The sequence below is a fragment of the Streptomyces sp. 135 genome (genome assembly GCF_020026305.1).
Classification (GTDB): Bacteria; Actinomycetota; Actinomycetes; order Streptomycetales; family Streptomycetaceae; genus Streptomyces.
In genome coordinates this window covers 2,565,799-2,621,827 of record NZ_CP075691.1, presented here as the reverse complement: position 1 = coordinate 2,621,827, position 56,029 = coordinate 2,565,799, and the positions used below count along the sequence as shown (strand labels likewise).

Here is a 56,029-nt window from a genome sequence, read left to right as displayed (position 1 = left end):
AGGGCGCCCGCCAGGCCGCCACCCACGCCGTAGTCATGCGTCAGCACTTGCACGGTGACAGGGATGAGGGTGGCGACGAAGCCCAGCGCGATCACATGGGGCAGCATCCGCACCCAGCGTTTGGGCGCGCTCGCCAGCAGCGGCTCGGTCGAGCCCGCGGGCGTCGCGAGGGAGGCCCCCACCGTCCGCAGACCGTCCACGACGGCTGCCGTCGCACGCCGGAGGCCGGACCCGCGGCCACCCGGCTCGTCCACCGGGCGGTCGGGGCTCTGATCGGGAGGTGTCGTCGCGCTGCTCATGGCCTGGTCAGCGTAGGCGTGAAGCACCCCGCGCGCCGTCATACCGGGGTGCTGGACCGGACCTCATACCCAGGTATCACCACCGCCCCACGGGAGGCGGTGGTGACCGCGTGGATCACAGCTCCGCCAGCAGCTCGGCCTTCTTCGCCGTGAATTCCTCGTCCGTGAGCAGACCCGCTTGGTGCAGCTCGCCCAGATGCCGGATGCGGTCCGCGATGTCCGCCGGATCGCGCCGGACAGCCGATGTCGGCGCGGCTCCGACGCCGGCGGAGGTCAGGGCCGGGCCCGAGGACCGAATCGCCGCGAGGACCGACGCGGCGAACGGCAGCGACTCGTGGACCGGGCCGTACCCGAGGCCGAAGACGACGGCCGCGGGGTCCTGATCGGCCTGCGCGGGCTGCGCCACGGGGGAATCATGGCGCAGCAGCCTCAGATGCCCCTCGAAGACCTCCGGGGAGCGCCACTCGATGCCACCCAGATCCGTGACGGGAAAGCTCTGGTCACCGGCCTTCCACTTCGCCGACGAGGCGCCCGTCCAGAACCACCGGAAGGACACCAGCTTGCCGTCGAAGGACGCCTTGCCGTCGTACGCCTTGAAGTGCAACGGAGCCTCGGGGGCGGCCACCAGATAGCGATCCGGGGGTCCGGTGTCGTCCGAAGTGATCTGTGCCCGCAGCTCGTCCGCGTAGTACTCGGCGAGGGTCTCCCGCTCGGCGGGCAGCACCAAGCGGTACGGGTCGCAACCGTCCTTGAGCTGGCCCGCCGCCGCCTCCATCAAAGGATCGGCGCCCGGTCTCGGCACGGCATGAAGAACGACGGTCCCGCGTTTCCCGGGGGAGAGTGTCACCGCTGCGATCGCCTCATGCGGGATACGCCGTTCACCGAGCGCTTGGTAGAGCTTCGGTGTGCGGATTCCCCGTTCGAAGCGGATGAGCACGGAGTCGGACTCGAACTCCCAGGCGGCATGAAATCCGGCCAGTACGTCACCCATGCGGCTCATCGTAGGCGGCACGCGCGCCTCCGTCCCTCCTGCGGCGGGCCGCTGTTTCGTCGATTTCTACGCGCGTCAGGCCGCCGCCTCGCCGGAAATGCCCTTCCGGCAGACGTCGTCCCCACTCGCGCATCGCACCCCGTCGTATGAACCTGTGCCGATCTCGGCGAAATTACGCAGGCTCTCCGTGCCCGGTTCGAAGTAGCCGGTGTGGCCCGCGGCACCCGCCGAGGACAGCACCCGCGCGCCGAAACCGCCGGACACCGGGTCGGCGCCGTGGCCGAGCCCGCCGACCTCCATGTAGGGCACATCCTGAATCCAGTCGTCGCTGTCCCGGGCGGCCCAGATCCGGGCCTCCGTACCCAACTGCGATGCCTTGTCGGCGCGCATCCCGGGACTGCCCGCGACCGCGATGTCGGTGACCCGCGCAGGCAGGGTCCGCGCGGCCACACCGCACACCACGGAGCCGTAGCTGTGGCAGTACAGCGCGACCGGTGAGCGCCCGGGGAGCCCTCGCACCATGGAGTCGAGGCGTACGGCACCGCTCTCGGCGCGCATGGCCGTGGCCGCGTCCACGCCGATGCCCACGGGCGCGGTGTAGTCGGCCCAGGCGATCACGGCGGTACGCGCGCGTGGGTTCACGGAGCGCTCCGCGCGGTAGAGCGCCTTGGCCATGCCCACCGGCGCCGAGTACTTGCGGAAAGTCCGCTCGAAGGTCAGCACGTTGGTGTCGACGCCGGGTACCACGACAGAGACACGGCGGGCCTTGTCGAGGTCTCCGATGACTTCGGCCATGCGACCGGAGCCCATGGGATCGAAGGCGAGGACCTGGCGTCCGGGGCGCATCATGACCCCGAAGCGCTTCATTCTGCGCTCGGCCTCCTGCTGCCCCAAGGGGGAGAGGCGTTTGTCGCGCATACGCTCCCGCTCGACCTTGCGGGCCTGTCCCAGGGCGATGCGGTTCGCGCGATAACGCAGTTCGGAAGGCGCACCGTTCATGTTGCCGACCGCGAGGGGGTAGCGGCCGGCCAGCCGGTTGCGCTGCTTCTTGTCGAGCGAGGCGAAGAACTGGCTGAGCCGAGCGGCGGGAGCATCGGGGTCGGGCAGCGCGCGCCCGTCGATGTTCCCCCGCTCCCAGGCGGAGATCTCGGCTTCGAGAGGCGACGAGTCGCCCTTGTTGTTCCGCACGGCGGTCCAGCCCGTGGTCGCCAGCATGACGAACACGACGGCCAGCGCGAGCAGAGCACGCCACGCGTTGAGTTGTGGGGAGGAGTCGAAGGAAGTCACTGCGGAACACCCTAGGAGAACCCTGATGCATACCGTACATCGCGTGAGGCAGATCACGTTTCTAGAGGGGTAATTGAGGCACAGCGGGCACATATCGAAGCGCTTCGTCACGCTCTGTGGGTGAATGGCGCGCCGTCGAGCGCCACGCGCGTGCGTTACTTAGGGCACCTGCTCCATTGCCCAACCTAGGTGCGAATTCCACCCACTGGATGGTTCGCGACGGCGGTCGGCGCGGACGGCTAAGACGGCCGAGGCGTACGCCAGTCCGCGGCCAGGGCGGGCCCCAGGTGGTCGAGGTACTGCTCGGTGAGCTCTCGGATGGACTCCACGCTGATGTCCTCGCCGGCGCCCCACAGTCGACCCGTCACCCGCATCACGCCGCTGAACGCCGCCACGGCCACGCGCGGCCGCGGGTCGGTGTCCAGGTCGAGTCCCTCCCGTTCGGCGATCACGCGGGCTATCTCTTCCTCGGTCTCCATGGAGCGGCGCAGGTGCGCGGCGAGCAGTGAGGGGGTCGACTCGATCATCTGGTACGTGCTCATGTGCAGTTCGACCGGCACGACCTCCTCGATCGACTGCCCCATGGCCTCCCAGGCGCCGAGGATCGCTCCGCGCAGCGCCACGAGCGGGGCTTCCTCGGCGGGGCGATCGCGCAGGCTCTGGACGAACCGCGCCTCCACCATCTCCTGGACGGCGAAGGCGGCCTCCTGCTTGTTGGCGAAGTAGCGGAAGAACGTGCGCTGGGACACCTCGACGGTCTCGGCGATCTCGTCGACGGTCGTCTCCTCGAACCCCTTGGTCGTGAAGAGTTCGAGTGCCGCGCGCAGCAGCGCGTCACGAGTGCGCTGCTTCTTGCGCTCCCGCAGTCCGGGCGCCGCGAGTCCGGGCGAGACGTCCTCGGTGGTCTCGGCCTGGGTTTCCCCGGGTCCTGTCGCTCGCTGCCCGGTTTTCACGCCATGGCCCCCTCTGACTGTTTGCCCAGTTCAGCATATCTGCGGGCAGCTTCATGTCAGTTACCGACTTGTGAAGACGTTTGTCAACTGTCAGTCGCTGTCATTAGCCTGGTCGCATGACTAGTCAGACCACCGCCGACAAGGCGGACAAGGCGCCGGAGCCGGTGTCCGCTCCGACCCCGGCCAAGGGGCTCCGCGGTCACCCCTGGCTGACGCTCTTCTCTGTCGCGATCGGCGTGATGATGGTCGCCCTGGACGGCACCATCGTCGCGATCGCCAACCCCGCCATCCAGGCTGATCTCGGCGCCACCTTCGCGGAGGTGCAGTGGATCACCAATGGCTACTTCTTGGCGCTCGCCGTCTCGCTGATCACCGCGGGCAAGCTGGGTGACCGCTTCGGCCATCGTCAGACGTACCTCATAGGAGTGATCGGCTTCGCCGCCGCCTCCGGGGCCATCGGCCTGTCCGACACCATCCCGCTGGTGGTCACCTTCCGCGTGCTCCAGGGGTTGTTCGGTGCCCTGCTGATGCCTGCCGCGCTCGGCCTGCTCCGCGCTTCGTTCCCGGCCGAGAAGCTCAACATGGCCATCGGCATCTGGGGCATGGTGATCGGTGCCTCCACGGCGGGCGGCCCCATCCTCGGCGGTCTCCTCGTCGAGCACGTCAGCTGGCAGTCCGTCTTCTTCATCAACGTGCCGGTCGGCGTCCTCGCCGTCGCGCTCGGCCTGTTCATCCTCAGGGACCACCGCGCCGAGAACGCCCCCAGGTCCTTCGACGTCTTGGGCATCGCCCTGCTGTCGGCGGCCATGTTCTGCCTGGTCTGGGCGCTCATCAAGGCTCCGGAGTGGGGCTGGGGCGACGGCCTGACCTGGACGTTCATCGCGGCTTCCGTACTGAGCTTCGTGCTCTTCGCGGCGTGGGAGTCGAAGGTCAAGGAGCCGCTCATACCGCTCGGCCTGTTCCGTTCCGTGGCGCTGTCCGCGGGCGTGGTCCTCATGGTGCTGATGGCCATCGCCTTCATGGGCGGACTCTTCTTCGTCACCTTCTACCTCCAGAACGTGCACGGGATGAGTCCCGTCGACAGCGGTCTGCACCTGCTGCCCCTCACCGGCATGATGATCGTGGGCTCACCGCTGGCTGGCGCCATGATCACCAAGACCGGTCCGAGGATCCCGCTGGCCGGCGGCATGCTGCTCACCGCCGCCGCCATGTACGGCATGTCCACGCTGGAGGCGGGCACCGGCAGTGGTCTGATGTCGCTCTGGTTCGCGCTCCTCGGCCTCGGTCTCGCTCCGGTGATGGTCGGCGCGACCGAAGTCATCGTGGGCAACGCGCCGATGGAGCTCTCCGGTGTGGCCGGCGGCCTCCAGCAGGCCGCGATGCAGATCGGCGGCAGCCTCGGCACGGCGGTCCTCGGCGCCGTCATGGCGTCGAAGGTCGACAGCGACCTGGCCGACAACTGGGCGAAGGCGAAGCTGCCGCCGCTCAGCCCCGCCGAACTCGACAAGGCCGCCGAAGCCGTCCAGGTCGGCATAGCGCCGGTCCCGCCGAAGGCGCCACCGTCGGTCGCCGAGCAGATCACCTCGGTCACGCACGACACGTTCATGTCGGGCATGGGCATGGCCTGCCTGGTCGCCACCGGTGTCGCGGTGGTCGCGGTCTTCGTCGCGTTCCTCGCCAAGCGTGGAACCAACGCCGAAGCCGGTGCGGGTGCGGTGCACATTTAGGACATTTGGTGTGCCGCATGTCCGTGGACGGCTGGGCGGCGGCAGAAGTCAGGGAAAGCCCCTCAGGGACATTCTGGGGGGCTTTCGCCTATCCGGGTGACGCACATTCGTACCCCTTCCGATGGCGCGGTCGGACGGTCCAGAGTTCAGACATGAGATCCGCACGACGCGGACAACTGAGCGACACCACACGGGGGTTGAGCACATGCGTACGACCATGCCCACGACCGTCACCGCCGCCGCACTCGCCGCATTGGTCCTGTCACCCATGCACGCCGTGGCCGCGGCCCCACCGACGCTCCGCGGATGCGCGCCGGGTGAGCTCTGCCTCTGGGAGAAGGCGCAGTTCAAGGGTGACCGGCATACGTATGAGTTGGCCGACATCGACATCGAGAGCTGTATCACGCTGCCGGAGGGGGGCAGCGCGCAAGCTCTCGCCAACCGCACCGGCCGGCCTGTCACCACGTACCAATCCGCGAAGTGCGGCGAGACCGGGGAGTTCAACACCTACCCGGGCAGTGGCACCTGGGCGCCCGACTCTCCTTACCGGGTGCGGGCGTTCAAGGTCTGGGAGCGCTGAGGCGGGGTACTCGCGGTTTGAGCCCCGAACGGGCTGACTCAAGGAGTGATGATGGCGGGCTTCGGACACGCCACGCGCAAGCACCCCCGCTCACGCGGCCGTACGTGGTCGCGGAGTGGGCCGGACCGCGCGACGCTCGGCGTAGTAGGAGCCGTCTGTGCGATCGCCGGGTTCTTCGTGCTGGGGATCATCCTCGGCCCCATGGCGATCGTGTGCGGCTGGCTCGCCCTGGGCCGCAGTTGGGCCGGTGCCCGCCCGGCACCGGCCCTGGTCGCCCTCATCCTGGGCGCGATCGACACCGTCCTCGCGCTTCTTCGGATATCGGGGGCGACCACGATGGACGGCATGTTCTGACACGGGCGCACCGCCGTCTCTGCCCGGCGGTGCCCTCGGCGGCCGCGGGTGGGGGCACGGAGCCCACCGGCGGCGTCACGTCCGCCGCCGACGCCGAGCCCGAGCCTGGCGCCGCGCTCGCCCCCGGCACCGGGCCCGTCTCCAGTGCCGGGCCCGTCTCCAGTGCCGGGCCCGCTTCCGGTGCCGAGCCCGCTCCCGGCACCGAGCTCGCCCCCGGGGCGGAGTCCGCATCCGACACCGACCCTGCCCCCGGCACCGACCCCGCCCCCAGCACCGAGTCCACGCCCCGCACCGCCCCCGCCCCCAAAAGCCCCGTCACCTGCTCCCGCAGTGCCTTCACCTCTGCCGTCAGTGCCTCGATCGCGGCCGTCTGGCGTCGCTCCTCCGCGTCGTCCTTGTCGAATCGGGCGATGAACCACGCCGCGATGTTCGCGGTGACCACACCGAGGAGTGCGATGCCCGACAGCATCAATCCGACCGCGAGCACCCTGCCGAGTCCCGTCGTCGGAGCGTGATCGCCGTAGCCGACCGTCGTCATGCTGGTGAAGGACCACCACACCGCGTCACCCAGCGTCTTGATGTTCCCGTTCGGTGACTCCCGCTCCACGGAGAGCACCGCCAGGGAACCGAACATCAGCAGGCCCACCACCGAGCCCACGACATACGTCGTCAGCCTTATCTGCGACGCCATGCGCGCCCGCCGGCCGACGAGCATCAGCGTGGAGACGAGCCGCAGCAACCGCAGCGGCTGAATCATCGGAAGGAGAACGGCACACAGGTCGAGCCAGTGCGTGCGGATGAAAAGCCGCCGCTGATCGGTGAGGAGGAGACGTACGACGTAGTCGACGGCGAACGAGCCCCAGACGACCCACTCCACGATCGTGCAGGTCCGCGAGATGGTCCGACTCGCGTCGGGCACCACGATCGGCACGGCGTAGGCGAGGGCGAACGCCACCGCGAGCGCGAGGAGAGGGCGCTGGGTGCGCTGCTCCCAACGGATCTGTGCCGGTTGTTCCTTCATGGGCGCATCGTAGGAAACGCCGGAGGGCGACGGGACCTGTGCCCCGCCGCCCTCCGGATGGGACGTGCGCTACGCGTCGCCCCCGGCCGGGCCGGGATCGGCGGCCGCGACGTCGAGGAGCTGGTAGCGGTCGATCGCCTGCTTCAGGACGGAGCGGTCGACCTTGCCCTCGCGGGCCAGCTCGGTCAGCACGCCGACCACGATCGACTGGGCGTCGATGTGGAAGAAGCGGCGGGCCGCGCCACGCGTGTCGGCGAAGCCGAAGCCGTCCGCGCCGAGCGACTGGTAAGTGCCGGGCACCCAGCGGGAGATCTGGTCCGGGACGCTCCGCATCCAGTCGGAGACGGCCACGAACGGGCCCTCGGCGCCGGACAGCTTCCGCGTCACGTACGGGACGCGCTGCTCCTCCTCGGGGTGCAGGAGGTTGTGGCGCTCCACGTCCACGGCCTCGCGGCGCAGCTCGTTCCAGGAGGTGGCCGACCAGATGTCCGCCTTGACGTTCCACTCCGAGGCGAGGATCTGCTGGGCCTCGACCGCCCACGGCACGGCGACGCCCGACGCGATGATCTGGGCGGGGATGGCGCCCTGCTCGCCGGACTTGAAGCGGTAGATGCCCTTGAGGATGCCTTCGACATCCACGTTCTCCGGCTCGGCCGGGTGCTGGATGGGCTCGTTGTAGACGGTGAGGTAGTAGAAGACGTCCTCGCTGTCAGGGCCGTACATCCGGCGCAGACCGTCCCTGACGATGTGCGCGATCTCGTAACCGAAGGCCGGGTCGTAGGCGACGCAGGCCGGGTTGGTCGAGGCGAGCAGCTGCGAGTGGCCGTCGGCGTGCTGGAGGCCCTCACCGGTCAGCGTCGTGCGGCCGGCGGTGGCGCCGAGGACGAAACCGCGCGCCAGCTGGTCGGCCATCTGCCAGAACTGGTCGCCGGTGCGCTGGAAACCGAACATCGAGTAGAAGACGTAGACCGGGATCAGCGGCTCGCCATGGGTGGCGTAGGCCGAGCCGGCGGCGATCAGGGAGGCGGTGCAGCCCGCCTCCGAGATGCCGTCGTGCAGCATCTGGCCCGTCGGCGACTCCTTGTAGGCGAGGAGCAGCTCGCGGTCCACGGCCTCGTACTGCTGGCCGAGCGGGTTGTAGATCTTCGCGCTCGGGAAGAACGCGTCCATGCCGAAGGTGCGGTACTCGTCGGGGGCGATCAGCACGAAGCGCTTGCCGATCTCCTTGTCCCGCATGAGGTCCTTGAGGATGCGGACGAACGCCATGGTGGTGGCGATCGACTGCTGACCCGAACCCTTCTTCGCGGCCGCGTACGCCTTGTCCTCGGGAAGCTGAAGGGGCTTGGCGCGCACGACGCGGGTCGGGACGTAACCGCCGAGGCCCTTGCGGCGGTCATGCATGTACTGGATCTCTTCCGAGTCCCGGCCCGGGTGGTAGTACGGCGGGGCGCCGTCCTCCAGCTGCTTGTCCGTGATCGGGATGTGCAGGCGGTCGCGGAAGCCCTTGAGGTCGTCGACCGTCAGCTTCTTCATCTGGTGCGTGGCGTTGCGGCCCTCGAAGTTCGGGCCGAGGGTCCAGCCCTTGACCGTCTGGGCGAGGATCACCGTCGGCTGGCCCTTGTGGGCCTTGGCCGCCGCGTACGCCGCGTAGACCTTCTTGTGGTCGTGACCGCCGCGGCCGAGGTGCAGGATCTGCTCGTCGGTCATGTTCTCGACCATGGCGCGCAGCCGGTGGTCGTCGCCGAAGAAGTGCTCGCGGATGTAGGCGCCGGTCTCGGTCGCGTACGTCTGGAACTGGCCGTCGGGCGTGGTGTTCAGCTTGTTGACCAGGATGCCGTCCCGGTCCTGGGCCAGCAGCGGGTCCCAGCTGCGGTCCCAGACCAGCTTGATGACGTTCCAGCCGGCGCCGCGGAACTGCGACTCCAGCTCCTGGATGATCTTGCCGTTGCCGCGGACCGGGCCGTCGAGGCGCTGGAGGTTGCAGTTGACGACGAAGGTGAGGTTGTCCAGGCCCTCACGGGCGGCGATGGAGAGCTGGCCGAGCGACTCGGGCTCGTCCATCTCGCCGTCACCGAGGTACGCCCAGACGTGCGACTTGGAGGTGTCGGCGATGCCGCGCGCCTCCATGTAGCGGTTCATCCGCGCCTGGTAGATCGCGCCGAGCGGGCCGAGACCCATGGAGACCGTCGGGAACTCCCAGAAGTCCGGCATCAGCCGGGGGTGGGGGTAGGAGGACAGGCCGTTGGGCGCCTTGGACTTCTCCTGGCGGAACGCGTCGAGCTGCTGCTCGGTGAGCCGGTCCAGGAGGAAGGCGCGGGCGTAGATACCGGGGGACGCGTGCCCCTGGAAGAAGATCTGGTCGCCGCCGTCGCCCTCGTCCTTGCCGCGGAAGAAGTGGTTGAAGCCCACGTCGTAGAGGGAGGCGGAGGAAGCGAAGGTGGCGATGTGGCCGCCGACGCCGATGCCGGGGCGCTGGGCGCGCGAGACCATCACCGCGGCGTTCCAGCGGGTCGCGTTCAGGATCTTGCGTTCGATTTCCTCGTTGCCGGGGAAGAACGGCTCGTCCTTGGTGGCGATCGTGTTGACGTAGTCCGTGCTGCGCATTTCGGGAACGGCCACGCGCTTCTCGCGTGCGCGCTCGATCAACCGGAGCATCAGGTAGCGGGCCCGCTCACGGCCGCGTTCGTCGACCGCGGCATCGAGGGAGTCCAGCCACTCCTGGGTCTCTTCGGGATCGAAGTCCGGGACCTGACTCGGCAGGCCGCCAATGATGATCGGGTTGCGATCGGATCCGGAAGCCACGCTGTTCCTTCGCTGTTGGGGCTCTCGCCTGGGTTCTGCCTGGCCGTGCACCGCTCCCCATCGTGTACCCGACTGACGCGGACGTCATCTCTACCGAGAGGTAACCGAGACGTTCACCTGGCGGTCTCTGGGGTAGGCTCGACCAAATCGCAACGATACGCCCATCCTGCCTAGCTGCTTCGCAGAGCCGTTCGGTCCGTACGGATGAGGCGGCAGTTGCGGCGACACGGCCGGGAACGTCACCGTTTCGGCGGTCTCGGCGGCCGGGTACTTGCGCGATCCGCCCCGCCCGTGTGGACTACGGCCAATGCCCCGCGCACGCGCGTGGCTGAAGGCATTCCCGAAAAACATGATCAGGAGGCAATCCGTGAGCGCGACCGCGGACCACGCGGAGACGAACCTTGCCGTAAGGCTTGGTTTCCAGCCCGACCAGGTGGTCCAGGAGATCGGCTACGACGACGACGTCGACCAGGAGCTCCGCGAGGCCATCGAGGAGGCCACTGGCACAGAGCTCGTCGACGAGGACTACGACGACGTGGCTGATGCCGTGGTGCTCTGGTTCCGTGAGGACGACGGGGACCTGACTGATGCGCTGGTGGATGCCATCGCGTACATGGAGGAGGGCGGCCAGATTCTGCTGCTGACTCCGAAGACCGGTCGTGACGGCTACGTCGAGCCGAGCGACATCGGTGAGGCGGCCACCACCGCGGGCCTGTCCCAGACCAAGAGCATCAACGCCGGCAAGGACTGGAGCGGCACCCGCCTGGTCACGCCCAAGGCGGCCGCGAAGAAGCGCTAGCCACGCGCGCCGAGCCGCGAACCCAGCAGAGACAGCCGTGAGGCCCCCGCCGACACCATCCGTCGGCGGGGGCCTCACGCATGTACGGACCCGCCCGCGTCCGGGCCGGCGCCCCAAAGGGCGTAGATCGACGGAAGTAGGGTGGGTGTCACCCGAACGGCCCCACCCGAGGGGCCCCGTCGAAGGGATGCGTAGTCATGGCGCTCGCTGGAATCGCGACCGGCACCAAGGCCCCGGAGTTCGAGCTCAAGGACAACCACGGCCGGACCGTGAGGCTCTCCGACTTCCGCGGCGAGAAGAACGTGGTGCTGCTCTTCTACCCGTTCGCGTTCACCGGCGTGTGCACCGGCGAGCTGTGCGCGCTCCGCGACGAGCTGCCGAAGTTCGTCAACGACGACACCCAGCTGCTCGCCGTCTCCAACGACTCCATCCACACGCTGCGCGTCTTCGCCGAGCAGGAGGGTCTTGAGTACCCGCTGGTCTCCGACTTCTGGCCGCACGGCGAGGTCTCGCGCGCGTACGGCGTCTTCGACGAGGAGAAGGGCTGCGCGGTGCGCGGCACCTTCATCATCGACAAGGAGGGCGTCGTGCGCTGGAGCGTCGTCAACGGCCTGCCCGACGCGCGTGACCTGAACGAGTACGTCAAGGCGCTCGAAACGCTCTGATCCGGCCGACGGCCTCACCCGATCCGGCCGACGACCCCCGCTTCGGCGAACCCTTGGTTCTCTCAGGGGCGACACCCTGTGATTCTTCAGGTGCAGAGCCTGTGGCGGCCGGGAACCGGTCACTAGGATCCACTCGTTGATCCGATGCAACGCAACGCTTGGGGCTCCCCGCCCCTGGACACCAATTGGGAGGACTCGTGGGAGTCAGCCTCAGCAAGGGCGGCAACGTATCGCTGAGCAAGGAGGCGCCTGGCCTGACCGCTGTTCTGGTCGGCCTCGGCTGGGACGTCCGCACCACCACAGGTACGGACTTCGACCTCGACGCCAGCGCGATCCTGACGAACGCGGAAGGCAAGGTCAGCGGTGACCAGAACTTCGTGTTCTTCAACAACCTGAAGAGCCCTGACGGCTCCGTCGAGCACACCGGTGACAACACCACCGGTGAGGGCGAGGGCGACGACGAGGTGATCAAGGTCGACCTGGCCTCGGTGCCCGCGGACGTCGAGAAGATCGTCTTCCCTGTCTCCATCTACGACGCCGAGACGCGTCAGCAGTCGTTCGGCCAGGTCCGCAACGCGTTCATCCGCGTCGTGAACCAGGCGGGCGGCGCGGAGATCGCGCGGTACGACCTCTCCGAGGACGCCTCGACGGAGACCGCCATGGTCTTCGGCGAGCTGTACCGCCACGGCGCCGAGTGGAAGTTCCGCGCGGTCGGCCAGGGTTACGCCTCGGGCCTGCGCGGTATCGCGCAGGACTTCGGCGTCAACGTCTGAGCCGAGCGGCCCTCCGCCTCTTCGTCCGGCGTCGCACACGCATGAGGTGCGGCGCCGGACGTGCTCATCACCGCGTGTCCCCGTCGGCTCGGGGGCACTCCCGTCACCTCGGGGAGGACCACGAACATGGGCGTCACACTCGCCAAGGGAGGCAACGTCTCCCTCTCCAAGGCCGCACCGAACCTCACCCAGATCCTTGTCGGCCTCGGCTGGGACGCGCGCTCCACCACCGGCGCCCCCTTCGACCTCGACGCCAGCGCGCTGCTGTGCGACGCGGGCAGGGTCCTCGGTGACGAGTGGTTCGTCTTCTACAACAACCTGAAGAGCCCCGACGGCTCCGTCGAGCACACCGGCGACAACCTCACCGGCGAGGGCGACGGCGATGACGAATCGCTCCTGGTCGACCTCTCCAAGGTCCCGGCCAACTGCGACAAGATCATCTTCCCGGTATCGATTCATGACGCGGACAATCGCGGGCAGGCGTTCGGTCAGGTCAGCAACGCGTTCATCCGCGTGGTGAACCAGGCGGACGGGCAGGAGCTCGCGCGCTATGACCTGAGCGAGGACGCCTCGACGGAGACCGCGATGATCTTCGGCGAGGTGTACCGGTACGGAGGCGAGTGGAAGTTCCGCGCGGTCGGGCAGGGGTACGCGTCGGGCCTGCGGGGCATCGCTCTAGACTTCGGGGTCAACGTTTCGTAAAGCAGGGGACCGGCGCGGGGGAGACCGCTAAACGGGAGCCCGTACACACACGATTGGGTAACCAGTGATTCTGAAAACCTTCGGCTGGTCGTTCGCGGTGACCGCGCTCGGCCTGGTCGCCGCGGTGTTCTACGGGGGGTGGGCAGGGTTCGGCGTCGTCGCGATCCTGTCCGTCCTCGAGATCTCGCTGTCCTTCGACAACGCGGTGGTCAACGCCGGAATCCTGAAGAAGATGAGTGCCTTCTGGCAGAAAATCTTCCTCACCATCGGTGTCCTGATCGCGGTCTTCGGCATGCGGCTGGTCTTCCCCGTCGTCATCGTGGCCATCAGTGCCAAGACCGGCCCGATCGAGGCGGTGCGCCTCGCGCTCAACGACAAGGACCGGTACCAGCAGCTGGTCACCGACGCCCACCCGTCGATCGCCGCCTTCGGTGGCATGTTCCTGTTGATGATCTTCCTCGACTTCATTTTCGAGGACCGTGACATCAAGTGGCTGGGCTGGATCGAGCGTCCGCTCGCCAAGCTGGGCAAGGTCGACATGCTGTCGGTCTGCATCGCGCTCGTCGTGCTCCTGATCGCCGCCATGACCGTCGCCACCCAGGCCCACCAGCACGGCGGCGTCCATGTGGACAAGGCACAGACAGTCCTGATCTCCGGTGTCGCGGGTCTCATCACCTACCTCGTGGTGGGCGGCCTCTCCGGCTACTTCGAGAACAAGCTGGAGGAAGAGGAGGAGCGCGAGCACGAGGCCGAGCAGGAGGCCAGGAAGAGCGGCAAGAAGGCACCCGCCGTCCTGATGGCGGGTAAGGCCGCGTTCTTCATGTTCCTCTACCTGGAGGTCCTTGACGCGTCGTTCTCCTTCGACGGCGTCATCGGTGCCTTCGCCGTCACCAACGACATCGTCCTGATGGCGCTCGGCCTCGGTATCGGCGCCATGTACGTCCGGTCGCTCACCGTCTACCTGGTCCGCCAGGGCACCCTCGACGACTACGTCTACCTGGAGCACGGCGCGCACTACGCGATCGGCGCCCTCGCGGTGATCCTCCTCGTCACCATCCAGTACGAGATCCACGAGCTCATCACCGGTTCTGTCGGCGTCATCCTGATCGCCTGGTCCTTCGTGTCGTCCGTGCTGCGCAACAAGCGGCTCGCGGCAGCCGAGGGACAGGGCAGCCCGGGTGAGAAGGCCGAGGTCTCGTCCGGCATCTGACGCCGACTGACCGCTGACCGATTCCCTTGCCGCGCTGTCCGATTCCTTACTCCGGAGTGTGACGGCGGCCGGGGTGAGGAACGCTCTGAGCGGGGCGGCCATCGAGGAGGAGTCCTCATGGCCGCCCCGCCGGTCTTTCCCGGCCGGCACCACCGGCAGTCGTATGCGGCACATGGACACATTGGGGGCGGCATGTCCTTCTGGGACGGTCTGTGGCGAGGGCGTTCGATGGACTTCGATTCGGGCGGCGCCGCGACCAACTCCATCGAACTGACCAAACGGAACCCCACGGTCTCGCTCAGCAAACAGGGCGCGGCCACCGGCAACCTCCGCGTCAACCTGTCCTGGCAGATGCGGACGTCCGACTTCATGGGCAAGCAGCGCAGGTCCGGAGGGCTGCTGCGGCACCCGCTCAAGATGTTCCAGCCCGACGTGGTGCAGGCGCACACCCAGGGCGTGGTCAACGTCGACCTCGACATCGGCTGCCTGTACGAGCTGATGGACGGCGCCAAGGGCGTCGTACAACCGCTGGGAAGCTTCTTCGGGAGCCTCAACGCGCCGCCGTACGTGAAGCTGAGCGGCGACGACCGCTTCGGCTCGCCCTCCGGGGAGACGATCTACGTCAACCTCGACCACCGCGAGAACATCAAGCGGCTGCTGGTCTTCGCCTACATCTACGACCAGACGCCGGCCTTCGACCGCACGCAGGCCAAGGTCACGCTCTACCCCAGCAACGGGCCGCGGATCGAGATCGACCTGGACGAGCGCCAGCCGCAGGCCCGCTCGTGCGCGGTCGTCTCCATCGAGAACGTCAAGGGCGAGCTGATCGTCCGCCGCGAGGTGAAGTTCGTCTACGGCTTCCAGGCCGAGCTCGACCGGCTCTACGGCTGGGGGCTGCAGTGGGGCAGGGGCTACAAGACCAAGGTGGGATGACCCCATGTCCCGCGCCGCCGCGCCGGGCGAGGCCCGCGCCGCGCCCGGTGGCGGCTCAGCGAGGCAGGAACTGCGGTCCCTGCGGAGGCAGCCGGAAGTTCGGGTCCGGCACCGGGGCCACCACCGGCTGCGGATAGCCGTACGAAGGCTGTGCGGGGTGCGGCATCGGCGGGGGACCGCCGATCGGCGTGGGCTGCGTGGGCGCCGCAGGCGGGTAGCCGTACGAGGGCTGGGGCGCCGGGTACCGGGGCGGCTCGGGCGGATAGCCATAGGCGGGCTGCGGCGCGGGCTGGGCCGCGGGCTGTGGCAGCGGCTGCGCGACCGACGGCTGGGCCGGGCCCATGGACGGCTGGGGCTGCGGCGCGGGCTGCTGCGGCGGCAGCGGGAAATCGGCTCCGGGCGCGGCCGTGGAGGGCTCGGCGGAGTCCGTGTCGTCCACGGAGATCCCGAAGTCGGAGGCGAGCCCTTCGAGGCCGTTGGTGTACCCCTCGCCGAGGGCGCGGAACTTCCAGCCCTCGCCGCGGCGGTACAGCTCCCCGCAGATCAGCGCCGTCTCCTCGCCGGTCTGCGGAGTGATGTCGAAGTAGGCGAGCGGCTCGCCTTCGGCGACCGCGGCGTCATACAGCAGGATCCGCAGCGCCCGTACGTGTTCAAAGGCGACGCCCTCCGCCGACGCGACCAGGAGCACCCGGCTGACCGCGCCCTCCATGCCGGCCAGATCTGTCTGGATCGTGTCGGTCAGGCCCTCGGCGACGCGCTTCTTGCCGAGCCGCCAGACCTTGCCGCCGGGGTGGCGCGGCTGGTTGTAGAAGACGAAGTCCTCGTCGGAGCGGACCCGGCCGTCACCGCCGAGCAGCAGCGCCGACGCGTCGACGTCGGGGACGCCCTGTCCGGGGGTCCAGCGCAGCACGGCGCGGACCGCCGGGGCTTCGAGAGGGACGTTGGACCCCTTCAACATCGCGTGCGTCATGCGGTCATCCTGCCTTCCCCCGCACGGGCGGGACAACGCGGGGGGCACAAGGTCCCGGCCGTGTCGGCAGGCGCCTGACCTGCGGGTGCTGCGAGCGTGCGACGGTTGTGTGGTGAGCGTGTGCGACATGGCCGGGTTACCTGAAGTTCATGCCCGGCGGGAACCCCCGACACCCGTCCCTACGTACTATTACCGGCCACATCACCACGGTTCATGGCCGACGGAACAGGCGATAACAGCGACCACAGGGGAATCACTCATGCGTCATTTCGGGCACATCGCCCCAGAGGTGCGACAGCGCCTCTTCCATCGGGAGCCGTGTGCCTTCACCGCGGACTCCCCGCCCCACCTGCTCGCCTCCGCCCTCGGCGCCACGCTCTACAGCCCCGCCACCCGGCCCCGCCTGGCCGACGACATCCTGAAGCAGGGCGGCCGCGGCGTAACCTCCATGGTGGTCTGCCTGGAGGATTCCATCGACGACGCCGAGGTGGCCGACGCCGAGGAGAACCTCGTCCGGCAATTCGCCGACCTGGCCGAAAGAGGCGTGGAACCCCCGCTGCTCTTCGTCCGGGTCCGCGCCGCCGAGCAGATTCCGGACCTCACCCGAAGGCTCGGCCCGAGCCTTCGGCTGTTGTCCGGATTCGTACTGCCCAAGTTCACCGAGGAACGAGGGGTTCCGTTCCTGGAGGCCCTCACGGTCGCGGAGACGGGGGCCGACGCCCTCGGCGGGCGGCGGCTCTTCGCCATGCCCGTCCTGGAGTCGCCCGAGCTCCTGCACCTGGAGAGCCGCGCCGAGACCCTCGCCGGGATCGCCCGCACCGTCGACAAGTACCGCGACCGGGTCCTCGCGCTGCGCCTGGGCGTCACCGACTTCTGCTCGGCCTACGGCCTGCGCAGGCCGCCGGACATGACCGCGTACGACGTACAGATCGTGGCCTCCGTCATCGCCGACGTGGTGAACGTCCTCGGCAGGGCCGACGGCACCGGATTCACCGTGACCGGGCCCGTGTGGGAGTACTTCCGCGTGCAGGAGAGGATGTTCAAGCCGCAGCTGCGCCGCAGCCCCTTCCTGGAGGGGCGGGCGGAGGAACTGCGGCAGGCCCTCATCGAGCACGACATGGACGGCCTGCTCCGCGAGATCGAGCTGGACCGGGCCAACGGCCTGCTCGGCAAGACCTGCATCCACCCCTCGCACGTGCTGCCCGTGCACGCCCTGTCGGTCGTCAGCCACGAGGAGTTCAGCGACGCCGAGGACATCCTGCGTCCGGAGCGGGGCGGCGGCGGGGTGCTGCGCTCGTCGTACACGAACAAGATGAACGAAGTGAAGCCGCACCGCGCCTGGGCCGAGCGGACCCTGCGGCGCGCCGAGGTCTTCGGCGTCGCCAAGGAGGACGTCGGCTTCGTGGAACTGCTCACCGCCGGGTTGCCCGGCTGATGAACGCGAGGAACATGACGTACGTGCCACAAGACGCGGTGTGGTCCGGGAGCTGGGTCGCCGAGCGGCTCGGGGTCGGGCTCGACGGCGACGAGACGCTGCCCGGCCTGCTCGGGCTGGCGCTGCGCCGCAACCCCAGGCGGGCCCACCTCCTGGTGTCGAACGTCCTCGGCAAGCACGTGCCCCAGCACCCCTCGGTCGTCCACGGGGCCGGGCACGGCCTCGGCGTCCGGGTGCGGGAGCTGCTCGGCGACGACGAGGCCCGCCGCGCCGTCGTCCTCGGTTACGCGGAGACCGCGACGGGCCTCGGCCACTCCGTCGCCGACGGCCTCGGCCTCGCGCCCTACCTGCACTCCACCCGGCGCCCCGTCGAGGGCGTCGAGCGCGCCGGCGGCTTCGAGGAGTCCCACTCGCACGCTACCTCCCACCTGCTGCTGCCCGAGGATCCGCGGCTCCTCGCGGGGGACGGGCCCCTGGTCCTCGTCGACGACGAGTTCTCCACCGGCAACACCGTCCTGAACACCATCCGGGCCCTGCACGAGCGCTTCCCGCGCGAGCGGTACGTGATAGTCGCGCTGGTCGACATGCGCTCGCCCGACGACCAGGGCCGCCTGGCCGCCTTCGCCCGCGAGATCGGTGCCCGCGTCGACCTGATCGCGCTGGCGTCCGGGACGGTGCGGCTGCCCGACGGCGTCCTGGAGAAGGGGCAGGCGCTGGTCGCCGAGCACGACACGGCCCCTGCCGAGCCGCCCCGCCGGGAGCGCGGCGCGGTCACCCGCGTCGAACTCGGCTGGCCCGCGGGGCTGCCCGACGGCGGGCGGCACGGCTTCACACCCGCGCACCGCGCACGGCTCCGGGACGCACTGCCCGGCATGGCCGAGCGGATCACGAAGGCCCTGCCCGAGGGCGCGCGCCGCGGCCGCGTGCTCGTCCTCGGCTTCGAGGAGCTGATGTACGCGCCGCTGGCGCTCGGCGTGGAGCTGGAGCGGCGGATGGGCGGCGCTGACGTGCGGTTCTCCACCACGACCCGTTCACCCGTGCTCGCCGTGGACGATCCCGGCTACGCGATCCGCACCCGCCTCGTCTTCCCCGCGCACGACGAGCCCGCCGACGGGGCGGGGCCCCGGTTCGCGTACAACGTCGCGGGCGGCGGCTTCGACGCGGTCGTCGCGGTCGTGGACTCGGTCGCGGACACCCCGCAACTGCACGCTCCTGACGGCCTGTTGGCGCAGCTCTCCGCGCACGCCGGGCATGTGGTGCTGGCCGTCGTCCCCTCGTACGTTCCCCCGCGCGTTCCGTCCGGCGCTCCGGCGCGGGCCATGAACGCACCCGAAAGGTCCCCCATGCTGCCCGAGCCCCTCCGCGGCCCCGCCTTCTCCTCGTACGCGCCCGAAGACGTCGGCTGGCTGCTCCAGGACCTCTCCGCCGTGACGCTCGAAGCGCCCACGGAGGAGCGCGAGGAGGCGATACAGAGCGGTGGCGCGCACTACGCCGAGTCGCTGCCGGTCGAGTACCAGCCGAGCGAGCGCTACCAGGCACTGTTCCACGCCGCGCTCGACACCTCCGCCGCCCGCATCGCCCAGGCGGTCGGCACGGTCACCGAGATCGTCCTCGCCGAGAGGTCTCCGCGTCCGGTGGTCCTGGTCTCGCTGGCCCGCGCGGGCACCCCCGTCGGCGTCCTGATGCGCCGCTGGGCCGCGCACCGGCACGGCCTCGACCTGCCGCACTACGCCGTGTCGATCGTGCGCGGCCGCGGCATCGACGCCAACGCGCTGCGCTGGCTGGCCGCCCACCACGACCCCGCCGACGTCGTCTTCGTCGACGGCTGGACGGGCAAGGGCGCGATCACCCGGGAACTGGCCGACGCGGTAAGGGAGTTCGAGGAGGGCGGCGGGCCGGTGGGCTTCCGTCCGGAGATCGCGGTGCTCGCCGACCCCGGCTCGTGCGTGCGCACCTACGGCACCCGCGAGGACTTCCTCATCCCCTCCGCCTGCCTCAACTCCACGGTCTCCGGGCTGATTTCCCGCACCGTGCTCCGTGCCGACCTGGTCGGACCTGACGACTTCCACGGCGCGAAGTTCTACCGCGAGCTCGCGGACGCCGACGTGTCCGGCGACTTCGTCGACGCGGTCGTGGCCCGCTTCGACGACGTCACCGACGCGGTGGAGGCCCAGGTCAAGGAGGCGCTCAGCGCCGACAGGACGCCGACCTGGGAGGGCTGGGCCGCCGTCGAGCGGATCAGCGAGGAGTACGGCATCCACGACGTGAACCTCGTCAAACCGGGCGTCGGCGAGACCACCCGCGTACTGCTGCGCCGCGTCCCCTGGAAGATCCTGGCCCGCGCGGGCGCGGGGGCGGACCTCGACCACGTACGCCTGCTCGCCGAACAGCGGGGCGTGCCCGTCGAGGAAGTAGGCGAACTCCCCTACAGCTGCGTAGGGTTGATCCACCCCAAGTACACGCGGGGCGCGACGGGTGCGGACGGCAAGGCCGTCGCCACGGGCGGCGCCGACGACCGGGCGGAGGCCTCCCAGTGACCAAGCTCGTCGCCAGCGATCTCGACCGCACGCTCATCTACTCCGCCGCCGCCCTCGGCCTGACCATGCCCGACGCCGAGGCGCCGCGCCTGCTCTGCGTCGAGGTGTACCAGGGCCTGCCGCTGTCGTACGTCACCGAGACCGCCGCCGGGCTCCTCGAGGAGCTGGCCCGCACCACGGTCTTCGTACCGACCACGACACGCACGCGCGAGCAGTACGGGCGCATCCATCTGCCGGGCCCGCCGCCGCGGTTCGCGATCTGCGCCAACGGCGGGCACGTGCTCGTCGACGGTGTCTCCGACGCCGACTGGCAGGCCCGGGTGGTGCGTCGCCTCGCCGACGAGTCGGCCTCCCTCGACGAGGTACGCGCGCACCTGCTGCGCACCGCCGACCCGGCCTGGCTGCTCAAGGAACGCGTCGCCGAGGACCTCTTCGCGTATCTGGTCGTGGAGCGCGCGCTGCTGCCCGACGGCTGGGTCAAGGAGCTCGCCGCGTGGGCCGAGGAGCGCGGCTGGACGGTCTCGCTCCAGGGCCGCAAGATCTACGCGGTGCCGAAGCCGCTCACCAAGAGCGCGGCGCTGCGGGAGGTCGCGCGGCGGGTGGACGCGGAGGAGATCCTCACGGCCGGTGACTCGCTGCTCGACACCGACCTGCTGCTCGCGGCGGACCGCGCCTGGCGTCCGGGCCACGGCGAACTGGCCGACACGGGCTTCGTGGCCCCCGGCCTCACGGTGCTGCCGCAGCGCGGGATCGCGGCGGGGGAGGAGATCCTGCGGGCGTTCCTCGGGACGTCCCGCGCGGCGGGGGAGCCCCGCTAGCCTGGGCCCATGCCTCGATACGAATACCGCTGCCGGTCCTGCGGCGACACGTTTGAACTGAGCCGTCCCATGGCGGAGTCCGCCGATCTCGCGGTGTGCCCGGAGGGACATGAGGACACGGTGAAGTTGTTGTCCACGGTGGCCGTGGGCGGCTCGGCGTCCAGTTCCGCTGCTGCTTCTGGTCCCGCTTCCGCGCCTGGTGGGGGCGCGGGTGGCGGGGGCTGCTGTGGTGGGGGTTGTTGCGGCTGAGGCCGGGGCTTCGGGCCGCCCTCTGGCGGGGCGGCCTTGATGGGGCTCAGCGCTGTGCTCTGGCGGGGCGGCCCTGGTGGGGCTCAGCGCTGTGCTCTGGCGGGGCGGCCCTGGTGGGGCTCAGCGCACGACCGTGCCGTGGGGTGCCTCCGGCAGGTGCAGTTCCGACCGCGTGGGGGCGCCCTCCCAGTCGCCTCGGGACGCCACCGCGAACGCGCCCGTGGTGACCGCCCGGTCCAGGCGTGCCGTCACGTCCGCGCCGTCCAGCAGCGCCGACAGGTACCCGGCGACGAACGCGTCGCCCGCGCCCACCGCGTCCACCGCCCGCACCTCCCGTGCTGGGCGGTGGACCTCGCCCTGCGCGGTGTGGGCCCGCGCGCCGGCCGCGCCCAGCTTGACCACGACCTCGCGGACCCCGAGGTCCAGGAGGTGCCGCGGCGCCGACGCGTCGGCGGGCGTGCCCTCCGGCAGGCAGAGCGGCAGTTCGTCGTCGGAGGCGATGAGGACGTCGACGTACGGGAGCCATGCGCGCAGTTCGGCGGACGCCTCGGCCCGGCTCCACAGCCGGGAGCGGTGGTTGACGTCCAGGCAGACCTCGGTGCCGTGGTCGCGGGCGAGGCGCAGGGCGTGCCGGCAGGCGCGGGCCGCCGAGGGGCCGAGCGCCGGGGTGATGCCGGTCAGATGCAGGACCCGCGGGGGCGGGGCGAAGGCCGGCTCCACCGCCTCAGGGGTGAGCCGTGAGCCCGCCGAGTCCGCACGGTAATAGTGCACCCGCGTCACCTCCGGCAGCCGCGGCTCGAAGAGGACCAGGCCCGTCGGCGCCTGCGCGTCCCGCGTGACCGCGCCGAGGTCGACGCCCTCCGCGCGCAGCGTGCGCAGGACCAGCTCGCCCGCCTCGTCGTCGCCGACCGCGCCCGCCCAGCGGACGGTGTGGCCGAGCCGTGCCAGGCCGATCGCCACGTTGCTCTCGGCACCCGCCACGGACACCTCCAGCGAGCCGCCCAGCTTGAGGGGGCCGCCGCCGCGCAGGGCCACCATCGTCTCGCCGAGGGTGAGGACCTCGCAGGGCGCCGCGGTCATCGGCGTACCGCCCCGGTGACCTCCAGGAACCGCGCGGCCCGCGTCCGCAGCGCGGCCAGGTCACCGCCGTCGGCGGCGTCCCCGGTCAGCGGCGAGCCGACGCCCACGGCGACCGCGCCGTGCGCCAGGTACGTCTCGGCGGCCGCCGCGTCCACGCCGCCGACCGGCACGAACGGCGTACGGGGGAAGGGGCCGCGCAGCGCCTTGAGATAGGCGGGGCCGCCGACCGCGGAGGCGGGGAAGATCTTGAGCGCGGTCACACCCACGGCCTCGGCCGCGATCACGTCCGTGGGCGTGAGGACGCCGCCGAGCACGGGGAGACCGAGCCGCAGGGCCTCGTCCACGCCCGCGCCGAGGCCGGGCGTCACGATGAGATCGGCGCCCGCGTCGGCGGCCCGCCGGGCGTCCTCGGCGGTGAGCACCGTGCCCGCGCCCAGCCAGGCGTCCGGGCCGAGCGCGGCGCGCGCCCGGCGCAGTACGCCCAGCGCGTCGGCGCCGCTGAGGGAGACCTCGACGAGGGGGATGCCGGATTCGACGAGCGTCATGACCGTACGGAAGGAGGCGTCCGGGTCGCTGCCGCGCACGATGGCGAGGAGCCGTTCCCTCCGCAGGGCGGCGGTGAAGTCCGACGGGGTGGGAGAGGGGGCGGGCGCGGGGGCCGGAGAGGGGCCTGGCGATGGGGCGGGCATTTCCCCAGGCTTGCACAGGGGGTTCGGTGGGGCGGGCTCCCCCCCCCGGGCCTCGGCCGGTCTCGGGCCCGGCGTTGGTCGGCCTCAGGCCCCCTGTCCCCGCTCCTCCCGGATCTGCGCGACCACGCGCGCCACCGTCGCGCGGACCGCCTCCGTCTCGGTCAGGAAGTGCCAGTAGTCGGGGTGGCGGCCCTCCAGGGAGGCCACCGCGCGGTCCAGGCGAGCCACCGAGTCGTCCAGCGGGCGGGCGTGGCGCGGCTCGGGGGTCTGGCGGCCCGCCATCGCGAGGCGCTGCGCGTCCCGGATCGCGAAGCGCGTGCGGTCGATCTCCCGCTGGGGGTCCTTCGCCACGGCGTTGAGCCGCTGGAGGCGGTCGCCGGCGGCCGAGACCGCCTCGTCCGTGGAGTTCAGCAGCGCGCGGACCGTCGAGAGCAGCGCGGTGGCGTCCGGCCAGCGCTGCTCCTCGCGGGCCTGCTGGGCCTCCTTGAGCCTGGCCTCCGCCTGGCGCACGCTCTCCCCGGCCTGGTCGGGCACCCGCTGGAGGTCCTGCCAGCAGGCGAGCGTGAACCGGCGGCGCAGCTCGCTGAGGACCGGTTCGACCTGGCCGCTGCGGGTGGTCAGGGCCTCGGCGCGGGTGCGCAGCGACACGAGCCGCCGGTCGATCTCGGCGGCGCGCTCGGGCAGCCGCTCGGCCTCGGCGCGCACGGCCTCGGCGTCGCGCAGCACGCGGTCGGCGCGCTGGAGCGTCTCCGGTACGCCATGCCGGCCCGCGCCTTGGTTGAGCTTGGTCAGCTCCGGGCCGAGGGCGGCCAGGCGGGCGGCGAGATCGTCGGCCTTCAGGCCCGCCGCCCGTACCGCGTCGAGGGCGTTGGTGGCGGCGAGCAGGGTCTGGCGGGCGCGCTCGACCGCCGGGGCGAGGCGGGCGAGCTGGGTCTCCGCCTTGTCCAGCAGCGGGCCCAGCCCCTGCTGGAAGCGCTCAAGCTCGCCCTTGGTCCTGGCCAGCTCGTCCTTGGCCCGCGTCAGCTCGGTCCGGGCGCGGGCCGCGACCGCCGAGTCGAGGTCGTCCCGGTCCAGGTCGTGGGCGTCCACCGCGCTGATGTACTGGTGACTGACCTCGTCGATGCGGTGCCCTATCGCCTCGAAGTCCAAGACGGCGCGCCGGGCCGCGGGCGTGGCGTCGACGGCGGTGATCGTCTCGATGGAGATGCGCAGGTCGCGCTGGGCGGTGTCCAGTTCGTAGAAGGCGGCGGCAGCGGCGTCTTTCGCGGCCTGCGCCTCGGCGCGCAGGCTCTCGCCGCGGCCCCCGAACCACCGGCGCGTGCCGCCGCCCGCGAACGCGGCGGGCACGGTGGCGGCGAGCAGCGGGAGGGGCAGGAGGGTGAGGGTGACGAGGGCGAGGACGTCACGCAGGGCTCCGCCGCGACGGCCGGGACGCGCGCTCCCGCGGGGCCTACCGGCGGCGCGGACCCGCGGTGGCTCCGCGGACGCTGACACCGTGGTGTCGGCCCCCGCTCCGCCCGGTGTGTACGGCTGCCAAGGTGTCGCCGTCACTATCCCTCTCCCGTGCTGTCATCCGCCCTGCCCCGGTGTCACATTCTCCCACCGGTTAATGACGAACACACGGGCCGGTTAGTTCGCCGTACGCACAGTGACTTTGCGCCCTGGCCGGTGGGCGCCGGTCGGGCACGGCAGGGGTTTGCGAGGCACTGCCCGCGGCAAGGTAGGCTGTCCACTCGTCCCGGGCGCGTAGCTCAGGGGTAGAGCGCCTCCCTTACAAGGAGGATGTCGGCGGTTCGAAACCGTCCGCGCCCACCGGGTCTGAACCACGACGGAGCCCCGTACCTCGATCGGTACGGGGCTCCGCTGTGTTCGTCTCAGCAGGACTCCTCGAACTTCACCGCGTCCAGCGTCACCGGCTGCCCGTCGAGCTTGGTGCCCGCGGCCGGGCGCTGGGAGCACACCTGCCAGTTCGACTCCATGAGGATGATGCGGTCCTGCCCGGACGCGTCGTTGACGGTGAGGCTCGTTCCGGGGTCGAGGGCGCCGCGCGCGATCTTGACGGCCTTGCCCTTGAAGTCCGGCATCTTCGCCCCCGCGGCCTGCGGCTCGCCGGCGCCGGAGTCCTTCGCGGGGCAGGTCTCGTCGAGCTTGACCGTGGCGAAGTCGACCTTCGTGTCGGTCGGGTGGTCGCCGGCGGCGGGCTCCTGGGCGCAGACCTTCCAGTTCCGGTCGAAGGCCTGCATGCGGTCCCGGCCGAGCGCGTCATGCGAGGTGAGGCCGTAGAACCCGGCCTCCTGGGCCTGGTCCTGCGCGGACTGGAGGCCCTTGCCGGTCAGGTCGGGCAGGCTCGCCTTCTCGGCGTCGCTGCCCGCGTCCCGCGCGGCGGCGGGCTTGTCCTTGGCGGTGTCGGCGCCGCCCTCGCAGCCGGTGAGCGCGAGCAGGCCGGCGGCGGCGATGAGTGTGGCGGTGGCGGTACGGGTGTGCATGATCCCCCCTGGGATGCGCGTGTGCTGAGAGAGCATCATGCGGCATGTGGGGAGATGGTGAAGGCGGAGTGGGGCCGCTGTGCCCCGAAGGGGCGAACCCCCCGGCGCCCTGCCATGCCGTGCCGCGCCTTGAGATACTCACGGCATGGCGGACTCACGTACGCAGATCAACGCCCTCATCATCGACGCCGCCGATCCCGAGCGGCTGGCCGCGTTCTGGGCCGAGGTGCTCGGCAGGCCGGTCGTGGGCCGCACCGGGCCCTATGTCTGGCTGCGGCGCGAGAACGGTCTGGGGATCGGGTTCCAGCGGGCCGGTGAACCGGCGCCCGGCAAGAACCGCATGCACTTCGACGTCTCCTGCGCCGACCCGGCCGCCGAGCGGAAGCGGATCGAGGCGCTCGGCGGGCGAAGGCTGGAGGGGTATGAGGACGGGGGCTTCCTGGTGATGGCCGATCCCGAGGGCAATGAGTTCTGCGTCATTCCCGACGGGCCCTTGGACCTCGACGACGAGGGGCGCACGGACTATCTCCGCTAGGCGCCGCTGGGCCCGCTCAGCGGCCTGAGCCCGGGTGCGTCCTGCGGTACCTGCGGTCCCAGCGCTCCTGGCGTTCCTTGCGGAGGCGGTAGTCGCGGTACGTCTTGGGGTAGCCGCCCGCTCCGCCACCGCCGCCGGTGGTGGGCGTGCTGCTGCCGCTGCCCGCCGTGCCCGAGCCGCCGCCCTCGTAGAACCGTACGAGGTAGCAGGCGAGCGCCGCTGCGACCGGCCAGAGCAGGGGCTGGTCGAAGCCGAGGCCGACGAGGGCCAGGATCGCGATGACGATCAGTACGTTCATGGCTGCACCTCCGTGGCTCGCGAGGGCGGGTACGGGGCTGGTTGGGGCGAGTCAACGCCCGCCCCCACCCGCTGTCAATGGCTTGCGGGGCCGGAGTCCTCGGGGGGCTCGTGGGCGTGCTTGAGCTGGGCCCTCGCGGCGACCACGTCCGGGCCTGAGAGCTGTTCCCAGTACCGGTGGCAGGTCACGAAGACCGCCAACTCCCGTTCCCGCGCGCGGAGTTTCTCGACCTCGGCCTGTTCGTCCGGGGTCCAGCCCGGGGAGGCGGGGCGCTCCACGCTGCGCCAGCCGCCGGTGTCGCTGAAGCCGTCGAGCGGCTCGACGGACCAGGGGAGGCGCTTGAGCAGGGCCAGCAGCTCGGAGCGGACCTGGTGCAGTTCCTCCTGGGCGGCGAGGAGGTCGCTCGGGAAGTCGGGGGAAGCGGAAGGAGGCACGAGCGTAATGGTACTCCTGTTCGAATTGTGGGGGCGAGCGACACGAGAGGTTGGGGGCTGGGGGGCTGCTTCACTTGGCCTCAGGGCCTCAGGACCTCCGACGCGGGAGGTCCAGCGGGCCCGGCTCGCGGAGCGCGGAGTGGAGCCGGGCGTCGGGCAGTTGTACCCGATGCTGCTCGACGAGATCGAGACGCAGGTGGCGCGCACGGGAGCCCGCGTGCTGGAGGTCGACGGCCGGCGCGGCGTGGCGGGGCAGAAGCGCGCGGGGCATGCCTGAGCGGCGCTCCCGTGCCCCGCCCCGCGCCCGCCCCGCGGTGGCAAGCTGGAGGCATGTGCCGAAGCATCAAGACGCTCCGTCCGCCCGCCATCCCCGACGACGCCACCGAGGAGGAGATCCGGGCCGCCGCGCTTCAGTACGTGCGCAAGGTGTCCGGGTTCCGCGCCCCGGCCGCCCACAACCGCGAGGTCTTCGACCGGGCCGTCGACGCCGTGGCCGAGGCGACCGCGGAGTTGCTCGCCGGACTGGAAGTGCGTGGGGCGCGCGCGTCGTGACGCCGCCCCGTAAGGTCACGCCGTAACGCCTCGTAGAACGCAGGGGCCGGTAACGGGGTCAGGCCGTCGGCCTGGGGCGGCGCACCAGGAACGCCGCCAGGGAGCCCGCCGCGAAGAGCGCGAGCAGGGAGACGCCCGTGGCCAGCCAAGTCGCGCCGAGCCACTGGCCGCCGAGGTAGCCGAGCGCCACGCTGTAGCCGGCCCAGGCCAGGCCCGCGAGCACGGACCACGGCAGGAACTCCCGCAGCTTTCGGTGGGCCGCGCCCGCGCCGAGCGAGACGATCGAACGGCCCGCCGGGGCGAAGCGCGCGATGACCACGAGGGCGCCACCGCCCCGGGAGAGCGCCGCGCCGAGCCGTTCCTGCGCGGTGGTCAGCCTGCGGGAGCGGGCGATGGCGCGGTCGAGGCGTTCGCCGCCGCGCCAGGCAAGGCGGAAGGCGGCCATGTCACCGAGGACCGAGGCGGTGGCCGCACTGAGGGTGAGAAGCAGGATGTCGGGGACGTTGTGCGGGACGCCGCCCGTGCCCGCGGCAGCCGCCGCGGTGGCCGACATGATGACGAGGACGCCGCTCGGCAGGACCGGGACGAAGACGTCGAACAGCACGGACAGGGCCACGACCGCGTAGATCCATGGGCTGCCGGTCAGCGCCCCCACACTTTCCAGCACGACGACTCCCCCGTGACTCCCCGATCGGCAGCGCGTTGCCGCTGTGTCGCGGGGAGCGGCAGGGGCGGCCTGATGACAGCTGTACAGCGTACGCCGCGTGTGACGTCGTAGATCCGCTGGGGGCCCATATGTTCGCTACGTCACGTTCACCCGGCTGCCGCCCCAAGGGCTGGGGGGCGCCGCCCCACGTGACGGCGCCCCCTTCCTCGTACGTACGAGGAAGGGGGCGCCGTCACGTGTCAGGTGCCGCAGCGGTCAGGCGGCGACCGGGGCGCGCTCCGAGGCCTTGTCGCCCTCGCTCGCGCCACGCGCGGCGAAGAGCCGGTCGAGGCCGAACGCGCCGGACCCGGTGAAGACGAGGAGCAGCAGCGCCCAGCAGAACATCGCCGAGGCCTCGCCGCCGTTCTCCATCGGCCACAGCGCCTCGGGCTGGTGGACCTTGAAGTAGGCGTAGGCCATCGAGCCGGACGCGATGAACGCGGCGGCGCGGGTGCCGAGGCCGAGCAGGACGAGGCTGCCGCCGACGAGCTGGATGACGGCCGCGTACCAGCCGGGCCAGGTGCCGGCGTCGATGGTGCTGCCGTCGCCGCCTGCGCCGCCGAGGACGCCGAAGAGGGAGGCCGCGCCGTGGCAGGCGAAGAGCAGCCCGATCACTATGCGGAACAGGCCTATGGCGTAGGGCTGGGCGCTGTTGAGACGTCCAGTCATGGTGGGGGACTCCTTCGGTTGGGGACGGAACCGAGCGGAGGCCCAAGATTAGGGGAACCTAATTAGTGCTTGCAAGTTCAACATTCGGTCACTCGGAGATGCCGCTTCCCCTTCCGGCGGTGCTCCCGCGCGCCCGGAGGCGGTGCGCAGCGCGGCCCGCGCGATGGCGTCCGCGTCCGACAGGGTGACCGAGTCGACGCCGGGCCGGGCGCCGGCGGCCGTCACCCAGTGCACCCCTTCCGTGGGCACGCCGAAAGCGAACCGCCGTGCGTGCGCCCGCCCTTGACGATCTATCAGGCGGTACGGCCGCGGGGTCACGTCCAGGCCTCCCGTCTCGTGGCCGTCGACGACATGGGGGCGGCAGCGGCCGGCTCCGAGGAGCGTCGCGAGCAGGTCGTCCGCCGTGCGGCGCACGTCCGGCTCGGGCAGCCGGGCCTCGATCAATGTGGTGACCCGCACATCGGAGCCCGGTACGTCCGGGGAGTGCGCGAGGAACGCCGCGCCGTCCGGCCGCACGCTCAGCCGCGGTCCGAGCACGTCGAGGACGCCCGCCTCGATCAGCGCGGTCATCTCCTCGACGCGGCGGCGCGGCGGGCCGATCGAGAGGAACGCGTTGAGCGGCGTGTACCAGCGGTCGAGGTGCGCGCGGCGCGAGGCGCCGGACAGGCCGCGGTGGTCGACGACGCGGCGCAGTTCGTTGCGCAGGTCGCGCAGCACGTCGAGCGCGGCCTTCAGCGGGCCCGCGACATTGCCGAGCGCGGCCTGCGCGGCGTCCTCGCGCAGGTGGGCGAGGAGCCAGGCGCGGTGCTCGTGGGGGGAGGCGAAGGGGCGGGCCGGGTGCGGGCGGGAGAGCCGGTCCCACGACCAGCGGTCGGTGTCCGGGACGCCCGACTCGTCGAGCAGCAGGGACTCTTGGGGGCTCTGGTGCGCGATGGCGAGAAACCGTTCCCGGAAGGCCTCGACGCTCTCCCGCGTGTCACCGCGCGCGGCGAGCAGCGCCGCGTAATAGACCGTCTCCACATCCTTGGCGACCAGGGGCCATATGTCGTCCAGGAAGTCCGGGGCGTCGCCGCTCTCCGCGCGCTTGCGGAAGCGGGCGATGACGTCGTCGGTGAGGACGGCGGGCTGGTGCCGCCCGTAGGGGCCCTTCGCGTTGTCCCCGCGCGCCTGGTACGGGACGCCGCGCCGCGATCCCGCGTACAGCCGCGGCTCGTGGCCGGAGGGCTCGTAGCGCAGGGTGCCGTCCGGCTCCCGTACGTACCGGCCGCCGCGGCCCGTGCTCAACAGCGCCATGTGGTCGAAGAAGTTGAGGCCGAGGCCGCGCAGCAGCACCGGCTCGCCGGGGGCGACGGCGGACAGGTCCAGGTCGGCCGGGTTGGCGGGCGGGAAGTGCCGCAGGCCGTGCAGCGCGGCATGTCCTGCCAGGCGCTCCTCGTCGCGGTCGGGGCGGGTCGGCAGATGTCCTTGCGCCAGGACGACGGCGGAGAGTCCGGTCAGTTCGCGGCCGCCGTCGAGTACGAGGGTCTGCAGCCCGTCCGCCGTCTCGTCGAGCCGCAGGGCGCGCGTCGCGTGGACCTGGACGCGCACGGCGCCGGGCGCGGTGCGCACCACCTCGGTGAAGACCCACTCCAGATAGCGGCCGTAGCAGGCGCGGGTCGGATAGTCGTCGGGCCCGAGCCCCGGCACGCGTCCCGCGGCCGCCCATTCGTACAGGCTCGGACCCGGTCGTATCGGTCCCGAGCAGTCGACGCTCTCGTCCGTGAAGAGGGTCACCTGTGAGGCGACGGTGTTCATCAGGAGCTCGGCGGGCTGCGCCGTCCGCCAGACGCGGCCGGGGCCGGGCGGCTCGGGGTCGATGACATGGACCGTCAGCCGCGTGCCGGGGGCGAGGAGTTCGGCCGCCGACGCGCAGAGCCGTTCGAGCACGCTGGTACCGCGGGGGCCCGCGCCGACCAGGGCGAGGGCGGTCGCATCCGGTGCGGGGGGACGCGGCGCGGGCAGAGAAGCGGACAAAGGCGTGACTCCCGGGGCATAGAGAACGCTTACGAACGCTGGAAGCGGACGGTCCGCATCATCATGCCGCCGGAAGCCCTGATGCCGAACCCTCGGTGGAGGATCCGGATGGGGGTGTGGGGTGTGTCACGTGGGGTGGGAGGGGTGCGGGGGGTGCAGGGGTGCGGCCCATCCTGACGAGCGCTCCATGCCGGGTGCCTCGCCCGCACACTGCCCCCGCGCCGTCATCACGTCAGGTCGCGTTCCTCCGCCGTCTCCAGGCGTACGGCGCCGCCGCGAGCCGTTCGGGCCTGGTCCAGGCGGAGGCGGGCCGAGCGGCCGTGCAGCGTCAGGGTCATCAGTTGGTTGCCGAACCAGGGGCCGCCCGTGCGGCGCCAGTCGATGCCCGCCTGCGTCACGCCGCCGTGGCGGGCGAAGCGGCGGCCGAGCGCGCGGCCCACCCGGCTCCAGCCGAAGCGGAAACCGAGCTTGATCGACGTCGGGATGGAGTTGTGGACGGGGGAGCAGGTCAGCTGGAGGACACGGGCGTCGGGACCGGAACCCGGCGGCCAGCTCGGCTCGGCGACATAGGCGTGGTGGACGTCGCCCGAGAGCACGCACACCGTCGCCGGGGCCTCGCCGCCGGAGCCCGCCTCCGCGAGCAGCGAGGTGAGCGCCTCGAAGGACGGCGGAAAGGCCGACCAGTGCTCCAGGTCCGAACGCCTGCGCAGGTTCTCGCCGAAGCGGGCCCAGCGGGCGCCCCGCTCGCCACGGCACAGCGCGGCGTTCCACCCCTCGGCATCATGGATGAGGTGCGGGAGCAGCCACGGGAGCGACGTGCCGACGAGGAGGTGGTCGACGCCGCCCGCGCCGTCGAGCGCCTGTTCGCGCAGCCAGCGCGCCTCCTCGGGGTCGAACATGGCGCGCTCCGCCTCCGCCAGGACGCGGGCCGCGCGGGTGTCGACCATCAACAGGCGTACGCGCCCGAAGTCCCGCCGGTAGCTCCAGCGCGCCGAGGTGGGGTTCGCGTCGGCCGCCGCGGCGAAGGCGCGCAGCGCGTCCGTGCCGTCGGGCGTGGCGCACACGGCGGCGTGGACGGCGTCGCTCGCCAGCTCCTCGGGGCGCAGATTGCCCAGGTGCTGGTAGACCCAGTACGACATCAGGCCGCTCAGGACGCGCTCGCGCCACCAGGGCGTGGCCCGCATCTCGGCGAGCCAGGCCGCGCTGGTGTTCCAGTCATCGATCACGTCGTGGTCGTCGAAGATCATGCAGCTGGGCACGGTGGACAGCAGCCAGCGGACCTCGGGGTCGAGCCAGGATTCGTCATAGAGGTGCGTGTACTCCTCGTAGTCGGCGACCTGGGCGCCCGGGGGATCGGCGAGGTCCCGGCGCGCGGCCAGCCAGCGGCGGGTCGCCTTGGAGGTCTGGTCCGCGTACACCTGGTCGCCGAGGAGCAGCAGGACGTCCGGGCGCTCCGCCGCCGGGTCCGCGGCGATGCGGGCGGCGAGGGTGTCCAGGGCGTCCGGGCCCACGGGGTCGTGCTCACCGGAGGGCGGCGCGGCCCAGCGGCAGGAGCCGAAGGTGACGCGCAGGGCGTCGGCGCCGTCCCCGGCGGGCGTGCGGATGGTGCTGGCGGGGAAGCGGGCATCGGGCGGCGGCCACACCGCGCCCATGCCGTCCGCCCCGCCGAGCCGCACCTCGTACGCCGTCTCGGTGCCCGGCGTCAGGCCGGTGACCGGGATCAGGGCGTAGTGGTGGCCGGCGATCTGGAAGGTGCGCGCCGAGCCGCCCGCGCCGTCCGCGCACCGCACCTCGGCGGTGCAGGGCCGGTCGGTCTCGACCCAGACGGTCGCCGCGGAGCCGTCGACGTACCTCAGCAGTGGACCAAGGCGCAGTCGTGCCACAGATGATCACCCTCCTCCGTCGCCCCGTACGGTACGGAACGACGGAGGCGGGCGGGGTGGTTCCGGCTTTCCCGGCGGTGCGGGGGTCCGGCCGGGTCCGGCCCGGGTCCGGTGCCGGTGTCAGCAGCGGTTGAGGAGGGTGGTCAGGGCGCTCTTCTCCTCGGAGTTCACGGTGAGCTTGTAGTGGTGCTTCACGTCCACCCACATGCGGGCGTAGAAGCAGTGGTAGGAGGCGGTGGGCGGCAGCCATTCCGCCGGGTCCTGGTCGCCCTTGGCCTGGTTGACGTTGTCGGTGACGGCGATCAGCTGGGGCTGCGCCAGGTCGTTGGCGAAGCCCTGGCGCTGCGCGGTGGTCCAGCTGTTGGCGCCGGACTTCCAGGCCTCGGAGAGCGGGACGACGTGGTCGATGTCGACGTCGGACGCGGCGGTCCAGGTGCCGCCGTCGTACGGGGACTTCCAGGTCCCGGAGACGGCGGCGCAGCTGGAGTCCTGCTGGACGTCGGTGCCGTCGCGCTTGAGGACGACCTCGCGGGTGTTGCAGGCGCCGGACTGCGTGCTCCAGTGCGGGAACTTGTCGCGGCTGTAGCCGTCGGAGGAGCCCTCGGCCTTGACGGTGAGTTCACCGAGGTAGGCGCGGGCGGTGGCGGCGCTGACCGGGGTCGGGGGAGCGGCCTGGGCGGGGGTGCCGGTGGTGAGGACGGCCGCGCAGGCCAGCAGGGCGGTGGCGCCGATGGCGGCCGGGCGGTGTCGACGCGCGTAGACAGTGGACATGCGAACTCCCTTGTCGTGGGGGGAAGTTGACCGGTGGGGCGGTCATGCTTGCGAGGCGGGGTTGCCGGTGGATGTGCGTGTGATGACAGGGTCGCGTCAATCAGGTGCAGAGTTCAATAGTTCTGGCGTGCCGTCATGTGCATTGGGTGGGGCGGGAGTTGCGTTCGAGTGATCCAGGTCACTCCGTCTCGCTCCGGCGCGGGCCGAAAGTCCCTGGCCGCGCACCGTGCGCCGTCCCGTACGATGGATGGCGCAGAAGGGGAGTAGCTCTTCGCCGGACCGTCGACATACTGCTCAGCTCGTCTGAGCCGGCGCCCGGAGGCAGGCCCTTTGGGGGGCAGGCCAGCGAGACCTTCGGCAAGCAGTGCCCGACGTGCGCGTCCGCGTGCGTTCCTGTGTGCTGCCGTGCCGAGGTGTCGTACGCGAAGCGGTGGAACACTCTCGGTGGGGCGGCCCCGACCGATTGAGGAACCCTTGATCAGCTTCAGCGTGATGGCGCTCGTCTTCGGCGTCGTCTTCCTTGCCGAGCTGCCGGACAAGACGGCGCTGGCCGGACTCGTCCTCGGCACGCGCTACCGCGCCTCGTACGTCTTCGCCGGTGTCGCCGCCGCCTTCACCGTCCACGTGGTGCTCGCCGTCGCGGCGGGCAGTGTCCTGACCCTGCTGCCGCAGCAGCTGGTCCACGCGCTGACGGGCGTCCTCTTCCTCGGTGGTGCCGCGATGCTGCTCCTGAAGGGCGCCGGCGAGGAGGAGGACGTCAAGCAGCCCGAGGACCAGAGCTTCTGGAAGGTCTCGGGGGCGGGCTTCATGCTCATCCTGGTCGCGGAGTTCGGCGATCTGACGCAGATCATGACCGCGAACATGGCCGCCCGCTACGACGACCCGCTCTCCGTCGGTCTCGGCGCCGTGCTCGCGCTGTGGGCGGTGGCCGGGATCGGCATCGTCGGCGGCAAGGCGCTGATGAAGCGGGTACCGCTGGTGCTCATCACGAGGATCGCGGCGCTGCTGATGCTCGGGCTCGGTGTCTGGAGCCTGTACGAGGCGATTGCGTGACGTTGCCCGCTTTTGCGGACCTTGGCCTGTCTGACCTGCGGCGTTGGCTTTTGGCGCCCTCGTTTTGTACCGTGCAGGAACAAAGTGGCTCCGCCCGTACTCCCTGACCGGCGGGCGGAGCCGCCTTGATCTTCCCTCCGCGGAACCCCATGGCGGCCGCGGGATCCCCTGGCTCTGGAGTACGTCGATGACGTCGATGACGGCCACGCATGCCGGCCCTGTACTGACCGCCCGGGCCGTCCTCCTCGACATGGACGGCACCCTCGTCAACTCGGACGCCGTCGTCGAGCGCTGCTGGCGGCGCTGGGCCGACCGGCACGGGCTCGACTTCGACGAGGTCATCAAGGTCGTCCACGGGCGTCAGGGGTACGCGTCCATGGCGGTGCTGCTCCCCGGGCGGCCCATGGAGGAGAACCACGCCGAGAACCGCGAGATGCTCGCCGCGGAGACCGCCGACATGGAGGGCGTGGTCCCGGTGCCGGGCGCGCCCGCGTTCATGGCTGCGCTGGCCCGGCTCCGTCTGCCGCACGCGCTCGTGACCTCCGCCGACGTGCCGCTGTCCACCGGACGGATGGCCGCGGCGGGGCTGGCGCTGCCGGACGTGCGGGTGACCGCGGAGAGCGTCGGCGCGAGCAAGCCGGACCCCGAGGGGTTCCTCAAGGGGGCGGCGGCGCTCGGGTTCGACCCGGCCGACTGCGTGGTCTTCGAGGACTCGGAGGCGGGGATCCGCGCGGGGCGGGCGGCGGGCATGCGGGTGGTCGGCGTCGGCCCCAGGGCCGCCGGGCTCGGCCCGACCGTGCATGTTGAGGACCTGACGGGGGTGGCTGTGGCCGATGCGGGGGATGGGCGGATTCGGCTGACGTTCGGCTGAGGGCCCTGGGGGTGGCGCGGCGTTCCGAGGCGTTGTCGCACCGCACCGCACCGTGCCGTGCCGTTCAGAGGCTGGGGGTGTCGGGGGCCGTTCCGGAGGGGCGGTCCCGTCCTCGCGGATGCGTGGTGCGCCGCAGCCAAGGCGTGCTGGGTCCGGCTGTGCAGGTGGGCGGCTCGCGTCGCGGGTGATGACGCTCGGCGCGGGGGATGGGGGGATTCGGTTTACGTCGGCGGTGACACGGCTACACCGCCGCAGGGCGTGAGACTCCGGACAGCACTCTCAGCGACCCAGCGACCCCGCACGCGCTGCCCCTCGCCCCACCGCGACACCTGAGCCGACACCCGGCACTCGGGACGGCACAGCACCCGGTGCCGCCCGGCGGCCCTCAGCCCTCAGCCAGACCAGGTGCCGCACGCCCGTCGCTGAGAGCAGTCGTCCGTGCTGCCTGAAGTCACGTCCTGCGGGGCGTAGTCGCATTGCCGCCATGGTGCCGCGCCTGCCCGGAACGTCACGCCCTGCGGCGCAACCGCATTGCTGCCACCGTGCCGCACACCGCTCCGACCGCCAGCACGATCAAACCCCGCAGCCACACCTCCCGCTCGATCTGGGTCGCCAGGGCCACGCAGGACGCCGCGCCGAGGATCGGTACCAACGTCGGGGCCCGGAAGTGGTCCGGCCGTGCGGTCGTGTCGCGGTGGCGCAGCACCAGGGCCGCGGTGTTGACCATGAAGAAGACCACCAGCAGGAGCAGGACCAGCGTCGAGGCGAGCGTGGCCACGTCGCCGGTCAGCGCAAGGAGCAGGGACAGAGCCGTCGTCGCGGCGATCGCGGCCCACGGCGTGCGCCTGCCCGGCAGCACCCTCGTCAGGAAACCCGGCAGCAGGCCGTCCCGTGCCATGCCGTAGGCGAGGCGCGACGACATGATGCCGGTGAGCAGCGCGCCGTTGGCGACCGCCACCAGCGCGACGGCGCCGAACAGCTCCGTCGGCACACCGCCCGCCTCCCGCACGACCTCGAGCAGCGGACCGCTGGACGAGACCAGCCTGTCGGTCGGTACGGCCGCCGCCGCGGCGGCCCCGACCAGCGCGTACACCGCCCCCGCCGTGATCAGGGCACCGAAGAGCGCCCGCGGATAGGAGCGCCGCGGGTTGCGGGTCTCCTCGGCCACGTTGACCGACGTCTCGAACCCGACGAACGAGTAGTACGCCAGCACCGCCCCGCTCAGCACCGCGGCCGCGGGCCCCTGGCTGTCCGTGCCCAGCTGCGTCAGCCTGCCCAGGTCCCCGTCGCCCCGCAGCACGATCCAGACGCCGAGCCCGATCACCAGCAGCAGCCCGCTCACCTCGATGACCGTGGCGACGACGTTGGCCCGCGTCGACTCCCGGATGCCCCGCGCGTTCAGCAGCGCCAGGGCGGCCAGGAAGACGATGACGACCAGCACCACCGGAAGCGTGACGAACTCGGTCAGGTAGTCGCCGGCGAACCCGCGGGCCAGCGCCGCCACCGAGACGATGCCTGCGGCGAGCATGCAGAACCCGGCGAGGAACCCGGCGAAGGGCCCGTACGCCAAGGTCGCGTAGTGCGAAGCGCCACCCGCGCGCGGGTACGCCGTCACCAGTTCGGCGTACGAGGCGGCCGTCAGGAGGGCCAGGCACAACGCCACGACCAGCGGCACCCATACGGCGCCGCCGGAGTCGGCGGCGACCTGGCCGACGAGAACGTACACGCCCGCGCCCAGCACGTCTCCGAGGATGAAGAAGTACAGGAGCGGGGTGGTCAGGGCCTTCTTGAGCGGCGCCGGGGAGTCCGGGGCCTGCGGCATGGTGCGGAGATCTTTCACGCAGAGCCGTATACCCGGTGCGGCGTCCCCGACCACGGGACTTAGGGCTCCCTCGTCTCCGACTCCAGGCTCCGTCGCGTCTGGCGGCCGTACTCGCCCGGCGGGTCCGCGGTGAGGCCGCGTGCCCACTGGTAGCGGAGCACCGCCTCGGTGACCTCGCGCGTGTACGAACCGTTCCGTTCGCCCACGTACAGATACAGCTGGGCCAGCCGCCCCTGGAGCTCCGCCACCCCCGGGCCCTTGTCGCCGTGGCTGAGGGTCGCAGCCGTGGTGGGCCGACGCGACGGCGTCGCGTCCACGGAGTCCGTCGCGCGCGCCGTCGACGGCGGCGGTGACGGTGAGGGTGACCGTGTTGACGACGATGGGGGCGGGGCCGAGCGCGTCGGCGCGGGCGGCGGCGTCATGCCGCGTGGCGTGGCGGAGGGCGTACGGGGTGTGGGAGACCCGGACCGTTTCGCGGAGGGCGGCGGTGGTTCCGTCGGGTCCGCGCGGTCCGCGGCAGAGGCGCCGGGCAGCGCGCGGTCTCTCGTCGGCCGGTCGGCGGCCGACGAGAACAGTCCGGTGGCGAAAACGGCGCCGGCGGTCACCGCCGCCAGGGCGCCGGCGCCACCGAGCAGCACGTAGCGCCTGCGGCGCGCGGGATGGGGAGGGGCGGTGGGGGCGGCAGAGGTGCCTGTGGGGTCCGGGTACGCCGTGGGGTTGCCGGTGGGGTCCAGGCACGCATCCGACGGTTCCGCCCCGGACGCGCCGCCTCCACCGAAGCCCTGTACGTACCTGGTGTCCGGCGCGGGGGCTTCCGGATCCGGCAGCGACACGTAAGGACGTATCCGCAGGGGATCGAAGTCCTCGGCGGCCGCAGCGTCCGCCGCCGCCTTCATCGACCGGGCCCGGTGCGCTGTGCCCGCTGCCGCCTGCGTGGGCCGGGGCTGGTGGGCTGTGTCTGCTGTCGCCTGCGCGGGCTGTGTCTGGTGCGCCGCTTCGACCGGCCAGGTCTGGTGTGCCGTGTCCGCTGCTGCTTCCACCGGCCGGGTCTGGTGCGCTACGTCCGCTGCCGCCTCTGCGGGCCGGGCCTGGTGCGTCGCTTCCGCCGACTGGGTCTGGTGCGCTGCGTCCGCCGTCTGCGCGGGTAGGGGCTGGTGGGCTGCGTCTGCTGTCGTCTGCGCGGGCTGGGTTCGGTGCGCCGCTTCCACTGGCAGGGTCTGGTGCGTTACGTCCGTTGCCGCCTCTGCGGGCCGGGCCTGGTGCGTCGCTTCCGCCGGCCGGGTCTGGGGCATCGCCCCCGCCTCCACCGACCGCGTCCGGTGCGCCGCAGCCTCCGCAGCCGCAGCCTCCGCAGCCACCGCCTCGGCGTCCGCAGCCACCCCCGCGGCCCGGGCCCGGTGCGCCGCAGCCACCGCCTCCGCCATCGCCTCCGCGGACCGGCCCCGGCGCACCTCCTCCGCCGCCCGCCGACCGCACCCGCACCCCGGGGCGCCCTCATCCGGTGTCCACACGGCCCCGCACTTCGGACAGCGCCGACCGCCCCGCCGTGTCCGCCCCTCTTGAAGCCCGTCGTCTCCGGTCACCGCCGCCCTCCTCCCCTCCCGTGCCCCTCCCGCCCCGAGAACTCCGCCGATTATGCATACCGATGCTTCAACAGGCCATAACCGGTCACACGGACCACGATGGAGGGGGGAAACCCTTCGGCCACGCTTCGGCGACTCCTCGGCCACCCCTCCAGCCACACGAGACCCACCCACCCCGGGAGCCCCAGGAGGTGCCCATGACGCAGGATGTCAGCGCCCGCCCCGTCGGGCCGGGGCCCGAACCGTCGCGTGGTCACGCGGGGAACGGGCATCCGCCCGGCGGTGTCCTCGTCTCCATCGGCGCGCTGCTCCTCGGCATGCTGCTCGCGGCCCTCGACCAGACCATCGTCTCGACCGCCCTGCCGACGATCGTCAGCGAGCTGGGCGGCATGGACCACCTGTCGTGGGTCGTCACCGCGTACATGCTGGCCGCGACGGCCGCGACCCCGCTGTGGGGCAAGCTGGGCGACCAGTACGGCCGGAAGAAGCTGTTCCAGACCGCGATCGTGATCTTCCTCGTCGGGTCGGCGCTCTGCGGCATGGCGCAGAACATGCCGCAGCTCATCGGCTTCCGGGCGCTCCAGGGCCTCGGCGGCGGCGGACTCATGGTGCTGTCCATGGCGATCGTCGGCGACCTCGTCTCGCCGCGCGAGAGGGGCAAGTACCAGGGGCTCTTCGGCGCGGTCTTCGGCGCGACCAGCGTGCTCGGGCCGCTGCTCGGCGGGCTGTTCACCGAGCACCTGAGCTGGCGCTGGGTCTTCTACATCAACCTGCCGATCGGCGCGATCGCGCTCCTCGTCATCGCCACCACACTGCACATCCCGGTGCGCGAGACCAAGCACACCATCGACTACCTCGGCACGTTCCTCATCGCGTCCGTCGCCACCTGCCTGGTGCTCGTCGCCTCGCTCGGCGGCACCACCTGGGCGTGGGGCTCGCCGCAGATCATCGGGCTCGCGGTGCTCGGCGCGGTCCTCGCCGCCGCCTTCGTCGCCGTGGAGCGCAAGGCCGCCGAACCGGTGCTGCCGCTCAAGCTGTTCCGCGTCCGCACCTTCACGCTCTCCGCCGTGATCAGCTTCATCGTGGGCTTCGCGATGTTCGGGGCGATGACCTACCTGCCGACGTTCCTCCAGGTCGTCCAGGGCGTCTCGCCGACCATGTCGGGCGTGCACATGCTGCCGATGGTGGTCGGCATGCTCCTGTCGACCACCGCCTCCGGCCAGATCGTCAGCCGTACGGGCCGCTGGAAGGTCTTCCCCATCGCGGGGACCGCCGTCACCACGCTCGGCCTGCTCCTGCTGCACCAGCTGGACGAGCACAGCGGCACCGGCGAGATGAGCGTCTACTTCTTCGTCTTCGGCCTCGGTCTCGGCCTGGTCATGCAGGTGCTCGTACTCATCGTGCAGAACGCCGTCGGCTACGAGGACCTGGGCGTCGCCACGTCCGGCGCCACGTTCTTCCGCTCGATCGGAGCCTCCTTCGGCGTCGCGATCTTCGGCACCGTCTTCACCAACCGGCTCGGCGACAAACTGACCGACGCCCTCGCCGGGCAGCGGCTGCCACCGGGGCTGAGCGTCTCCACCCTGGAGGCCGACCCGCGCGGCATCGCGCGGCTCCCCGCCGAGCTGCGGCCGAGCGCGCTGCACGCGTACGCCTCGTCGATCACGGACGTCTTCCTGTACGCGGCGCCGGTCGCGCTGCTGGCCTTCGTCCTGGCGTGGTTCCTGCGCGAGGACAAGCTGCGCGGCTCGGTCACCGCGCCCGACCCGACGCAGACGCTGGCCAGCAACCCCGTCGAACGCTCCTCCCACGACGAGGTGGCGCGGGCCCTTTCGGTCCTCGGCACCCGCGAGGGGCGGCGTGAGATCTACGAGAAGATCACCGCGCGGGCGGGGTACGACCTGCTGCCCGGGGCCAGCTGGCTGCTGCTGCGCATCGCCCGGCACGGCTCCGTCGAACCGGCCGTACTCGCCGAACGCACCACCGTGCCGCTGACCGTCATCACCGCCGCCGCCCGCCAGGTGGAGGAGCGGCGCCTCGCCGAACGGCAGGGCCTTCAGATGCGCCTGACCGAGCGCGGCCGTGAGGTCGCGAAAAAGCTCGCCAAGGCCCGTGAGGAGTCCCTGGCCGAGCTGCTCGGCGACTGGTGGGGCCCGCAGCGGCCGACCGACCTGAGCCAGCTGGTCGAGGAGCTGAGCGGGGAGCTGTGCGGATCGGAGTCGGAGCGGCCGCGGAACGGGGCGACGGTGCTCCGGGCGGTGTGAGGTCAGCCCCTCGGGGCCAGCTCCTTGCCGTACCAGTGCTCGGCGTAGGGCCTGTCCTCGTAGGGCTCGATCTCCTCGTAGCCGTGGCGCGTGTACAGCGCGCGGGCCTCCACCAGGTCGGTGCGGGTGTCCAGGACGATCCGCGCGGCACCGAGCGCGCGGGCCACGTCCTCGGCCGCGGCCAGCAGGGCGGGCGCGCCGCCCTTGCCGCGCGCGTCCTCGCGTACGAAAACCCTCTTGAGCTCGGCGGTTCGCGCGTCGAGGAGCCGTACGCCCGCCGTGCCGACGGGCTCCTCGCCGTACCGCGCCACCAGCAGCACCCCGTCCGGCGGCGCGAGATCCGCCCCGCTCTCGGCGGCCACCTCGCGCTCCAGCTCCTCGGGGTCGGTGGTCCGGCCCTCGTGGAGCACATACCAGCGGTCGCTGACCTCGGTGTAGTACGCGCGCCACAGGGCGGCGGCCACGGGCGAGTCGTACGGCTCGGGAGCGACGGACCAGGAGACGGCGACGGCACAGGCTTCGGTCATGACGTCATTCTGCGGCCACAAAGGCGGCGCCCCGCAAGCCATTTGGCCCGCGGGGCGCCGTGAGGGTCCCGGTCAGCTCTTGGGCGCGGCCTGCTGCACGACCTCGAAGGACCAGACCGTGGAGCCGGAGGCGGCCGGTTTGGGCCGCTCGCCGCCGCCCTCGCCGCCACCCTGGTGCGCGGCCTTCATGGGGCCCTCCATCCACGCCTGGAAGGAGGCCTCGTCGCGCCAGCGGGTGTAGACGAGGTACTGGTCGGTGCCTTCGATGGGGCGCAGCAGCTCGAACCACTCGAAGCCGTCGGAGTTCTCCACCGCGCCCGCGCGGGACGCGAAGCGCTTCTCCAGGACCTCGCGCTGTTCCTCGGGGACGGTGAGGGCGTTGATCTTCACGATGCTCATGCCGCCATCCTGCCGTACCGCCGCGCGCGGCTCAGAGCCGTAGCAGGCGCTCGGCCGTCTCGCGGTAGTCGCGCAGGGCCAGGCGGAGCTGTTCGGTGTCGGTGGCCGAGGCCTCGGCCGGGGCGCCCTCCGCGGCCAGGGCACCGCCCGGCGCGACACCGGCGGCCGGGATGCCGCCGTCCGCCGCGGGGCGGGCGGGCGTGGTCTGCCAGGAGGAGCGCAGGACGCGGCGTCGTTCGGCCAGGGTGTCCGAGAGGCGGGCGATGGCCTCCTCCAGGACGTGGTCGACCTCCTCCACCGCGCCGCGCGGGCCGTCGACGAAGCCGTTGACGGCGTTCTGGAGGCGCAGGGTCAGCTTGTCGCGTTCCTCGGGCGGGAACAGGGCGGTGCCGGACGGAGAGGTGCCGGACGGAGAGGTGCCGGACGGAGAGGTGCCGGACGGAGCGGTGTTGGACAGAGCGGTCTTGGACGGAGCGGTGTCAGCCATGCTGGACTCCCCTTCGCGTGATGTCGGTCGAACGCTTGCCGGTCGTGTGCTTGCCGGGGCGGGCGGCGGAACGGCCGTCGGGCTCGTCCGCGATCAGGGCGTCGAAGAGCGCCCGCGCCTCGATCATGGCCGCGCGCATCTCCTCGGTGCCGGCCCGGCCCTCTTCGGACCCCGTCGTGTCGAGCGCCGCCCGGTGCACCCTGCGGAAGCCGTGGACGTGCGTGGAGTGGTGCACCGAGAGCGCGTCCAGCTGGTCCTCGTAGTGCCCGGCGTCGGGGAAGCCGCGGGCCCCGGCCAGTTCGGCGATGAGGCGGTCCGCCTCGGCCACGGCCTCGCGCGGGGAGTCGACGAAGCGCTCCTGGGCGAGGTTCCAGCGGTCGGAGTACTGCTCACGTGCCGCGGGGTCCAACGGCCGCGGACGCAGCGAACCGTGGCGCTTCACCCGCTCGCCGAGGTCGCGCTCGGCCGCTTTGGTGTCGCCGTCGTGCCGGGCGACCGCGTGGTCGTACTCGGGGCCGAAGCGGCGCTTGAGGCTGCCGCCGCCTCCGTTCAGGCGCCTGCGGTTCAGCATGGCGAACGCGGCGGCGGCGAGGACGACGGCGACCACGATCAGAACGATGATCATGACTGTGGACATGGATGGGTGCCTTCCCGGGGGTGGGCCTTGAGGTGCGAGGCACGTCGTGCGGCCTCGCACCTGTCCCCGGGGCGAGTTGCCAGGAAGCGGACCGCCAAACGGGCTCGTCGGTCCCGCGCGGCTCGCTCAGGCCGGGTGGCGTTCCCGCCAGTCGCGGGCCACCTCGTCGACGTCGTACGGGGAGAGGCCGAGCGGCGGGCCCGGGGGCGGGGTGCGCAGGGCCGTGCGGATCTTTTCGTTCAGCTCGGTCACGAGTCTGCGCGCCATGTGTTCGGAAGGGGCCTCGGCGGCCGCGGCCAGCGTGTCCTCGGCCTCCTTACGCAGGGCGAGCGTGGGGGAGAGGTAGGAGAGGCCTTCGCGGGCCATCTTCTGCTTGACCCACCACATCTCGTCGTACGTGGGGTCGGGGCCCTCCGGCAGCGGCTTGCCCTTCCCCGGCAGGGAGGCGAAATCGCCGCGCTCCTCGGCCTCGCGGATCTGCTTGTCGATCCAGGACTCGAAGTCGACTCCAGGTGGCTTGCGCTCAGTCATGGGGCCCATTGTCCCAGGAGGGCCGTGCGCGCGCCCCGGGAGCGACTTAAAATGCCGCAGCGCGCGACGGCCAACCATGCTCGCGCCGCCCCGAGTTGAAGGAGCGTACCCACGTGCTGGAGCTGACGATGGCCTCGGTTTCCGGGGCGGAGGCGGGCGCGACCGCCGGCATGCTCATGGCCGAGGTGCCGAGCGAGCCGGGCGCGGTGCTGCGCGTGGGGCGTGACGCGAACGTGTGCCGTCTGGTGACGCCGGACGACTGGCTCTTCGTCTCCCGTACGCATCTGGAGTTCCGCTGCGGGCCCGACGGGGCCTGGTCCGTGACCTGGCTGCGCGGCTCGAACCCGGACCCCGCCTCGGAGCGCTGCGGGTGGGGCCGGTCAGTCAAGTACGCGGGCCAGCGCGAAGCCGTCGTAGCCCTTCGTGCCCACCGTCTGTACCGCCGTCGCGCTCAGCTTCGGGTGCCGTGCCATGAGGTCGAGGGCGGCGCGGGTGCCGCGCACGCTCGGGTCCGTGTCGTCGGGGTCGGCGACGGCTCCGCCGCGGACGACGTTGTCGAGGACGATGAGGCTGCCGGGGCGGGTGAGCTTGAGCGACCACTCCACGTACTGCGGGTTGTTGACCTTGTCGGCGTCGATGAAGACGAAGTCGAAGGGCGCTGTGTTCGCGGTGTCTTCGGCGTATTCGGCGTGTTCGGCGCCGAGCGCGGCGAGGGACTCCAGGGCGGGGCCGACGCGGATCTCGGTGAGCTTGTCGAGCCCGGCGCGGGCGAGGTTGCCGCGGGCCACCTCGGCGTGCTCGGGCTTGTACTCCAGGGTGATCAGGTGGCCGTCGGCGGGCAGGGCGCGGGCCAGCCAGATGGTGCTGTAGCCGCCGAGGGTGCCGATCTCCAGGATGCGGCGGGCGCCCTGGGTGAGGGCGAGGAGGTGGAGCAACTTGCCCTGGTTCGGGGCCACGTTGATGCGCGGCAGGCCGGCCGTGTCACTGTCGCGCAAGGCGGCGGCGAGGGCGTCGTCGGGCGGGGCGAGGAGGCCGGTGAAGTAGTCGTCGACGGAGTTCCACTGCTGCTGGCTCATGCGGGCGCACATTCCCTTCGACTGTCTAGTTAGTTTCACTAAGGAGCTTAGTCGGGTGGGGGGTGATTGTCAGTGGAGGCTCGCCCTGGCCGCCGTCGCGGCGGGTGCCCGGGAGGGGACCGCCGGCGAACTGCGGGGCGTGCTCGGGGTCGCCGGGGCCGCAGCGGCGCGCGCCGTCACGGACGGGGCGCGGGCCCTCGCCGGGACGGACGCGCTGGGCGTCGCCACGCGCGTGTGGAGCCGGGCCCCGGTGTACCGGGAGTACCGGGAGGCCCTGCCGGACATCGGCTTCGGGCCCATGGACCCCGGCGCCGCCGACGCGTGGGTGCGCGAGGCCACGGGCGGCATGATCGAGCGCCTTCCGGTGACCGTGACGCCGGACACGCTGCTGCTCCTGGTCAACGCCCTTGCGCTGAAGGCACGTTGGGAGGACCCCTTCGAGGGGGCGGCCACGCGTGACGCCGCCTTCACGGACGCGGCGGGCGTCGTCCACCGGGTGCTGACGATGCGGCGGCAGGTCCCGCTCCGGGACGCGTGGGCGGTCGACGGGGGCGGGGCCGCGGGGCGTGGTGGCGCCCGCGTCGTCGAGATGCGGTGCGTCCGGCGGGACGGGCGGGCGCCCGTGCGGGTCCGGTTCGTCCTCGGGGAGCCGGGCGCGGGGCCCGCCGCCGTGCTGCCGCTCGGCTGGGCACCGCGTGAGCGCCGGTCATCGTTCGACGCCGAGCAGGTCGTCATGGCCCTGCCCCGTCTCTCGCTCCGCACGCGGATCGACGCGACCGGGCGGCTGGCCGCGCTCGGGGTGCGGCGGGCCATGAGCGACGCGGCGGACTTCTCCGGGATGTCCCCCGAGCGGCTCGCGATATCGCGGGTCGTCCAGGAGGCGGTCGTGAAGATCGCGGAGGAGGGCGTCGAGGCGGCGGCGGTCACGGCGGTGCCGATGCGGCCGGGCTCGGCGGGGCGCCCCCGGCGGGTTGAGCGGGTGGCCTTTGAGCGGCCGTTCGGGGTGGTGGGGTGCTGGACGGAGCGGGGGAGGTGCCGGTGTTCGCGGCCTGGCAGGCGGGGGTTCCTCTCGGGGTGGGGTCTTGCTAGGCGGGGCCTTGGTCGGGCCGGGGATCTCTGGGTGCGGCCGAGGCTCTGGCGTGTGGCGGCCTGTCGCGCGGGGCTCCGCCCCGGACCCCGCTCCTCAAGCGCCGGAGGGGCTGGATTTTCGTTGGGCGGTCGGAGAGGCTCTGGCTGCGGGCGGGGAAGGGCTGGGGTTGGTTGGGGCAGGTTCTGGGTGTGTGGCGGCCTGTCGCGCGGGGCTCCGCCCCGGACCCCGCTCCTCAAGCGCCGGAGGGGCTGGATTGCGCGCCCCGCTCGGCCAAGCCAAAACCAAACCGCCCCGCCCGGCGGGCCGAAACGTCCCGTCCGTTACTCCGCCGGCGGCGACCCCGGCAGGGGCCTGCCCGCTGATTCCGTCATGTACCAGACCGCGACGCCGCCCACCACGGCCGCCGCCATCATGTAGTACGCGGGCATCATCTTGTCGCCCGTCGCCCCGATCAGCGCCGTCACCACCAGCGGCGTCGTTCCGCCGAAGATCGAGACGGAGATGTTGAAGCCGATGGAGAGCGAGCCGTAGCGGACCTTGGTGGGGAAGAGTGCCGGGAGGGTCGAGGGCATCGACGCCGTGAAGCAGACCAGGAGCAGGCCGAGGGCTCCGAGGCCCAGGCCGATCGCCCAGAGTGAGCCGTCGCGGATCAGGAGCAGCGCGGGGACGGAGAGCAGGAAGAAGCCCGCGCAGCCCGTCGCGATCACCGGGCGGCGGCCCACCCGGTCCGTCAGCGCGCCGACGAACGGCTGGGCGCACATCATCAGCGCCATGACCGCCAGGACGACGAGCAGCCCGTGCGTCTCGTCGTACTTCAGCTCGCTGGTCAGATAGCTCGGCATGTACGAGAGCAGCATGTAGTCCGTGACGTTGAAGACCAGGACCAGGCCCATGCAGAGGAGCAGCGCCCTCCACTGACCGGTGACCATGTCGCGCAGCCGGACCTTCGCGCGGGTCTGCTCGTCCTTGTGGGCCTTCTCCAGTTCGGCGGCGAAGGCGGGGGTCTCTTCGAGCCGCATCCGCAGGTAGAGGCCGATCAGGCCCATCGGGCCCGCGATGAGGAACGGGATGCGCCAGCCCCAGGAGACCAGGTCCTCCGAGGACATCAGCGCGGTCATCAGGGTGACGAGGCCCGCGCCGCCGATGTAGCCGGCGAGCGTGCCGAACTCCAGCCAGCTGCCGAGGAAGCCGCGCTTCTTGTCGGGGGCGTACTCCGCGATGAACGTGGAGGCCCCCGCGTACTCGCCGCCCGTCGAGAAGCCCTGCACCAGGCGGGCGAGGAGGAGCAGGACCGGCGCCCAGACGCCGATCGTCGCGTAGGAGGGGATCAGGCCGATCGCGAACGTGCCCGCCGCCATCATGATCATGGTGACGGCGAGGACCTTCTGCCGGCCGACGCGGTCGCCCAGCGGGCCGAAGACCATGCCGCCGAGCGGCCGGATCAGGAAGGCCGCGGCGAAGGCGCCGAAGGTGGAGAGCAGCTGGGCCGTGGGGTTGCCCGAGGGGAAGAAGACCTTGCCCAGCGTCACGGCGATGTAGCTGTAGACGCCGAAGTCGAACCACTCCATCGCGTTGCCGAGGGCGGCCGCCTTCACCGCGCGCTTGACCAGTGCGGGGTCGGTGACGGTGACGCCCGGGGCGGACTCGGGCTTCCGGAGTGCGAGGGAGGTGGCGCTCGGCAAGGGTTCGCTCGCCCGCTTTCGGTCGACGACAAGGACAAGGCCGCCCGAGGAAACCGGGGCGGCCCGAAAACCGACCATAGGGGCACTCGTCGCCCTTACGGTCGGTATCCGGGTGATCGCATAGGGTGCAAAAACAGCTTCTATGCAGGTCAAACGGCCTTTCTTTGGGCAGTGCGGACAAGCTGCCCCTGTGATCTATGTCGCGGCACCCGCCGGGAACCACGCGCGAAGAACCCGTGAAGTCGCCCGCGGACAGACGTTCGAAGGTGTCCGAGAAGCATGCCCTCGCGTTGGGCACACCGGACAAAAGCCGATAAAGAGCGGCAGGATATATGGCGCGGGAGGTGCGACGCGGCATGGCGAACGGCGAGCACAGGGAACCGCGCGATGCCCTGGGGGCGGGGCCGGCCACCGGACCACGGCCACGGATCGGCGCGGCTCGCGTCGCCCTGTGGCTGTTCGCCGCCGTCCTGGCCGTCCGGCAGGTGGCCGTCGTCCTGCGCACCCCTGAGGGCGAGCGCCTCACCGACCTGGAGACCTGGCTCGGGCCGGACGGCGTCCTGCACGTCAAGGACTCCCTCTACGACGCGGACCGGTTCACCGGCACCCCCTTCGCCGGCCTCGTCCTCAAGCCCCTCGCCCGCTCCGGGGAGCAGGCCCTCGGCTGGGCCTGGACCTTCGGCACGCTCGGCCTGGTCGTCGTGCTCGGCCTGGTCGCCGCCCGGGCCCTGCCGCAGCCGCTCTCCCGGCGCACCTCGCTGCTCGCCGCCCCCGTGGCGGTCAGCCTGCTCATCGTGTCGCTGCCCGTGCGCAACACCCTGCACCTCGGACAGACCAGCGTCATCCCGGTCCTGCTGGTGCTCCTCGGCCTCTTCGCCGTGCGCGGCGAACGGACCTGCGGCGTCCTGATCGGCGTCGGAGCGGCGCTGCAGCCGACCATGCTGCTCTTCGCCGCGCTGCTGTGGTGCACCGGCCGCAGGAGGGCCGCCGTGTCCACCGGCGCGGGCTTCGCCCTGTGCGCGGCGCTCGCCTGGGCCGCGATGCCGCACGACTCATGGACGTACTGGTTCCATCACCTCGCCGGAGCGGGCCTCGGCGCGGACCCGGACGCCGCCGCCAACCAGTCGCTGCACGGCCTGCTGCTCCGCCTCGGCCTCCGGGGGCCCCTGGAGACCGGGCTCTTCCTGGCACTCGGCGCCGCCGTCGTCTACGCCGGCCTGCGCCGCGCCGTGCGCTACGCCAAGGACGGGCAGCTGCTCCTCGCCGTCGCGATCACCGGCTGCGTGGCGGTCGCCGTATCGCCGACGACCTGGCGGCACCAGCTCCTGTGGGTGCTCTTCGCGGTGGTCGGCCGGGTCGGCAGGCGCCGGTCCGACCGGTATGTGTGGCCGGTGGCCGTCGTCCTCGTGTCGACGCTGCCCGCCACGATGATGCTGCCGAACATGCCGGTCACCGAGCCGGTCCGCGACAACATCGCGCTGATCGCGGCGCTCGCCGCCGCCGTCGCCGTGCCGTTCCTCTCCCGCGCGCACCCGCAGTACCAGGCGCCCATCCCCACCCAGTACGCCACCCCGGTCCCGGCCCGATGGCGCCGGGTGCCGCTGCTGCCGTTCTGGCGGCGGGTCCTGACCCGCCCGAACCTGCTGCTCGAACTGCTCCTGATCCGCGTCGGCTACTCCGCCTACCAGCAGGTCAGGCTCGCCGCGACCGGCGGCACGATCTCCGGGGGCCGGGCCACGGCCGAGCGGCACGGCGAGCAGATCCACTCCGTCGAGCGGTTCCTGCACATCGACATCGAGCACTGGGTCAACCACGCGGTGGTGAAGGCGGGTTGGCCGAAGGAGTTCTTCGACTTCTACTACACGTCGTTCCACTTCGTGGTGCCGCTGGGCGTCCTCGCCGTCCTGTACGCGCGCCGGCCCGCGGAGTACCGCTGGGCGCGCTCCGCGCTCGGCTTCGCGACGGTCCTCGCCCTCGTCGGCTTCTGGGCCTACCCGCTCGCCCCGCCGCGCCTCATGCCGGACCTCGGCTTCATCGACACGGTGCACGGCGTGCAGGACTTCACCAAGCCGAACTACGGCACGCTCACCGACCTGACCAACCAGTACGCGGCCATGCCCTCGCTGCACTTCGGCTGGTCCCTGTGGTGCGGCCTGGTCATCGCGGTCCTCGCCCCCAAGGGGTGGATGAAGGCGCTCGGGCTGCTGCACCCGCTCCTGACGCTCTCCGCGATCGTGGCGACGGGCAACCACTGGATCCTCGACGCGGCGGGCGGCGCGGTGGTGGTCGGTGCCGGCTTCGGCCTCACCCACCTCCTCTCGGGCCCCCGCGCGAGCCGCTCCCGCGAGGCCGCCGCGGGGGCACAGGCGCCGCCGGTCACCGGCACGACGAGGGGCTCGGCGAAGGACCGTAGCCCGAGCTGATCCGGTAGGTGCCGGGCCCGGGCACCGACAGCCGCGTGAACTCGCCCTGCCGCTCCAGGCAGGCGCCCTCGGCCCGCAGCCACGGCGAGTACACGAGGCGCACCGTCACCGCACCCCGCTCGGGGACGCGCACCACGACGTCGGAGTCCGTGGCGCGGACGACGGAGGCGGGCCGGGAGACCAGCGGCACCGCCTCCCGCACCCGGAAGATCCGCCAGTTCGCGTCCTGCCAGACCGCTTCCAGCCACTCGGGTTCCCGCGCCACCAGCTCCGCCTCCTGTTCGGCGAACCCGTCCGGCTTGCCCGAGGGCAGGACGACGTATCCGACCGCCCACCTGTCCAGCCAGGCCCGGTAGGTGGCCGCCGAGAACGTCCCGTCGTAGAAGAGGCGCCCGCGCTCGATGTCGAGCTGGCGGTTCCAGCCGCGCGCCAGGTTCACGTGCGGGGCGAGCGCCGTGGCCTCGCGGTGGTTGCGCGCCGGGACCACCTCGACGCGCGACCGGTCGGCGCCAAGCCGCTCCAGCTCCCGCACCACGCCACGGGTGTCGGCCGCCCAGCGCGGCACCTCCGTGGAGACCACGAGGTCGTCGGCGGTCTTGTGGACCACCCACACCGAGCACAGCGCCAGGGCCACCGCGAGCACGGCCCGCCGTATCCGGTCGAGCCCCGGCGCGAGCAGGGCCGCGAGCAGCGCGGCGGGGCCGACCAGCTCGGCGAGCCGCTCGACGTTCGTACCGATCGGGGAGGGGATGAGATACGTGAGCACGGTCCCGGCCGCGTACACGCCCGCGCACCACCGGAGCACCCGCCACGCGCGCGGGGCCGCCAGGATCAGGGCCAGGGAGAACAGCACGGGCGGGAAGATCCGGTCGAAGGGCATCAAGTGCTCGCCGGTGAAGGGGAAGAGCGCCGTCGTGACCGCCACGACCACGAACGGCGGCGCCACGAGCGCCGCCGCGCGCGGCCAGTCGCGTACGAAGAAGTAGCCCGCGCCCGCGACCACCAGGAAGAGGCCCGCCACCGGCGACGCCATGGTGGCGAGGGCCGCGCATACCGCGGCGAGGGCGGCGCGCCGCTCCCGCACCGGCGCCAGACAGGCCGCTAAGGCGAAGGCGATGCCGAGCGCGAACGTCGTGCGCCCCGAGGCGACGTTGCACCACACACCGAGCGAGCCGAGCACCGCGGGCCACAGGGGCTCGCGGACGCCGGTGCGTTCGATGAGGGCGGCGACCAGCCAGGCCCCCGCGATCCCGGAGAGCACCGTCACGGTCTTCACGCCGAGCGCGGCCATCAGGTGGGGCGAGATCAGGCTGTAGCTGGCGGTGTGCATACCGCCGTACCAGAAGAGGCCGTACGCGGCCGTGCCGTGCTCGGCGGCGAACCGCGCCCAGGCCTCCTGGGCGGCGAGGTCCCCGCCGCCCGTCGCGAGGAACGCCGCCCACACCGCGTACAGGGGAAGGGTGGGCACGGTGGCGAGCAGGGGGACGCGGTGCCGCCGGCCGAACACCCGGAAGGAGGACCGGGCCGGCTTGCGCTCGGCGGGTCCGCTGTCGGACGGGACGATCGGGAAGTCGGCGAAGACCACGGCCACCGTTTCCGTTCGAAGTCATGGGAGAGGCAAGGCTCACTTCTCCGGACGTGTGGCGCAACGGAAACGTTGGTTCCGTGAAGCGGGTGAACCCGTATGGCGGTCAGCCGGTGCTGACCCGCAGTTCCTTGACTCCGTTGAGCCAGGCCGAGCGGAGCCTGCGCGGGGCGCCGGTCAGCCGGAGGCCGGGCATGGCGTCGGCGATCGCGTGGAAGATGAGGTTGATCTCCAGGACCGCGAGGGACTTGCCGAGGCAGAAGTGCGGGCCGCCGCCCCCGAAGCCGAGGTGCGGGTTGGGGTCGCGGGTGATGTCGAAGACGTCCGGGGCCTCGAAGACGTCGGGGTCGTGGTTGGCGGAGGAGTAGAAGATGCCGACGCGGTCGCCCCGCTTGATCGTGGCGCCGCCCAGCTCCGTGTCCTGCGTCGCGGTGCGCTGGAAGGCGACGACCGGGGTCGCCCAGCGCACTATCTCCTCGGCCGTGGTGTCGGGACGCTCGCGCTTGTACAGCTCCCACTGGCCGGGGTGGGTGAGGAAGGCGTGCATGCCGTGGGTGATGGCGTTGCGGGTGGTCTCGTTGCCGGCCACCGCGAGCAGGATCACGAAGAAGCCGAACTCGTCGCCCGAGAGGTTCCCCTCGTCCTCGGCCGCCACCAGCTGACTGACGATGTCCTTGGCCGGGCACTCCTTGCGGGCCGCGGCGAGGTTCATCGCGTAGGAGACGATCTCCATGGCCGCCTCGGCGCCGATCTCCTCGGTGATGGCGTACTCCGGGTCGTCGTACGCGGCCATCTTGTTGGACCAGTCGAAGATCTTGGCGCGGTCCTCCTGATCCACGCCGATCAGCTCGGCGATGGCCTGGAGCGGGAGCTCGACGGCGACGTTCGTCACGAAGTCGAAGGAGCCGTCCGGGCCCGCCGTCTCCAGGGCCGCCGCGACGATGGAGCGGGCGCGCTCGCGCAGGGCGTCCTCCAGCGAGCGGATGGCGCGGGGCGTGAAGCCGCGCTGCACGATCTGCCGGACCCGGGTGTGCTCGGGCGGGTCCATGTTGATCATGATCAGTTTCTGGGCGTCGATCTGGTCGCGGCTGATCGACTCGTTGAAGCGGATGATCGCGGTGTTGACGTTCGAGGAGAACAACTCCGGGTGCGTGGAGACGTACTTGACGTCCTCGTGCCGGGTGACGGCCCAGTAGCCCGCGTCGTCGAAACCGGACACGCGGGGCCGCTGGGCGATCCAGCGCACCGGTTCCGTCCGCCGCAGCCGTGCGAACTCCGGGAGCGGCACGCGGGCTTGGAGCAGGTCGGGGTCGGTGAAGTCGAACCCGTCGGGAAGCGCTGGACAGGTCATCGGCAGCTCCAGGCGGCGAGGGCGTGTTCTGACGGTCCATCAGAAGCCTTGCGGGGCAAGGTAATAACGGGTTCTACAAGTGGCAAGGCTCAGGGCGGGACCGGTTTCGGCCGGTTCCGGGCAAGGTGCGTGCAAGACCCTTGCGGCGCCGGGACTCCGCTCAGCAGACTGCTGGAGAGAACTAGAACGCGTACTAGTTCCTCTCGCGAGCCGCCGGGACGGCTCGCGGGACGTGGACGGAGAGGACCAGCCCCATGGCCGCGGAACCTGTCATCGTCGAAGCCGTACGCACCCCCATCGGCAAGCGCGCGGGCGCGCTCGCCAACCTCCACCCCGCCTATCTGCTCGGGGAGACCTACCGCGAACTCCTCGGACGCACCGGCATCCACGCCGACTGCGTCGAGCAGATCGTCGGCGGCACGGTGACGCACGCAGGGGAGCAGTCGATGAACCCGGCGCGCACGGCCTGGCTCACCATGGGGCTTCCGTACGAGACGGCGGCGACGACGGTGGACTGCCAGTGCGGGTCCTCGCAGCAGGCCGCCCACCTGGTGGCGAACATGGTGGCGGCCGGTGTCATCGACGTCGGGATCAGCTGCGGCGTCGAGGCGATGTCGCGGGTGCCGCTGGGGTCGGGGTCCAAGCACGGTCCCGGCAAGCCGTTCCCCGACGAGTGGAACGTCGACCTGCCCAACCAGTTCGAGGCCGCCGAGCGCATCGCCCGCAAGCGGGGGCTCACCCGCGAGAACGTGGACTCGCTCGGCCTCATCTCGCAGGAGCGGGCGGCCGTCGCCTGGTCCGAGGAGCGCTTCAAGCGCGAGACGTTCGCCGTCCAGGTGCCCACCACGGAGGAGGAGCAGGCCGCCGGGCAGGGCATGTGGCGGCTCGTCGACCGCGACGAGGGGCTGCGCGACACGACGATGGAGGCGCTCGGCGGCCTCAAGCCGGTCATGCCGACCGCCGTGCACACGGCCGGGAACTCCTCGCAGATATCGGACGGCGCGGCCGCCCTCATGTGGGCGTCCAAGCGGATGGCGCGGGCGCTGAAGCTGAAGCCCCGGGCGCGGATCGTGGCCCAGGCGCTGGTCGGCGCCGACCCGCACTTCCATCTGGACGGGCCGATCGACGCGACGCGCGCGGTGCTCGGCAAGGCCGGGATGTCCCTGAAGGACATCGACATCGTCGAGATCAACGAGGCCTTCGCGTCGGTGGTGCTGAGCTGGGCGCAGGTCTTCGACCAGGACCTGGAGAAGGTCAACGTGAACGGCGGGGCGATCGCGCTGGGGCACCCCGTGGGGGCCACCGGGGCGCGGCTGATCACCACGGCTCTGCACGAACTGGAGCGGCGGGACAAGGAGTTCGCGCTGGTGACGATGTGTGCGGGGGGTGCGGTGGCTACGGGGACGATCTTGCAACGGTTGTAGGGGCGGGGTGGCGTCTTGGCGGGTGGGGCCGGAGGGCGCCTCGGGGTGCCGGTGGGGCGGGGCCGCGCCGGTATGTCCGTCCTCGCTATCGCCTGCGGCGCCCCCTTGCGCTTCGGGACTCCGTGGCCGTGCGTGCCGTGCTCCGGGCGGACATACCGGCACGTCCCCTCGCGTCTCGATGGTGGCCGTCCGCCGTGGCGGGTACGAAAAAGGCGGCACCCCCCGGGTGGGGAGTGCCGCCTCTTTCGGGCCGGATCAGTACCAGCCGTTGGCCTGCCAGTGGCTCCACGCGCCGACGGGGCTGCCGTAGCGGTCGTTCATGTAGTTCAGGCCCCACTTGATCTGGGTCTCGGGGTTGGTCTTCCAGTCGGCGCCCGCCGAGGCCATCTTCGAGGCGGGCAGCGCCTGGACCAGACCGTAGGCGCCGGAGGAGGAGTTCGTCGCGCTGACGTTCCAGCCGCTCTCGTGCGAGACGATCTTGTCGAACGCGGCGAACTGCGCCGGGTCCGAGATCAGCTTCTTCGCGATCGCCTTGGCGGACGTCGGGGCGGCGGCGGGAGCGGCGGCCGGGGCGACGGCCTTCGCGGTGGTCGGGGTGGCTGCCTGGGCCGGTGCCGCGGCGAAGACCATGCCGGTGGCGGCTGCGGCGACGATGCCGCCGGTGATGGCCTTCTTCGGGGAAGCGATGCGGCGGATGAGCGAGGCGGACACAGAGGACCTTCCGGTGGGGGATGGGGGAGTCGCGGTGCACGCCGTGAAACGTGGGGGACATGCGATGGCGCCGAGTCCCGTGGGGGGCGTCGGCGCCTTGCGACTCATCCAGAGAAACAGGCCGGGCACGCCGCCGCAATGCCCCCCTTTACTAGTGGAAGTCGCACCCGCGCCGAATGCCCCCTCTGTGACGTGGCTCTCAATCCGCAGGTCAGGGCGGTGATTGATGCGTGTACGTCAAAGGCGAAAGGTACGCCCTCGCCTAGTAGAGGACCTAAGTCCTGTGGGCCGCCTCACGGATCCGTGGCCGCGATGTCACGGAGTGCTCAACCTCCCTTACGGCTTCGGGGCCTCGAATGTGACCGGCGCCTCGAAAGCCGCCCGCCGCGTGGCCCGTCGCAGCGCCTTCAGGACAGCGGGCCCAAGCGCGAGGCTCAGCACGACCGTGACCACGGCCCGCGGCAGGTCCCAGCCCAGCGACGTGGCCAGGCAGTAGGCGACGAAGCGGGCCAGGTTGTCCGCGAGGGGGTCGCCGGGCACGAAGGAGACGCCGGTGGCCAGACCGCCGAGGTAGGGCCAGCCCTGGAGGTTCATGACGGTGCCGTACAGCACGGAGGCCACCGCCCCGTAGGCGGCCAGCAGCCACAGCTCCCGGCGGCCCCGCAGCGTGTCGGCGCCCGGCAGCAGCCCCGCGCCCATGCAGACCCACCCCATCGACAGCATCTGGAAGGGCATCCACGGCCCGACGCCCCCGGTGAGCAGCGCCGAGGCGAACATCGACACCGCCCCGAGCACGAACCCGAACCCGGGGCCGAGCACCCGCCCGCTCAGCACCATCAGGAAGAACATCGGCTCGATGCCCGCCGTGCCCGCGCCCAGCGGCCGCAGCGCCGCCCCCGCGGCGGCCAGCACGCCCAGCATGGCGATGGCCTTGGCGTCCAGACCGGCGTCCGCGATGCCCGCCACGACCACGGCGAGCAGCAGCGGCAGCAGCGCCGCGAAGAGCCAGGGCGCGTCCCCGGCGTGCGTACTGATCCCCGAGCCGGCGTCCGCGAGCAGCGGCCACCCGAACGCGGCCACTCCCACGGCGCTGACCAGCGCGAGCGCCACGACCGAGCGGGGGCCGAGCCGGACGGGGCGGGCCTGCGGGGCGGCGCTCACGAGGCGTCCCGCGCCATGCCCAGTGCCTCGCGCACCTGCGCCACCGTCAGCCACTCCCGCGGCGCCAGGACCTTGGTGACCTGGGGCGCGAAGGACGGCGACGACACCACGATCTGCGGGGTCGGGCCGTC

Annotated in this window: 50 protein-coding genes, 1 tRNA gene and 4 pseudogenes (2 of these 55 running past the window's edge); 23 read left to right on the top strand and 32 right to left on the bottom strand. The window is 71.7% G+C overall.

The annotated features are described in order from the left end of the window. The 4 genes from KKZ08_RS11795 to KKZ08_RS11780 form a co-directional block, all read right to left on the bottom strand. Positions 1-299: the 5' portion of a sensor histidine kinase gene (locus KKZ08_RS11795; RefSeq protein WP_223774410.1), read on the bottom strand. Its footprint begins 1,066 nt before the window's first position; only the first 299 of its 1,365 coding nucleotides appear in the window; it begins with the start codon at positions 297-299; the stop codon falls past the left edge of the window. 115 nt (positions 300-414) lie between these two features. After that, positions 415-1,290, bottom strand: coding sequence for a DUF4429 domain-containing protein (locus KKZ08_RS11790; protein ID WP_223774409.1), 876 nt, complete (start codon positions 1,288-1,290; stop codon positions 415-417). A 75-nt stretch (positions 1,291-1,365) separates the two neighbouring features. Further along, positions 1,366-2,577, bottom strand: a complete 1,212-nt coding sequence (locus KKZ08_RS11785) for an alpha/beta hydrolase (RefSeq protein ID WP_223774408.1) — start codon at positions 2,575-2,577, stop codon at positions 1,366-1,368. Between the two features lie 239 nt (positions 2,578-2,816). Continuing rightward, positions 2,817-3,443, bottom strand: a complete 627-nt coding sequence (locus KKZ08_RS11780) for a TetR family transcriptional regulator (protein ID WP_223779015.1) — start codon at positions 3,441-3,443, stop codon at positions 2,817-2,819. 203 nt (positions 3,444-3,646) lie between these two features. Between KKZ08_RS11780 and KKZ08_RS11775 the strand changes: the two genes are divergently transcribed. The 3 genes from KKZ08_RS11775 to KKZ08_RS11765 all read left to right on the top strand — a co-directional run bounded on the left by KKZ08_RS11775 (position 3,647) and on the right by KKZ08_RS11765 (position 6,191). Further along, complete coding sequence (locus KKZ08_RS11775; RefSeq protein WP_223774407.1) at positions 3,647-5,257, top strand: MFS transporter; 1,611 nt, start codon at positions 3,647-3,649, stop codon at positions 5,255-5,257. A 205-nt stretch (positions 5,258-5,462) separates the two neighbouring features. Further along, on the top strand, positions 5,463-5,837 hold the full coding sequence (locus KKZ08_RS11770; RefSeq protein ID WP_223774406.1) for a peptidase inhibitor family I36 protein: 375 nt from the start codon (positions 5,463-5,465) through the stop codon (positions 5,835-5,837). 48 nt (positions 5,838-5,885) lie between these two features. Further along, complete coding sequence (locus tag KKZ08_RS11765; RefSeq protein WP_223774405.1) at positions 5,886-6,191, top strand: small hydrophobic protein; 306 nt, start codon at positions 5,886-5,888, stop codon at positions 6,189-6,191. 316 nt (positions 6,192-6,507) lie between these two features. Here the strand turns inward: KKZ08_RS11765 and KKZ08_RS11760 are convergent. Continuing rightward, a pseudogene (locus KKZ08_RS11760) lies at positions 6,508-7,212 on the bottom strand (potassium channel family protein); the annotation flags it as partial. 69 nt (positions 7,213-7,281) lie between these two features. Beyond that, entirely contained in the window at positions 7,282-10,014 is a 2,733-nt protein-coding gene (gene aceE, locus KKZ08_RS11755; protein ID WP_223774404.1) for a pyruvate dehydrogenase (acetyl-transferring), homodimeric type, read from the bottom strand. A 367-nt stretch (positions 10,015-10,381) separates the two neighbouring features. Between aceE and KKZ08_RS11750 the strand changes: the two genes are divergently transcribed. From KKZ08_RS11750 to KKZ08_RS11725, 6 genes are all read left to right on the top strand, one after another. Further along, positions 10,382-10,813 (top strand): DUF3052 domain-containing protein, encoded by a 432-nt coding sequence (locus tag KKZ08_RS11750; RefSeq protein ID WP_205033912.1) that lies wholly within the window; start codon positions 10,382-10,384, stop codon positions 10,811-10,813. 197 nt (positions 10,814-11,010) lie between these two features. Continuing rightward, the gene (locus KKZ08_RS11745; RefSeq protein ID WP_205033911.1) at positions 11,011-11,478 is read left to right on the top strand and encodes a peroxiredoxin; all 468 of its coding nucleotides are present in this window, start codon (positions 11,011-11,013) and stop codon (positions 11,476-11,478) included. A gap of 197 nt (positions 11,479-11,675) precedes the next feature. Continuing rightward, a complete protein-coding gene (locus KKZ08_RS11740; RefSeq protein ID WP_223774403.1) occupies positions 11,676-12,251 on the top strand; it encodes a TerD family protein in 576 nt (191 codons plus the stop codon). A 126-nt stretch (positions 12,252-12,377) separates the two neighbouring features. Beyond that, positions 12,378-12,953, top strand: coding sequence for a TerD family protein (locus KKZ08_RS11735; protein WP_223774402.1), 576 nt, complete (start codon positions 12,378-12,380; stop codon positions 12,951-12,953). A gap of 64 nt (positions 12,954-13,017) precedes the next feature. Beyond that, entirely contained in the window at positions 13,018-14,163 is a 1,146-nt protein-coding gene (locus tag KKZ08_RS11730) for a DUF475 domain-containing protein (RefSeq protein WP_223774401.1), read from the top strand. 192 nt (positions 14,164-14,355) lie between these two features. Then, entirely contained in the window at positions 14,356-15,096 is a 741-nt protein-coding gene (locus tag KKZ08_RS11725) for a Tellurium resistance (protein ID WP_223774400.1), read from the top strand. A gap of 55 nt (positions 15,097-15,151) precedes the next feature. Here KKZ08_RS11725 and KKZ08_RS11720 read toward each other — a convergent pair whose 3' ends face one another. After that, positions 15,152-16,066 carry a TerD family protein gene (locus KKZ08_RS11720; protein WP_223774399.1) on the bottom strand — a complete coding sequence of 305 codons (915 nt, stop codon included), beginning with the start codon at positions 16,064-16,066 and terminating at the stop codon, positions 15,152-15,154. 259 nt (positions 16,067-16,325) lie between these two features. Here KKZ08_RS11720 and KKZ08_RS11715 point away from each other — a divergent pair, with 259 nt between their 5' ends. Genes KKZ08_RS11715 through KKZ08_RS11700 form a run of 4 tightly spaced genes read left to right on the top strand, consistent with a single transcriptional unit; the run spans position 16,326 to position 21,105 of the window. Further along, positions 16,326-17,501 carry an HpcH/HpaI aldolase/citrate lyase family protein gene (locus tag KKZ08_RS11715; RefSeq protein ID WP_223774398.1) on the top strand — a complete coding sequence of 392 codons (1,176 nt, stop codon included), beginning with the start codon at positions 16,326-16,328 and terminating at the stop codon, positions 17,499-17,501. A gap of 14 nt (positions 17,502-17,515) precedes the next feature. Then, positions 17,516-20,038 carry a phosphoribosyltransferase gene (locus KKZ08_RS11710; RefSeq protein WP_223774397.1) on the top strand — a complete coding sequence of 841 codons (2,523 nt, stop codon included), beginning with the start codon at positions 17,516-17,518 and terminating at the stop codon, positions 20,036-20,038. After that, the gene (locus KKZ08_RS11705; RefSeq protein WP_223774396.1) at positions 20,035-20,856 is read left to right on the top strand and encodes an HAD family hydrolase; all 822 of its coding nucleotides are present in this window, start codon (positions 20,035-20,037) and stop codon (positions 20,854-20,856) included. The genes KKZ08_RS11710 and KKZ08_RS11705 overlap by 4 nt, the downstream gene beginning before the upstream one ends. A 9-nt stretch (positions 20,857-20,865) precedes the next feature. After that, entirely contained in the window at positions 20,866-21,105 is a 240-nt protein-coding gene (locus tag KKZ08_RS11700; RefSeq protein ID WP_223774395.1) for a zinc ribbon domain-containing protein, read from the top strand. A gap of 120 nt (positions 21,106-21,225) precedes the next feature. Here the strand turns inward: KKZ08_RS11700 and KKZ08_RS11695 are convergent, their stop codons facing one another. From KKZ08_RS11695 to KKZ08_RS11685, 3 genes are all read right to left on the bottom strand, one after another. Beyond that, positions 21,226-22,185, bottom strand: a complete 960-nt coding sequence (locus KKZ08_RS11695; protein ID WP_223774394.1) for a sugar kinase — start codon at positions 22,183-22,185, stop codon at positions 21,226-21,228. Continuing rightward, positions 22,182-22,874 (bottom strand): bifunctional 4-hydroxy-2-oxoglutarate aldolase/2-dehydro-3-deoxy-phosphogluconate aldolase, encoded by a 693-nt coding sequence (locus KKZ08_RS11690; protein WP_223774393.1) that lies wholly within the window; start codon positions 22,872-22,874, stop codon positions 22,182-22,184. The genes KKZ08_RS11695 and KKZ08_RS11690 overlap by 4 nt, the downstream gene beginning before the upstream one ends. 84 nt (positions 22,875-22,958) lie before the next feature. Continuing rightward, positions 22,959-24,284, bottom strand: coding sequence for a hypothetical protein (locus KKZ08_RS11685; RefSeq protein ID WP_223779014.1), 1,326 nt, complete (start codon positions 24,282-24,284; stop codon positions 22,959-22,961). 330 nt (positions 24,285-24,614) lie between these two features. Between KKZ08_RS11685 and KKZ08_RS11680 the strand changes: the two genes are divergently transcribed. Continuing rightward, a tRNA-Val gene (locus KKZ08_RS11680) sits at positions 24,615-24,686 on the top strand. A 62-nt stretch (positions 24,687-24,748) separates the two neighbouring features. Here the strand turns inward: KKZ08_RS11680 and KKZ08_RS11675 are convergent. Beyond that, positions 24,749-25,360, bottom strand: a complete 612-nt coding sequence (locus KKZ08_RS11675; protein WP_223774392.1) for a hypothetical protein — start codon at positions 25,358-25,360, stop codon at positions 24,749-24,751. A gap of 145 nt (positions 25,361-25,505) precedes the next feature. Between KKZ08_RS11675 and KKZ08_RS11670 the strand changes: the two genes are divergently transcribed. Next, positions 25,506-25,895 (top strand): VOC family protein, encoded by a 390-nt coding sequence (locus KKZ08_RS11670; RefSeq protein ID WP_223774391.1) that lies wholly within the window; start codon positions 25,506-25,508, stop codon positions 25,893-25,895. Positions 25,896-25,911: 16 nt separating this feature from the next. Here KKZ08_RS11670 and KKZ08_RS11665 read toward each other — a convergent pair whose 3' ends face one another. Both KKZ08_RS11665 and KKZ08_RS11660 read right to left on the bottom strand, forming a co-directional pair. Continuing rightward, the gene (locus KKZ08_RS11665; protein ID WP_223774390.1) at positions 25,912-26,193 is read right to left on the bottom strand and encodes a hypothetical protein; all 282 of its coding nucleotides are present in this window, start codon (positions 26,191-26,193) and stop codon (positions 25,912-25,914) included. A 74-nt stretch (positions 26,194-26,267) separates the two neighbouring features. Beyond that, on the bottom strand, positions 26,268-26,636 hold the full coding sequence (locus tag KKZ08_RS11660) for a hypothetical protein (protein ID WP_223779013.1): 369 nt from the start codon (positions 26,634-26,636) through the stop codon (positions 26,268-26,270). 321 nt (positions 26,637-26,957) lie between these two features. Here KKZ08_RS11660 and KKZ08_RS11655 point away from each other — a divergent pair, with 321 nt between their 5' ends. Then, positions 26,958-27,179, top strand: coding sequence for a DUF2277 domain-containing protein (locus KKZ08_RS11655; protein ID WP_127908514.1), 222 nt, complete (start codon positions 26,958-26,960; stop codon positions 27,177-27,179). Positions 27,180-27,237: 58 nt separating this feature from the next. Here the strand turns inward: KKZ08_RS11655 and KKZ08_RS11650 are convergent, their stop codons facing one another. The 5 genes from KKZ08_RS11650 to KKZ08_RS11630 all read right to left on the bottom strand — a co-directional run bounded on the left by KKZ08_RS11650 (position 27,238) and on the right by KKZ08_RS11630 (position 33,221). Then, a complete protein-coding gene (locus KKZ08_RS11650) occupies positions 27,238-27,846 on the bottom strand; it encodes a VTT domain-containing protein (RefSeq protein ID WP_223774389.1) in 609 nt (202 codons plus the stop codon). A 255-nt stretch (positions 27,847-28,101) separates the two neighbouring features. Continuing rightward, positions 28,102-28,554, bottom strand: coding sequence for a DoxX family protein (locus KKZ08_RS11645; RefSeq protein WP_223774388.1), 453 nt, complete (start codon positions 28,552-28,554; stop codon positions 28,102-28,104). Between the two features lie 48 nt (positions 28,555-28,602). Then, positions 28,603-30,567, bottom strand: a complete 1,965-nt coding sequence (locus tag KKZ08_RS11640) for an FAD/NAD(P)-binding protein (RefSeq protein ID WP_223774387.1) — start codon at positions 30,565-30,567, stop codon at positions 28,603-28,605. Positions 30,568-30,794: 227 nt separating this feature from the next. Next, positions 30,795-32,450: an alkaline phosphatase D family protein gene (locus tag KKZ08_RS11635; RefSeq protein WP_223774386.1), complete on the bottom strand. Its 1,656-nt coding sequence runs from the start codon at positions 32,448-32,450 to the stop codon at positions 30,795-30,797. Between the two features lie 120 nt (positions 32,451-32,570). After that, positions 32,571-33,221: an HNH endonuclease family protein gene (locus KKZ08_RS11630; protein WP_223774385.1), complete on the bottom strand. Its 651-nt coding sequence runs from the start codon at positions 33,219-33,221 to the stop codon at positions 32,571-32,573. 474 nt (positions 33,222-33,695) lie between these two features. On the opposite strand from KKZ08_RS11630, the gene KKZ08_RS11625 reads away from it, so the two are divergent. Both KKZ08_RS11625 and KKZ08_RS11620 read left to right on the top strand, forming a co-directional pair. Further along, on the top strand, positions 33,696-34,274 hold the full coding sequence (locus KKZ08_RS11625) for a TMEM165/GDT1 family protein (RefSeq protein ID WP_223774384.1): 579 nt from the start codon (positions 33,696-33,698) through the stop codon (positions 34,272-34,274). 196 nt (positions 34,275-34,470) lie between these two features. Then, on the top strand, positions 34,471-35,145 hold the full coding sequence (locus KKZ08_RS11620; RefSeq protein ID WP_223779012.1) for an HAD family hydrolase: 675 nt from the start codon (positions 34,471-34,473) through the stop codon (positions 35,143-35,145). 508 nt (positions 35,146-35,653) lie between these two features. Here the strand turns inward: KKZ08_RS11620 and KKZ08_RS11615 are convergent. Together KKZ08_RS11615 and KKZ08_RS11610 are read right to left on the bottom strand one after the other, a co-directional pair. Continuing rightward, complete coding sequence (locus tag KKZ08_RS11615; protein ID WP_223774383.1) at positions 35,654-36,967, bottom strand: APC family permease; 1,314 nt, start codon at positions 36,965-36,967, stop codon at positions 35,654-35,656. A gap of 59 nt (positions 36,968-37,026) precedes the next feature. Continuing rightward, positions 37,027-38,007, bottom strand: a complete 981-nt coding sequence (locus KKZ08_RS11610) for a peptidoglycan-binding domain-containing protein (protein ID WP_223774382.1) — start codon at positions 38,005-38,007, stop codon at positions 37,027-37,029. Between the two features lie 740 nt (positions 38,008-38,747). On the opposite strand from KKZ08_RS11610, the gene KKZ08_RS11605 reads away from it, so the two are divergent. Next, entirely contained in the window at positions 38,748-40,814 is a 2,067-nt protein-coding gene (locus tag KKZ08_RS11605) for an MDR family MFS transporter (protein ID WP_223779011.1), read from the top strand. 2 nt (positions 40,815-40,816) lie between these two features. On the opposite strand, the gene KKZ08_RS11600 is transcribed toward KKZ08_RS11605, so the two are convergent. The 5 genes and pseudogenes from KKZ08_RS11600 to KKZ08_RS11580 all read right to left on the bottom strand — a co-directional run bounded on the left by KKZ08_RS11600 (position 40,817) and on the right by KKZ08_RS11580 (position 43,395). After that, positions 40,817-41,341, bottom strand: a complete 525-nt coding sequence (locus tag KKZ08_RS11600) for a GNAT family N-acetyltransferase (protein WP_223774381.1) — start codon at positions 41,339-41,341, stop codon at positions 40,817-40,819. Positions 41,342-41,413: 72 nt separating this feature from the next. Next, on the bottom strand, positions 41,414-41,740 hold the full coding sequence (locus KKZ08_RS11595; protein ID WP_030777828.1) for an antibiotic biosynthesis monooxygenase: 327 nt from the start codon (positions 41,738-41,740) through the stop codon (positions 41,414-41,416). A gap of 31 nt (positions 41,741-41,771) precedes the next feature. Beyond that, positions 41,772-42,122 (bottom strand): annotated as a pseudogene (locus KKZ08_RS11590) (hypothetical protein); the annotation flags it as partial. A 97-nt stretch (positions 42,123-42,219) separates the two neighbouring features. Further along, positions 42,220-42,864: a hypothetical protein gene (locus KKZ08_RS11585; protein ID WP_223774380.1), complete on the bottom strand. Its 645-nt coding sequence runs from the start codon at positions 42,862-42,864 to the stop codon at positions 42,220-42,222. Between the two features lie 126 nt (positions 42,865-42,990). Further along, positions 42,991-43,395 (bottom strand): DUF1992 domain-containing protein, encoded by a 405-nt coding sequence (locus KKZ08_RS11580; RefSeq protein ID WP_223774379.1) that lies wholly within the window; start codon positions 43,393-43,395, stop codon positions 42,991-42,993. A gap of 113 nt (positions 43,396-43,508) precedes the next feature. Between KKZ08_RS11580 and KKZ08_RS11575 the strand changes: the two are divergent. After that, positions 43,509-43,757 (top strand): annotated as a pseudogene (locus tag KKZ08_RS11575) (FHA domain-containing protein); the annotation flags it as partial. A gap of 18 nt (positions 43,758-43,775) precedes the next feature. Here the strand turns inward: KKZ08_RS11575 and KKZ08_RS11570 are convergent. Then, positions 43,776-44,471: an O-methyltransferase gene (locus tag KKZ08_RS11570; RefSeq protein WP_223774378.1), complete on the bottom strand. Its 696-nt coding sequence runs from the start codon at positions 44,469-44,471 to the stop codon at positions 43,776-43,778. A gap of 55 nt (positions 44,472-44,526) precedes the next feature. On the opposite strand from KKZ08_RS11570, the pseudogene KKZ08_RS11565 reads away from it, so the two are divergent. Beyond that, positions 44,527-45,560, top strand: a pseudogene (locus tag KKZ08_RS11565) (serpin family protein). A 321-nt stretch (positions 45,561-45,881) separates the two neighbouring features. Here KKZ08_RS11565 and proP read toward each other — a convergent pair. Further along, positions 45,882-47,321, bottom strand: coding sequence for a glycine betaine/L-proline transporter ProP (gene proP / locus KKZ08_RS11555; protein WP_223774377.1), 1,440 nt, complete (start codon positions 47,319-47,321; stop codon positions 45,882-45,884). Positions 47,322-47,599: 278 nt separating this feature from the next. On the opposite strand from proP, the gene KKZ08_RS11550 reads away from it, so the two are divergent. Beyond that, complete coding sequence (locus KKZ08_RS11550; protein ID WP_223774376.1) at positions 47,600-49,666, top strand: bifunctional glycosyltransferase 87/phosphatase PAP2 family protein; 2,067 nt, start codon at positions 47,600-47,602, stop codon at positions 49,664-49,666. On the opposite strand, the gene KKZ08_RS11545 is transcribed toward KKZ08_RS11550, so the two are convergent. After that, on the bottom strand, positions 49,620-51,257 hold the full coding sequence (locus KKZ08_RS11545; protein WP_223774375.1) for a hypothetical protein: 1,638 nt from the start codon (positions 51,255-51,257) through the stop codon (positions 49,620-49,622). The genes KKZ08_RS11550 and KKZ08_RS11545 overlap by 47 nt on opposite strands. A gap of 100 nt (positions 51,258-51,357) precedes the next feature. Next, a complete protein-coding gene (locus KKZ08_RS11540; RefSeq protein ID WP_223774374.1) occupies positions 51,358-52,602 on the bottom strand; it encodes a cytochrome P450 in 1,245 nt (414 codons plus the stop codon). A 254-nt stretch (positions 52,603-52,856) separates the two neighbouring features. Here KKZ08_RS11540 and KKZ08_RS11535 point away from each other — a divergent pair, with 254 nt between their 5' ends. After that, positions 52,857-54,026 carry a steroid 3-ketoacyl-CoA thiolase gene (locus KKZ08_RS11535; protein WP_223774373.1) on the top strand — a complete coding sequence of 390 codons (1,170 nt, stop codon included), beginning with the start codon at positions 52,857-52,859 and terminating at the stop codon, positions 54,024-54,026. Between the two features lie 255 nt (positions 54,027-54,281). On the opposite strand, the gene KKZ08_RS11530 is transcribed toward KKZ08_RS11535, so the two are convergent. The 3 genes from KKZ08_RS11530 to KKZ08_RS11520 form a co-directional block, all read right to left on the bottom strand. Next, entirely contained in the window at positions 54,282-54,737 is a 456-nt protein-coding gene (locus KKZ08_RS11530) for a transglycosylase SLT domain-containing protein (RefSeq protein WP_223774372.1), read from the bottom strand. 336 nt (positions 54,738-55,073) lie between these two features. Then, positions 55,074-55,898 (bottom strand): ECF transporter S component, encoded by an 825-nt coding sequence (locus tag KKZ08_RS11525; RefSeq protein WP_223774371.1) that lies wholly within the window; start codon positions 55,896-55,898, stop codon positions 55,074-55,076. Further along, positions 55,895-56,029, bottom strand: partial view of an ABC transporter ATP-binding protein gene (locus tag KKZ08_RS11520; RefSeq protein ID WP_223774370.1) — the 3' portion only. 1,563 nt of this gene lie beyond the right edge of the window; only the last 135 of its 1,698 coding nucleotides appear in the window; its start codon lies beyond the right edge, outside the window; it ends in the stop codon at positions 55,895-55,897. The genes KKZ08_RS11525 and KKZ08_RS11520 overlap by 4 nt, the downstream gene beginning before the upstream one ends.

What these genes read in the sequence shown, in the direction of transcription:
- KKZ08_RS11790 (WP_223774409.1), bottom strand. Translation starts at nt 1,290, where the DNA reads ATGGGTGACGTACTGGCCGGATTTCATGCCGCCTGGGAGTTCGAGTCC.
- KKZ08_RS11775 (WP_223774407.1), top strand. Translation starts at nt 3,647, where the DNA reads ATGACTAGTCAGACCACCGCCGACAAGGCGGACAAGGCGCCGGAGCCG.
- KKZ08_RS11770 (WP_223774406.1), top strand. Translation starts at nt 5,463, where the DNA reads ATGCGTACGACCATGCCCACGACCGTCACCGCCGCCGCACTCGCCGCA.
- KKZ08_RS11765 (WP_223774405.1), top strand. Translation starts at nt 5,886, where the DNA reads ATGATGGCGGGCTTCGGACACGCCACGCGCAAGCACCCCCGCTCACGC.
- KKZ08_RS11745 (WP_205033911.1), top strand. Translation starts at nt 11,011, where the DNA reads ATGGCGCTCGCTGGAATCGCGACCGGCACCAAGGCCCCGGAGTTCGAG.
- KKZ08_RS11735 (WP_223774402.1), top strand. Translation starts at nt 12,378, where the DNA reads ATGGGCGTCACACTCGCCAAGGGAGGCAACGTCTCCCTCTCCAAGGCC.
- KKZ08_RS11725 (WP_223774400.1), top strand. Translation starts at nt 14,356, where the DNA reads ATGTCCTTCTGGGACGGTCTGTGGCGAGGGCGTTCGATGGACTTCGAT.
- KKZ08_RS11720 (WP_223774399.1), bottom strand. Translation starts at nt 16,066, where the DNA reads ATGACGCACGCGATGTTGAAGGGGTCCAACGTCCCTCTCGAAGCCCCG.
- KKZ08_RS11715 (WP_223774398.1), top strand. Translation starts at nt 16,326, where the DNA reads ATGCGTCATTTCGGGCACATCGCCCCAGAGGTGCGACAGCGCCTCTTC.
- KKZ08_RS11710 (WP_223774397.1), top strand. Translation starts at nt 17,516, where the DNA reads ATGACGTACGTGCCACAAGACGCGGTGTGGTCCGGGAGCTGGGTCGCC.
- KKZ08_RS11700 (WP_223774395.1), top strand. Translation starts at nt 20,866, where the DNA reads ATGCCTCGATACGAATACCGCTGCCGGTCCTGCGGCGACACGTTTGAA.
- KKZ08_RS11695 (WP_223774394.1), bottom strand. Translation starts at nt 22,185, where the DNA reads ATGACCGCGGCGCCCTGCGAGGTCCTCACCCTCGGCGAGACGATGGTG.
- KKZ08_RS11690 (WP_223774393.1), bottom strand. Translation starts at nt 22,874, where the DNA reads ATGCCCGCCCCATCGCCAGGCCCCTCTCCGGCCCCCGCGCCCGCCCCC.
- KKZ08_RS11675 (WP_223774392.1), bottom strand. Translation starts at nt 25,360, where the DNA reads ATGCACACCCGTACCGCCACCGCCACACTCATCGCCGCCGCCGGCCTG.
- KKZ08_RS11670 (WP_223774391.1), top strand. Translation starts at nt 25,506, where the DNA reads ATGGCGGACTCACGTACGCAGATCAACGCCCTCATCATCGACGCCGCC.
- KKZ08_RS11665 (WP_223774390.1), bottom strand. Translation starts at nt 26,193, where the DNA reads ATGAACGTACTGATCGTCATCGCGATCCTGGCCCTCGTCGGCCTCGGC.
- KKZ08_RS11655 (WP_127908514.1), top strand. Translation starts at nt 26,958, where the DNA reads ATGTGCCGAAGCATCAAGACGCTCCGTCCGCCCGCCATCCCCGACGAC.
- KKZ08_RS11645 (WP_223774388.1), bottom strand. Translation starts at nt 28,554, where the DNA reads ATGACTGGACGTCTCAACAGCGCCCAGCCCTACGCCATAGGCCTGTTC.
- KKZ08_RS11630 (WP_223774385.1), bottom strand. Translation starts at nt 33,221, where the DNA reads ATGTCCACTGTCTACGCGCGTCGACACCGCCCGGCCGCCATCGGCGCC.
- KKZ08_RS11620 (WP_223779012.1), top strand. Translation starts at nt 34,471, where the DNA reads ATGACGGCCACGCATGCCGGCCCTGTACTGACCGCCCGGGCCGTCCTC.
- KKZ08_RS11615 (WP_223774383.1), bottom strand. Translation starts at nt 36,967, where the DNA reads ATGCCGCAGGCCCCGGACTCCCCGGCGCCGCTCAAGAAGGCCCTGACC.
- KKZ08_RS11605 (WP_223779011.1), top strand. Translation starts at nt 38,748, where the DNA reads ATGACGCAGGATGTCAGCGCCCGCCCCGTCGGGCCGGGGCCCGAACCG.
- KKZ08_RS11600 (WP_223774381.1), bottom strand. Translation starts at nt 41,341, where the DNA reads ATGACCGAAGCCTGTGCCGTCGCCGTCTCCTGGTCCGTCGCTCCCGAG.
- KKZ08_RS11595 (WP_030777828.1), bottom strand. Translation starts at nt 41,740, where the DNA reads ATGAGCATCGTGAAGATCAACGCCCTCACCGTCCCCGAGGAACAGCGC.
- KKZ08_RS11585 (WP_223774380.1), bottom strand. Translation starts at nt 42,864, where the DNA reads ATGTCCACAGTCATGATCATCGTTCTGATCGTGGTCGCCGTCGTCCTC.
- KKZ08_RS11580 (WP_223774379.1), bottom strand. Translation starts at nt 43,395, where the DNA reads ATGACTGAGCGCAAGCCACCTGGAGTCGACTTCGAGTCCTGGATCGAC.
- KKZ08_RS11570 (WP_223774378.1), bottom strand. Translation starts at nt 44,471, where the DNA reads ATGAGCCAGCAGCAGTGGAACTCCGTCGACGACTACTTCACCGGCCTC.
- proP (WP_223774377.1), bottom strand. Translation starts at nt 47,321, where the DNA reads ATGGTCGGTTTTCGGGCCGCCCCGGTTTCCTCGGGCGGCCTTGTCCTT.
- KKZ08_RS11550 (WP_223774376.1), top strand. Translation starts at nt 47,600, where the DNA reads ATGGCGAACGGCGAGCACAGGGAACCGCGCGATGCCCTGGGGGCGGGG.
- KKZ08_RS11540 (WP_223774374.1), bottom strand. Translation starts at nt 52,602, where the DNA reads ATGACCTGTCCAGCGCTTCCCGACGGGTTCGACTTCACCGACCCCGAC.
- KKZ08_RS11535 (WP_223774373.1), top strand. Translation starts at nt 52,857, where the DNA reads ATGGCCGCGGAACCTGTCATCGTCGAAGCCGTACGCACCCCCATCGGC.